Source organism: Pseudomonas sp. NPDC089406 (assembly GCF_044900265.1).
GTDB lineage: Bacteria > Pseudomonadota > Gammaproteobacteria > Pseudomonadales > Pseudomonadaceae > Aquipseudomonas > Aquipseudomonas fakonensis.
In genome coordinates this window covers 1-43,631 of record NZ_JBJDNC010000047.1, presented here as the reverse complement: position 1 = coordinate 43,631, position 43,631 = coordinate 1, and the positions used below count along the sequence as shown (strand labels likewise).

The 43,631-nt window shown below is 65.9% G+C and carries 42 protein-coding genes; 23 read left to right on the top strand and 19 right to left on the bottom strand.

All coding sequences use genetic code 11. The features are described 5' to 3' along the window. Positions 1-94 precede the first annotated feature (94 nt). The gene (argC, locus tag ACI2KK_RS24875; protein ID WP_404671040.1) at positions 95-1,021 is read right to left on the bottom strand and encodes an N-acetyl-gamma-glutamyl-phosphate reductase; all 927 of its coding nucleotides are present in this window, start codon (positions 1,019-1,021) and stop codon (positions 95-97) included. Between the two features lie 227 nt (positions 1,022-1,248). Between argC and ACI2KK_RS24870 the strand changes: the two genes are divergently transcribed. The 3 genes from ACI2KK_RS24870 (at position 1,249) to ACI2KK_RS24860 (ending at position 3,703) form a co-directional block, all read left to right on the top strand. Further along, positions 1,249-2,127, top strand: a complete 879-nt coding sequence (locus ACI2KK_RS24870; protein ID WP_404671039.1) for a LysR family transcriptional regulator — start codon at positions 1,249-1,251, stop codon at positions 2,125-2,127. A 126-nt stretch (positions 2,128-2,253) separates the two neighbouring features. After that, on the top strand, positions 2,254-2,523 hold the full coding sequence (locus tag ACI2KK_RS24865) for a hypothetical protein (RefSeq protein WP_404671038.1): 270 nt from the start codon (positions 2,254-2,256) through the stop codon (positions 2,521-2,523). Between the two features lie 244 nt (positions 2,524-2,767). Continuing rightward, positions 2,768-3,703 carry a 5'-nucleotidase gene (locus tag ACI2KK_RS24860; RefSeq protein WP_404671037.1) on the top strand — a complete coding sequence of 312 codons (936 nt, stop codon included), beginning with the start codon at positions 2,768-2,770 and terminating at the stop codon, positions 3,701-3,703. Between the two features lie 150 nt (positions 3,704-3,853). Here ACI2KK_RS24860 and ACI2KK_RS24855 read toward each other — a convergent pair whose 3' ends face one another. The 3 genes from ACI2KK_RS24855 to ACI2KK_RS24845 all read right to left on the bottom strand — a co-directional run bounded on the left by ACI2KK_RS24855 (position 3,854) and on the right by ACI2KK_RS24845 (position 6,260). After that, complete coding sequence (locus ACI2KK_RS24855; protein WP_404671036.1) at positions 3,854-4,504, bottom strand: TIGR04211 family SH3 domain-containing protein; 651 nt, start codon at positions 4,502-4,504, stop codon at positions 3,854-3,856. Positions 4,505-4,716: 212 nt separating this feature from the next. Further along, the gene (locus ACI2KK_RS24850; protein ID WP_404671035.1) at positions 4,717-5,736 is read right to left on the bottom strand and encodes a branched-chain amino acid aminotransferase; all 1,020 of its coding nucleotides are present in this window, start codon (positions 5,734-5,736) and stop codon (positions 4,717-4,719) included. 170 nt (positions 5,737-5,906) lie between these two features. Next, a complete protein-coding gene (locus ACI2KK_RS24845) occupies positions 5,907-6,260 on the bottom strand; it encodes a hypothetical protein (RefSeq protein WP_404671041.1) in 354 nt (117 codons plus the stop codon). 320 nt (positions 6,261-6,580) lie between these two features. Between ACI2KK_RS24845 and ACI2KK_RS24840 the strand changes: the two genes are divergently transcribed. The 9 genes from ACI2KK_RS24840 (at position 6,581) to ACI2KK_RS24800 (ending at position 12,627) form a co-directional block, all read left to right on the top strand. Continuing rightward, entirely contained in the window at positions 6,581-7,414 is an 834-nt protein-coding gene (locus ACI2KK_RS24840) for an urease accessory protein UreD (protein ID WP_404671034.1), read from the top strand. Positions 7,415-7,424: 10 nt separating this feature from the next. After that, positions 7,425-7,727 carry an urease subunit gamma gene (locus ACI2KK_RS24835; RefSeq protein WP_217839062.1) on the top strand — a complete coding sequence of 101 codons (303 nt, stop codon included), beginning with the start codon at positions 7,425-7,427 and terminating at the stop codon, positions 7,725-7,727. A gap of 10 nt (positions 7,728-7,737) precedes the next feature. Beyond that, a complete protein-coding gene (locus ACI2KK_RS24830; protein WP_404671033.1) occupies positions 7,738-8,055 on the top strand; it encodes an urease subunit beta in 318 nt (105 codons plus the stop codon). Beyond that, positions 8,052-9,755 (top strand): urease subunit alpha, encoded by a 1,704-nt coding sequence (ureC, locus tag ACI2KK_RS24825; RefSeq protein WP_404671032.1) that lies wholly within the window; start codon positions 8,052-8,054, stop codon positions 9,753-9,755. The genes ACI2KK_RS24830 and ureC overlap by 4 nt, the downstream gene beginning before the upstream one ends. A 144-nt stretch (positions 9,756-9,899) precedes the next feature. Beyond that, positions 9,900-10,397 (top strand): urease accessory protein UreE, encoded by a 498-nt coding sequence (gene ureE / locus ACI2KK_RS24820; RefSeq protein ID WP_404671031.1) that lies wholly within the window; start codon positions 9,900-9,902, stop codon positions 10,395-10,397. An 18-nt stretch (positions 10,398-10,415) separates the two neighbouring features. Beyond that, positions 10,416-10,961: a HupE/UreJ family protein gene (locus ACI2KK_RS24815; RefSeq protein ID WP_404671030.1), complete on the top strand. Its 546-nt coding sequence runs from the start codon at positions 10,416-10,418 to the stop codon at positions 10,959-10,961. Next, the gene (locus ACI2KK_RS24810; RefSeq protein WP_404671029.1) at positions 10,961-11,635 is read left to right on the top strand and encodes an urease accessory protein UreF; all 675 of its coding nucleotides are present in this window, start codon (positions 10,961-10,963) and stop codon (positions 11,633-11,635) included. The genes ACI2KK_RS24815 and ACI2KK_RS24810 overlap by 1 nt, the downstream gene beginning before the upstream one ends. 11 nt (positions 11,636-11,646) lie before the next feature. After that, positions 11,647-12,273: an urease accessory protein UreG gene (gene ureG / locus ACI2KK_RS24805; RefSeq protein ID WP_217884761.1), complete on the top strand. Its 627-nt coding sequence runs from the start codon at positions 11,647-11,649 to the stop codon at positions 12,271-12,273. A gap of 123 nt (positions 12,274-12,396) precedes the next feature. Further along, positions 12,397-12,627 carry a hypothetical protein gene (locus tag ACI2KK_RS24800; RefSeq protein WP_404671028.1) on the top strand — a complete coding sequence of 77 codons (231 nt, stop codon included), beginning with the start codon at positions 12,397-12,399 and terminating at the stop codon, positions 12,625-12,627. Positions 12,628-12,644: 17 nt separating this feature from the next. Here the strand turns inward: ACI2KK_RS24800 and ACI2KK_RS24795 are convergent, their stop codons facing one another. Beyond that, positions 12,645-14,210 (bottom strand): diguanylate cyclase, encoded by a 1,566-nt coding sequence (locus tag ACI2KK_RS24795; RefSeq protein ID WP_404671027.1) that lies wholly within the window; start codon positions 14,208-14,210, stop codon positions 12,645-12,647. A 137-nt stretch (positions 14,211-14,347) separates the two neighbouring features. Between ACI2KK_RS24795 and ACI2KK_RS24790 the strand changes: the two genes are divergently transcribed. From ACI2KK_RS24790 to ACI2KK_RS24780, 3 genes are all read left to right on the top strand, one after another. Continuing rightward, positions 14,348-14,863 carry a sigma-70 family RNA polymerase sigma factor gene (locus ACI2KK_RS24790; protein ID WP_404671026.1) on the top strand — a complete coding sequence of 172 codons (516 nt, stop codon included), beginning with the start codon at positions 14,348-14,350 and terminating at the stop codon, positions 14,861-14,863. Beyond that, the gene (locus ACI2KK_RS24785) at positions 14,860-15,795 is read left to right on the top strand and encodes a FecR domain-containing protein (protein WP_404671025.1); all 936 of its coding nucleotides are present in this window, start codon (positions 14,860-14,862) and stop codon (positions 15,793-15,795) included. The genes ACI2KK_RS24790 and ACI2KK_RS24785 overlap by 4 nt, the downstream gene beginning before the upstream one ends. Positions 15,796-16,029: 234 nt before the next feature. Next, the gene (locus ACI2KK_RS24780) at positions 16,030-18,414 is read left to right on the top strand and encodes a TonB-dependent siderophore receptor (RefSeq protein WP_404671024.1); all 2,385 of its coding nucleotides are present in this window, start codon (positions 16,030-16,032) and stop codon (positions 18,412-18,414) included. 518 nt (positions 18,415-18,932) lie between these two features. Here ACI2KK_RS24780 and ACI2KK_RS24775 read toward each other — a convergent pair. From ACI2KK_RS24775 to ACI2KK_RS24760, 4 genes are all read right to left on the bottom strand, one after another. Then, positions 18,933-19,931 carry a transketolase family protein gene (locus ACI2KK_RS24775; RefSeq protein WP_404671023.1) on the bottom strand — a complete coding sequence of 333 codons (999 nt, stop codon included), beginning with the start codon at positions 19,929-19,931 and terminating at the stop codon, positions 18,933-18,935. Continuing rightward, positions 19,928-20,776 carry a transketolase gene (locus ACI2KK_RS24770; protein ID WP_404671022.1) on the bottom strand — a complete coding sequence of 283 codons (849 nt, stop codon included), beginning with the start codon at positions 20,774-20,776 and terminating at the stop codon, positions 19,928-19,930. The genes ACI2KK_RS24775 and ACI2KK_RS24770 overlap by 4 nt, the downstream gene beginning before the upstream one ends. Positions 20,777-20,798: 22 nt before the next feature. Then, positions 20,799-22,097 carry an MFS transporter gene (locus ACI2KK_RS24765; RefSeq protein ID WP_404671021.1) on the bottom strand — a complete coding sequence of 433 codons (1,299 nt, stop codon included), beginning with the start codon at positions 22,095-22,097 and terminating at the stop codon, positions 20,799-20,801. Between the two features lie 75 nt (positions 22,098-22,172). Continuing rightward, on the bottom strand, positions 22,173-22,922 hold the full coding sequence (locus ACI2KK_RS24760) for an SDR family NAD(P)-dependent oxidoreductase (protein WP_404671020.1): 750 nt from the start codon (positions 22,920-22,922) through the stop codon (positions 22,173-22,175). Between the two features lie 197 nt (positions 22,923-23,119). On the opposite strand from ACI2KK_RS24760, the gene ACI2KK_RS24755 reads away from it, so the two are divergent. Together ACI2KK_RS24755 and ACI2KK_RS24750 are read left to right on the top strand one after the other, a co-directional pair. Beyond that, positions 23,120-24,040, top strand: coding sequence for a LysR substrate-binding domain-containing protein (locus ACI2KK_RS24755; protein WP_404671019.1), 921 nt, complete (start codon positions 23,120-23,122; stop codon positions 24,038-24,040). Between the two features lie 252 nt (positions 24,041-24,292). Then, positions 24,293-25,198: a LysR family transcriptional regulator gene (locus ACI2KK_RS24750; RefSeq protein ID WP_404671018.1), complete on the top strand. Its 906-nt coding sequence runs from the start codon at positions 24,293-24,295 to the stop codon at positions 25,196-25,198. Between the two features lie 121 nt (positions 25,199-25,319). Here the strand turns inward: ACI2KK_RS24750 and ACI2KK_RS24745 are convergent, their stop codons facing one another. Both ACI2KK_RS24745 and ACI2KK_RS24740 read right to left on the bottom strand, forming a co-directional pair. Continuing rightward, positions 25,320-25,736, bottom strand: a complete 417-nt coding sequence (locus ACI2KK_RS24745; protein WP_404671017.1) for a RidA family protein — start codon at positions 25,734-25,736, stop codon at positions 25,320-25,322. After that, positions 25,736-27,052: a flavin-containing monooxygenase gene (locus ACI2KK_RS24740; protein ID WP_404671016.1), complete on the bottom strand. Its 1,317-nt coding sequence runs from the start codon at positions 27,050-27,052 to the stop codon at positions 25,736-25,738. Before ACI2KK_RS24740 ends, ACI2KK_RS24745 begins: the two co-directional genes overlap by 1 nt. A gap of 451 nt (positions 27,053-27,503) precedes the next feature. Between ACI2KK_RS24740 and ACI2KK_RS24735 the strand changes: the two genes are divergently transcribed. Then, a complete protein-coding gene (locus tag ACI2KK_RS24735; RefSeq protein WP_404671015.1) occupies positions 27,504-28,181 on the top strand; it encodes a DUF1028 domain-containing protein in 678 nt (225 codons plus the stop codon). After that, a complete protein-coding gene (argE, locus tag ACI2KK_RS24730; protein WP_404671014.1) occupies positions 28,174-29,334 on the top strand; it encodes an acetylornithine deacetylase in 1,161 nt (386 codons plus the stop codon). Before ACI2KK_RS24735 ends, argE begins: the two co-directional genes overlap by 8 nt. 114 nt (positions 29,335-29,448) lie before the next feature. Here argE and ACI2KK_RS24725 read toward each other — a convergent pair whose 3' ends face one another. The 6 genes from ACI2KK_RS24725 to ACI2KK_RS24700 all read right to left on the bottom strand — a co-directional run bounded on the left by ACI2KK_RS24725 (position 29,449) and on the right by ACI2KK_RS24700 (position 38,088). Continuing rightward, a complete protein-coding gene (locus tag ACI2KK_RS24725; RefSeq protein ID WP_404671013.1) occupies positions 29,449-30,951 on the bottom strand; it encodes an amino acid permease in 1,503 nt (500 codons plus the stop codon). A 417-nt stretch (positions 30,952-31,368) separates the two neighbouring features. Then, complete coding sequence (locus ACI2KK_RS24720) at positions 31,369-32,637, bottom strand: carbohydrate porin (RefSeq protein ID WP_404671012.1); 1,269 nt, start codon at positions 32,635-32,637, stop codon at positions 31,369-31,371. 97 nt (positions 32,638-32,734) lie between these two features. Next, entirely contained in the window at positions 32,735-35,140 is a 2,406-nt protein-coding gene (locus tag ACI2KK_RS24715; protein WP_404671011.1) for a glucose/quinate/shikimate family membrane-bound PQQ-dependent dehydrogenase, read from the bottom strand. A gap of 256 nt (positions 35,141-35,396) precedes the next feature. Next, a complete protein-coding gene (locus ACI2KK_RS24710) occupies positions 35,397-36,596 on the bottom strand; it encodes a trypsin-like serine peptidase (RefSeq protein ID WP_404671010.1) in 1,200 nt (399 codons plus the stop codon). Next, positions 36,593-37,648, bottom strand: a complete 1,056-nt coding sequence (locus ACI2KK_RS24705; protein ID WP_404671009.1) for a hypothetical protein — start codon at positions 37,646-37,648, stop codon at positions 36,593-36,595. The genes ACI2KK_RS24710 and ACI2KK_RS24705 overlap by 4 nt, the downstream gene beginning before the upstream one ends. 110 nt (positions 37,649-37,758) lie before the next feature. Then, a complete protein-coding gene (locus tag ACI2KK_RS24700; protein WP_404671008.1) occupies positions 37,759-38,088 on the bottom strand; it encodes a cupin domain-containing protein in 330 nt (109 codons plus the stop codon). Between the two features lie 73 nt (positions 38,089-38,161). Here ACI2KK_RS24700 and ACI2KK_RS24695 point away from each other — a divergent pair, with 73 nt between their 5' ends. Next, positions 38,162-39,061, top strand: coding sequence for a LysR family transcriptional regulator (locus tag ACI2KK_RS24695; protein ID WP_404671007.1), 900 nt, complete (start codon positions 38,162-38,164; stop codon positions 39,059-39,061). Between the two features lie 105 nt (positions 39,062-39,166). Then, positions 39,167-40,366, top strand: coding sequence for an MFS transporter (locus tag ACI2KK_RS24690; protein ID WP_404671006.1), 1,200 nt, complete (start codon positions 39,167-39,169; stop codon positions 40,364-40,366). Positions 40,367-40,490: 124 nt separating this feature from the next. Here the strand turns inward: ACI2KK_RS24690 and ACI2KK_RS24685 are convergent, their stop codons facing one another. Continuing rightward, positions 40,491-41,102 carry a LysE family translocator gene (locus tag ACI2KK_RS24685; protein ID WP_404671005.1) on the bottom strand — a complete coding sequence of 204 codons (612 nt, stop codon included), beginning with the start codon at positions 41,100-41,102 and terminating at the stop codon, positions 40,491-40,493. A gap of 99 nt (positions 41,103-41,201) precedes the next feature. Here ACI2KK_RS24685 and ACI2KK_RS24680 point away from each other — a divergent pair, with 99 nt between their 5' ends. Further along, on the top strand, positions 41,202-42,173 hold the full coding sequence (locus tag ACI2KK_RS24680) for a GlxA family transcriptional regulator (RefSeq protein WP_404671004.1): 972 nt from the start codon (positions 41,202-41,204) through the stop codon (positions 42,171-42,173). A gap of 91 nt (positions 42,174-42,264) precedes the next feature. Here the strand turns inward: ACI2KK_RS24680 and ACI2KK_RS24675 are convergent, their stop codons facing one another. Beyond that, positions 42,265-43,122, bottom strand: coding sequence for a CAP domain-containing protein (locus ACI2KK_RS24675; RefSeq protein WP_404671003.1), 858 nt, complete (start codon positions 43,120-43,122; stop codon positions 42,265-42,267). A gap of 289 nt (positions 43,123-43,411) precedes the next feature. On the opposite strand from ACI2KK_RS24675, the gene ACI2KK_RS24670 reads away from it, so the two are divergent. Further along, a partial coding sequence (locus tag ACI2KK_RS24670; protein ID WP_404671002.1) for a hypothetical protein occupies positions 43,412-43,631 on the top strand: 220 nt, incomplete at its 3' end.

Sequence of the window (43,631 nt, the reverse complement as noted above, 5' to 3'; positions counted from 1 at the left end):
GCATATATCTCCCAAAGCAATCACCATAAAGCCCCGAACCCGAACCCGAACCCGAACCCGAACCCGAACCCGAACCCGAACCCGAACCCGAACCCTAAACCCCCGCCAACAGCAAATCCAGATTCTGCACAGCAGCCCCCGAAGCCCCCTTGCCAAGGTTGTCAAACACCGCCGTCAACAGCACCTGCCCATGCTCAAAATTGGCAAACACCGCCAAACGCAAATCATTGCTGTCGTTCAGCACCTGAGGGTCCAGCGCCGCCGCTGGCCCGTGCTGGTGCAACGGCATCACCTGCACATACCGCGCGCCCTGGTAATGCTGCTCAAGGCACGCCTGCAACTGCTCGGCATTTACCCCCGGCAACAGCCGCAACTGCAGCGGGATGCTCAGCACGATGCCCTGGCGATAATGCCCGTAGCCCGGCACGAACACCGGCCGCGCACTCAGCCCGGCATGCTGCTGGATCTCCGGCACATGCTTGTGCGCCAGCTCCAGCCCATACAGCTGCAACGCAGGCAGGTAGCTGTCGCCAGGCTGCTCATGGCGTTCCACCGCCGCGCGCCCGCCGCCGGAGTAGCCAGAAATGGCATGGATGCTCAGCGGATAGTCCGCCGGCAGCAGGCCTGCCTTTACCAGCGGGCACAACAGGGCGATGGCCCCGGTGGGGTAGCAGCCCGGGTTGCTGATGCGGGTGCTGCGGGCGATCCGCTCGGCCTGCTGCTGGTCAAGCTCCGGCAAACCATACACCCAGCCCGGGGTGGTGCGATGCGCCGAACTTGCATCGATCACCCGCACTGCCGGGTTGCGCAGGGTCGCCACTGCTTCGCGGGCGGCAGCGTCAGGCAAGCACAGCAGGGCGATGTCAGCGCTGTTGATGGCCTCGGCGCGCCGCGCCGGGTCCTTGCGTTCTGCCTCGGGCAGGGTGAGCAGGCGCAGGTCCTGGCGACCGTGCAGGCGAGCGTGAATCTGCAGGCCGGTGGTGCCTTGGTCGCCGTCGATGAAGACAAGTGGCTGGTGCATGGGGAGCGTCCGTGGTGAAGGGGAGTGGGGCTATCCTCGCTTGCCGCTGGACGAAAGAAAATTTGAATATCATGATCACGATATTCATGAATTCTGAATAACACCCTGTAGGAGCCGGCTTGCCGGCGATAGGGCCTTCAGCCCCGGCACAAGATGCAAACTTTTGTCTGCAGGCCCGGCCTCATCGCCGGCAAGCCGGCTCCTACAGGGGTTGAGGTTACGTCCATATGCGAGAAATCAGCCTCGACCGCCTGCGTACGCTGGTGGTGATTGCCGAGCACCGCTCGTTCGCCGGCGCCGCCCGCCAGCTCAACCTGGCGCCTCCCACCATCAGCCTGCATGTGGCCGAGCTCGAAGCGCGCATTGGCGCGCCGCTGCTCAACCGCACCCGCGGCCAGGTGCGGCCCACGGCCATCGGCGAAACCCTGCTGGCCCGCGCCCGGCGCCTGCTGGCAGATGCCGACCAGGCGCTGGACGAAGTGCGCCGGCAGGTCGAAGGCCTGACCGGGCGGGTGCGCCTGGGGGCGTCCACCGGTGCCATCGCCCACTTGCTGCCCCAGGCCCTGCAAGCCTTGCGCGTGGAGCACCCAGGCATCGATGTGCAGGTGCAGGTGCTCACTTCGCAAGCCTCGCTGTCGCAACTGCGTGACGGCAGCCTGGATATTGGCCTGGTGGCGCTGCCCCAGATGGCGGGCAAGGGCCTGAAGGTGACCCCCTGGCGGCGTGACCCGATCATGGCCTACCTGCCCGCCGACTGGCAGCCACCGGCGCGGGTCACCCCGGCCTGGCTGGCCGGGCGGGCGTTGATCTTGAATGACAGCAGCACGCAGCTGTCGCGGGTCACCAGCGAATGGTTCGCCGCCGCAGGGTTGTCCCCCGACGCGCGTATCGAGTTGAACTACAACGATGCGATCAAGAGCCTGGTGGCGGCGGGGTACGGGGCGACCTTGCTACCCCAGGAGGGCGAGGTGCAGCAGCACGACCCGCGCATCGTGCGGCGGCCACTGCGGCCAGGGCTGTGGCGCCAGTTGGGCATCGCTTGCCGGGATGGCGCGGTGGAGCGCGCCACCGGGCACGTGCTGGCGGCGTTGGCCAGGTTACGCTAGCTCCCAGGAGGCGCCGCTGGGCTGAAGGCCGCGCGGCCCTTGGCTTGCGCAACTATCCTTGTGGCTGCGCCGCCAGCGTGTGCGGCGCCAGTCCGGCAGTCCGGCCATTTCCCAGGAGAACGCTCCATGAAATCCATGATGCTGCTTGTGATCGCTTCAGTACTTAGCTTTGCCGCCCAGGCCGAGGATGGCCCGGCCACTAACTGCGACGCCAAGATCAAGGACCTGGAATACATCAGCAAGACCGACGGGCAGGCGCTGCACGGCGGCATGGCCCACGACTACCATGAGCTGCTCAAGCAGGCCAAGGCGGCCCAGGCCAAGGGCGACATGACCACCTGCCAGGCCTCTGCCGACCGCGCCAAGACCATCTACAACAAAGCGCGGGGCAAGTAACCGCTATTTGCAATGGCCTTGTGGGAGCGGGCTTGCCCCGCGATCGGATGGCACCGGTTACGCCGGTATCGCGGGGCAAGCCCGCTCCCACGTGTCTTTCACCACATGCACTTGAAGGCTTCGCGTCGCCTCACGCGCGACGCTGTTGTAAGCTCCCCCCGTACCTCGACAGCCGGCTCACCAGCCCGGGTCTGCTCAACGCCATCGACAAACAACCCCGCCAACACCGCACAAGGATTGCAGCATGCCTTTCGAACTGGATGACCGCCTGGTAATCGGCGTGGCTTCAAGCGCGGTGTTCGACCTGAGCGAGTCGGACGCGGTATTTCGCCGCGACGGTGAGGCGCAATACCGCAAGTACCAGGAGCAACACCTGGATGTGCCGCTGGGCAAAGGCATTGCCTACCCGTTCATCAAGCGCCTGCTGGCGCTCAACGACCTGCGCGACGACCCCGAGGACCCGCTGGTGGAGGTGGTGCTGCTGTCGCAGAACGATCCGGACACCGGGCTGCGGGTGATGAAAACCATCAACCACTACGGGCTGAACATGACCCGGGCGATCTTCACCCAGGGCCGCTCGCCTTACGAGTACATCCCGGCACTGAACATCGCGCTGTTCCTGTCGGCCGACAAGCAGCACGTGGACGCCGCCATCCAGGCCGGCTACCCGGCCGGGCAGGTGCTCGACTCGCAGTTCGACGATGACGAGAGCGACGACAACCTGCGCATCGCCTTCGACTTCGACGGCGTGCTGGCGGGGGACGAGTCGGAGGCGGTCATGCAAGCGGGTGGCCTGGGCCGGTTCCATGCCCACGAGGTGAAGAACGTGGCCCAGCCGCACAACCCCGGGCCGTTGAAGGAATTCTTCGTGCGCATTGCGCGCATCCAGGCAGCGGAGGAGCAGTACAAGCTGGCCAACCCTGACTACGCCAACCGCCTGCGGGTGTCGATCGTCACCGCGCGCAACGCGCCGTCCCACGAGCGTGCGCTGAACACCCTGAAAAGCTGGGGGGTGATGGCCAACGATGCGTTCTTCCTCGGCGGCATCGAAAAGCGCCGGGTGCTGCAGGTGCTCAAGCCGCACATCTTCTTCGACGACCAGTCGGGGCATTTGAAGAGCACCAGTACCGTGGTGCCCTCGGTGCATGTGCCGTTCGGGGTGACCAACCGGGTGGGGTGAAGCCTGACGGGCTGCACCCACCCCTGTAGGAGCCGGCTTGCCGGCGATGGCGTCTGGCCTGCAATGGCTGTGCTGTGGCTGATGGCGCTATCGCCGGCAAGCCGGCTCCTACAGGGGGGCCGCGCATCAGGCGCGCAGGCAGCAAAGCCGTCAGAACCAACGATCGTTACGCTTGCGCCCACGGCTCAGCGCCGGCAGGATCAGCCCCGCCAGCAACCCGGCCCCGGCGATGCTGCCGCCGTATACCATGTAGCGCATCATCACCTGCTTGTTCTCGTCACCCAGGCGCGCCTGCACATCGCGCAGGCTCGACTGCGACTGCTCCAGCTGTTCGTTGAGCCCCTTGTTGCGGGTTTCCAGCTCGTCGATCAGTGCCTTGCGCGAGTCCAGCGTCTCCTGCATGCCCTGCACGCGGTTCTTCCAGCTGTCGTCGATGGTCTTCAGTTGCCCCGACAGCTCCGCCACCTGCTGGTCCAGCTGTGGCAGGCGTTCGTTCTGGCCGGGAACCGCCTGCAGGTCGCTGGTGAGGATCCACACCAGGTCGCCGCTCTGCCCGCGCACCTGGCTGTAGTTGCCCTGGCTGGTCAACAGGCTGACCTTCTGCCCCGACTTGAGCGTACCGACGATGCGGTGGCCGTCGGTCGGGCCGCTGCGTACATAAGTGCTCAAACTGTCGCTGACCCAACGCGCGTCACTGGCGGCTTCTTCGGCATGGGCCGGGGCGGCGAGGGCGATCAGGGCGGCGATCAGGCCGCCGCGCAGGGCGGTGCAGGCGAGGGGGGCTGGTTGCTTGTTGGGCATGGTGGTCTTCGCTGAAACAGGGCAAATGAAGGCCCGATGGATGGGCCGATGTACTGGTCGGGTGAATTGACCGTCAGCCAAAGACCGCATTTTTGTAGGCAGGTTCACTGCCTGGTGTAGGAAATGCCTTCAGAGTGTTGCCGGATGTACACGCCAACGAAAACGGGGCAGGCCATTGCTGGCCTGCCCCGTCGGGTGTTGCAAGGTGTGCCTCAGGCGACCTTGACGATCCAACCAGCCGGTGCCTCGATGTCACCGCTCTGAATGCCGGTCAGCTCGTTGTAGAGCTTCTGGGTAACCGGGCCGACCTTTTCCAGGTCGTGGAACACGTGCAGCTTGCCGTTGTACTCGATGCCGCCGATCGGGGTGATTACCGCCGCGGTACCGCAAGCGCCGGCTTCGATGAAGCGGTCCAGCTTGCTGATTTCGACGTCGCCTTCGATCACGTTCAGGCCCAGGCGCGATTGCGCCAGTTCCATCAGCGACAGGCGGGTGATGCCAGGCAGCACCGAGGCCGATTTCGGGGTGACGAACTCGTTGTTGGCGGTGATGCCGAAGAAGTTGGCCGAACCGACTTCTTCGATTTTGCTGTGGGTCAGCGGGTCCAGGTAGATGGCGTCGGCGAAGTTGGCTTTCTTCGCTTCGGCGCCCGGCTGCAGGCTGGCTGCATAGTTGCCGCCGACCTTGGCCGCGCCAGTGCCCTGCGGGGCGGCACGGTCGAAGCTGGAAATCTGGAAGTTGTGCGGTTTCATGCCGCCCTTGAAGTACGAACCTACCGGGATGGCGAACACCGAGAAGATGAACTCGGGGGCGGTGCGCACGCCGATGTTGTCACCGGTGCCGATGACGAACGGGCGCAGGTACAGGGCGCCTTTGCCGTGCGGCGGGACGAACTTTTCGTTGGCCTTGACCACCTGCTTGCAGGCCTCGATGAACACGTCGGTCGGCACGTGCGGCATCAGCAGGCGGGCGCAGCTGCGCTGCATGCGCGCGGCGTTCTGGTCGGGGCGGAACAGGTTGATCGAGCCGTCCTTGCAGCGGTAGGCCTTGAGGCCTTCGAAGCACTGCTGGCCATAGTGCAGGGCGGTGGAGCCTTCACTGATGTGCAGCACGTTGTCTTCGGTCAGGGTGCCCTTGTCCCACTCGCCGTTGCGCCATACGGACAGGTAGCGCTTGTCGGTCTTGATGTAGTCGAAGCCCAGCTTGTCCCAGTTAATGCTTTCGTTGCTCATGACACCCTCATTGCTCAACGCCCGAACACGGCGGGCTGCTTTTATATGCGCACCCCGCCACCTTAATACATCCCGGGCGGATCGGAAACGTCCAGTCACGAAATGGCGGGGTGGATTGCCTGGGCGGGCCTCATCGCCGGCAAGCCGGCGCCTACAGGCGATTGGCAGCGTCAACGCAGCCGCCGGTTCCAGTCCCCACCCTGGTCGCGCCAGCAGGCTTCTTCACTGTCGAAACGCACATGCCAGGCCACATGGTCGAGGTGGATGCCGGCATCCATCAGCGCCTGTTCGGTCAGATCGAGCATGCGTGCCTTGGCCTCGCCGGCCAGCGCCTCGGCCTTGGCCGTGTCGTCGCTGAACACCCAGGTGATGCGCAGGCTGGCGGGAAAGTCGTCGAGGTCAACCCGGTGGGTGAGCCAGGCAAAGCCGACGATCTCGGCCTGGGCGGTGGTGCAGGCGTCGGTCAGGCAGGCGACCATCTCCCGCTCCTGGCGCGCCAGTGCGCGCTTGTTGCCGGCCATCAGGCAATGGCCCCGTGCAGGCAGGGGGTAGCGCTGGAATGGTGCATGAAAACTCCCGGCGGGCTTTATCGAAGGGCGGCAGTTTAGCGCTGTTGGCACCGCTCTGGGGCGACTGTTTGCCCCGCATTTGCGCAGCTCCCCACACAGTCAAACAGCCGTTTGCATCCATGTAGGAAAATTCATTCAGATTAATCCTACGACTTGGCCTGCAACCTGCAACATCCGGTTCGACAATTTTGATCGAACGGTCAGCCAGCAGCTCTGGCGCGGTGCCTCGGGCGCCGCGCCACGGCGCCCAAGACCAAGGTTTACAGGGGTAGGGCATGGGGTTGCCGGAACACATCGGCGCACAGCAGCAGCAGGCAGGCTGGAGCGCGCACCTGCAGTTGCGCTTCGTCCTGTGCGACGGCGTGACCCGCCTTGGTGCGCGCCGCCACCATGGACCTCTTTTGGTGCAAAGGCCCTTCTACCCGGAAGGCGCGCCGTGCCACGTGTATGTGCTGCACCCGCCCGGCGGCATCGTCGCCGGTGACCGCCTGGAGCTGGATATCCACCTGGAGCCGGGCAGCCACGCCCTGCTGACCATGCCCGGTGCCAGCAAGTTCTACCGCAGCATCGGCCCCACTGCGCAGCTGGCCCAGCGTTTTCACCTGGCCGCCGGCAGTACGCTGGAGTGGCTGCCCCAGGACAGCATCTTCTTCAATGGCGCCCGCGCAAGCCTGGCCAGCCGATTCAGCCTGCAGCCCGGTGCCCGCCTGCTGGCCTGGGAAACCCTGTGCCTGGGCCGCCCGGTGATGAGCGAGCGTTTCGAACAGGGCGCGCTGGATAGCCTGCTGCACATCGAAATGCCCGGCGACCCCGGCCTGCACGAGCGCTTGCGCCTCGAAGGCGGGCAACTGGCCAAGGTGGGCGACCACCCGCTGTTGGCCACCTTTTGCGCCGCACCGGCCACGCAGGCCGTGCTGGACCAGGTGCGCGAGGTGCTCGACGCGCTGCCCACGCCAGCCGGCGCCACCCTGCTGGGTGAACTGCTGGTGATTCGCCTGCTCGACCACGACAACCAACACCTGCAACACAACCTGCAGCGCCTCTGGCACCTGCTGCGCCCGGCCGTGCTCGGCCTGGCGCCGTGCCCGCCGCGCATCTGGGCCACTTGAGAGAGCCATCATGGAGCTGACCCCGCGAGAGAAAGACAAACTGCTGCTGTTCACTGCCGCGTTGCTGGCAGAACGGCGCCTGGCCCGTGGCCTGAAGCTCAACTACCCGGAAGCGGTGGCGCTGATCAGCGCCGCAGTGCTCGAAGGCGCCCGCGATGGTCGCAGCGTCGCCGAGCTGATGAGCCTGGGCCGCGAAGTGCTGGTACGCGAGCAGGTGATGGACGGCGTACCCGAGATGCTCCACGACGTCCAGGTCGAAGCCACATTCCCCGACGGCACGAAGCTTGTGACCGTGCATGACCCCATCGTCTGAGGTGCAACCCATGATCCCCGGAGAAATCCAGGTCGCCGCCGGCGACATCGAACTCAACGTCGGCCGCGCCACGCTCAGCGTCAGCGTGGCCAACCATGGCGACCGGCCGGTGCAGGTCGGCTCGCACTATCACTTCTTCGAAGTCAACGATGCGTTGGTGTTCGAGCGCGCGCCTACCCTGGGCTTTCGCCTGGACATCCCGGCCGGCACCGCGGTGCGTTTCGAGCCGGGCCAGTCGCGCACCGTGCAACTGGTGGCCTACGCCGGCAAGCGTGAGGTGTACGGCTTCCAGGGCAAGGTAATGGGCGCGCTGGAGGGCCTGGCATGAGCCGTATTTCCCGCAGGGCCTATGCCGACATGTTCGGCCCCACCGTGGGCGACCGCGTGCGCCTGGCCGATACCGCGTTGTGGGTGGAGGTCGAGAAGGACTTCACCGTCTACGGCGAAGAGGTCAAGTTCGGCGGCGGCAAGGTGATCCGCGACGGCATGGGCCAGGGCCAGATGCTCGCAAGCGAAGCCATGGACCTGGTGCTGACCAACGCCCTGATCATCGACCACTGGGGCATCGTCAAGGCCGATATCGGCGTCAAGCACGGGCGCATTGCCGCCATCGGCAAGGCCGGCAACCCTGACGTGCAGCCAGGCGTGACGGTGCCGGTGGGGCCGGGCACCGAGGTGATCGCCGCCGAAGGCAAGATCGTCACCGCAGGCGGTATCGACTCGCACATCCACTTCATTTGCCCGCAGCAGGTCGAAGAAGCGCTGACCAGCGGCGTCACCACCTTCATCGGCGGCGGCACGGGGCCGGCCACCGGCACCAACGCCACCACCTGCACCCCGGGCCCCTGGTACTTGGCGCGCATGCTCCAGGCTGCCGACAGCCTGCCGATCAACATCGGCCTGCTGGGCAAGGGCAACGCCTCGCGCCCCGAAGCGCTGCGCGAGCAGATCGCCGCCGGTGCCGTGGGTTTGAAGCTGCACGAGGACTGGGGCTCGACCCCGGCGGCCATCGACTGCTGCCTGGGTGTGGCCGAAGAGATGGACATCCAGGTGGCGATCCATACCGACACCCTCAACGAGTCGGGCTGCATCGAGGACACCCTGGCTGCCATCGGTGACCGCACCATCCACACCTTCCACACCGAAGGTGCCGGCGGCGGCCATGCCCCGGACATCATCCGCGCGGCAGGGCAAGCCAACGTGCTGCCGTCCTCGACCAACCCGACCCTGCCGTACACGGTCAACACCGTCGATGAGCACCTGGACATGCTCATGGTCTGCCACCACCTGGACCCAAGCATCGCCGAGGACGTGGCCTTCGCCGAGTCGCGCATCCGCCGCGAAACCATTGCCGCCGAGGACATCCTCCACGACATGGGCGCCTTCGCCATGACCTCGTCCGACTCCCAGGCCATGGGCCGGGTAGGCGAGGTGGTGCTGCGCACCTGGCAGGTGGCGCACCAGATGAAACTGCGCCGCGGCCCGCTGGCGCCGGACACCGCCTACAGCGACAACTTCCGGGTCAAGCGCTACATCGCCAAGTACACCATCAACCCGGCGCTGACCCACGGCATCGCCCACGAAGTGGGTTCGGTGGAGGTGGGCAAGCTGGCCGACCTGGTGCTGTGGGCGCCGGCGTTCTTTGCGGTCAAACCGGCACTGGTGATCAAGGGCGGCATGATCGCCACCGCGCCGATGGGTGACATCAACGGCTCGATCCCCACGCCGCAGCCGGTGCACTACCGGCCGATGTTCGGCGCCCTGGGTGCGGCGCGCCATGCCACGCGCATGACCTTCCTGCCCCAGGCCGCACTGGACCGTGGCCTGCCCGAGCAACTGAAACTGCAGAGCCTGATCGGCCTGGCCCATGGCTGCCGGCATGTGCGCAAGGCGCACATGCTGCACAACACCCTGCAACCGGTGATCGAGGTGGATGCGCAAACCTACCAGGTGCGTGCCGACGGCGAGTTGCTGGTGTGCGAGCCCGCCACCGAACTGCCGCTGGCCCAGCGTTATTTCCTGTTTTGAGCGCAGTCGCTGATCCCTGTGGGAGCGGGTTTACCCGCGAAGCAGGTAGCGCGGTGTATGGCACCGGCTATGCCGGTGTTCGCGGGTAAACCCGCTCCCACAGGGGCCCGCTAGTGCCATCCGATTTGTTTGAAAGGAGTGAACATGATCGTACTGACCCGCAGGCTCACTGAAGCCGCCGCGGTAACCGGCAGCGTCACCTTGAGTGTCGACAGCCGCATCAAGAGCCGCCTGCGCGTAACCCTGGACGACGGCCGCGAGGCCGGCCTGATGCTCGAACGCGGCCACCTGCTGCGCGGCGGCGAGCTATTGGCCGACGCCGAGGGCCTCCAGGTAATTCGCGTGCTGGCCGCCCCGGAGGCGGTGTCCACGGTGCGCTGCGCCGACCCGCACCTGCTGGCCCGCGCTGCCTACCACCTGGGCAACCGCCACGTGCCGCTGCAGATCGAGCCGGGCCTGTTGCGCTACCAGCATGACCACGTGCTGGACGACATGCTGCGCGGCCTGGGCCTGAACGTGGACGCCGAACAGGCCCCCTTCGAGCCCGAGGCCGGCGCCTACCAGAGCGCCGCGCACGGCCATAGCCACAGCCATGAGCATGGCCACGACCACCCGTTCGTACGCCTGCCAGCCCATTCCTGAACTGCCTTGGAGACAACCATGAAAAAGACCCTCGCCCTGATGCTGCTGATGGTGGCCGTGCCGGCCTTCGCCCACCCGGGCCACGATGCCAACCCGCTGCAGGATGGCCTGTTGCACCCGCTGACCGGCCTTGACCACCTGCTGATGCTGCTGGGCACCGGCGTGCTCGCCGCCCTGACCGGGCGCACCCTGGCGCTGCCCCTGGCAACCCTGGCGGCGATGTTCGGCGGCGCGGTGTGCGGCCACCTGTTCGGTGATGTGCTGGGTATGGAGCAGATGATCACCGGCTCCCTGCTGGTGGCCGCCGCCGCCATGCTGCTGCCCAGCCGCCAGGTGTTGCTGGCGCTGATCATGCCGGTGTTCGCGCTGTTCCACGGTTGGGCCCATGGTGTTGAAGCCACCCCCAGCGCGTTCTGGCTGTTCAGTGCAGGTTTTGTCACCGTCAGCGGGCTGCTGCTGGCCGCAGGCTTCGGCATCGGCTGCGTGCTGCGCCGCCATGCCGGCCTGCAGAAAGCCTTCGGCGGTGGCCTGCTGGCCGGTGCAGCCATGGTGCTGGCCGGTTGATGAACAGCGACCTGGCGCTGCTGCGCCTGCTGCAGCTGGCCAGCCCCGGCCTGCCGGTGGGCGGCTTTACCTACTCGCAAGGCCTTGAGTGGGCGGTGGAGGCAGGCTGGGTGCGCGACAGCGCAAGCTTTGCCGCCTGGCAGCGCGAGCAGTTGCACGACACCCTCGGTTGCGTCGACTGGCCGGTGCTGGCGCGGCTGTACCAAGCCTGCCAGGCCGCTGATGCCGATGCCTTCGCCCGCTGGAGCCGCTTCTTGCTGGCCAACCGCGAAACCGCCGAGCTGCGCCTTGAAGAGCAGCAGCGCGGCAGCGCCCTGGCGCGGCTGCTCGATGGCTGGCAACTGGGCCAGGCTGCGCAGTGGCGGCCAAGCCTTGAGCTCAGCCAGTTGGGCGGCATGGCCTGGCTCGGTGCGCACTGGGCCATCCCGCTGCGCCAGCTCGCCCTGGGCCTGGGCTTTGCCTGGCTGGAAGGCGCGGTGATGGCCGGGGTGAAGCTGGTGCCGTTCGGCCAGCAGGCAGCGCAAACATTGCTGCGTGACCTGGGCGGCGAACTGCCCGCCGTGCTCGACCACGCTCTGACGCTTGAAGACCATCAGCTCGGTGGCGGGCTGCCGCTGCTGGCCATCGCTTCATCGCGCCACGAAACCCAATACACCCGTTTGTTCCGTTCCTGAGGACTGCCTAGATGGAAAACTACCAGCAACCCCTGCGCGTCGGTGTCGGCGGCCCGGTCGGGTCCGGCAAGACCGCGCTGCTCGAATGCCTGTGCAAGGCCATGCGCGACCACTACCAGATCGCCGTGGTGACCAACGACATCTACACCAAGGAAGACCAGCGCATCCTCACCGAGGCCGGCGCACTGGAGCCCGAGCGCATTGTCGGCGTCGAGACCGGCGGCTGCCCGCACACGGCCATTCGCGAGGATGCCTCGATGAACCTGGCGGCGGTCGAAGCCCTGGCGCGCAAGTTCGGCAACCTCGAGGTGATCTTCGTCGAGAGCGGTGGCGACAACCTCAGCGCCACCTTCAGCCCGGAGCTGGCAGACCTCACCGTGTACGTGATCGATGTCGCCGAAGGCGAGAAGATCCCGCGCAAGGGCGGGCCGGGTATCACCAAGTCGGACTTCCTGGTGATCAACAAGACCGACCTTGCACCTTACGTTGGCGCTTCGCTTGAGGTGATGGAGCGTGATACCAACCGCATGCGGCCGCAGCGGCCCTGGACCTTCAGCAACCTGAAGAAGGGCGAGGGGTTGCAGGCGGTGATCGATTTTATCGTCGAGCGCGGGATGCTCGGCGTGCGGGGTGCCTGAGAAGCCTTCAGCGCTGGCATGCCACGCTGAAGCTTGCTCGGGCAGTACCTCCAGATGCCTTGGTAGCAGGCTGCTTTGTAAGGTTGGCGAGCAATTCGACCAGCCTCTACCAAGGAGTTTTCCATGAAAACACTGTTGATGACCACGCTGCTGGCTGCCAGCCTTCACGCCTATGCCGAGCAGCCAACCCAGCAAACGCAGCCCGAACAGGATCAGGCGCTGCAGGATGCTGAACAGGAACAAACCCCGCACGTACGCAAGAAACGATCGGTTGGCACCTCTGCGGGCTTGCCTTGCTCGTCAGGCAGCAAGCTGGTGGGCAACACCTGCGTACCGCTGGTCGATTTCGAGTAACCGCGGCAGGCTGGCCATCAGCCCTGCTGCACCTCCACCCGGTTACGCCCGTTCTGCTTGGCCTTGTACAGCAGTTCATCCGCCAGTTTCAGCAGCGCCTCGGCCTGTTCGGTGTCGGCCTGCCGGCAAGCCACGCCGATCGACAGGGTGAGCTTGCCGACATGGGGCGTGTCGGCCGCTTCCACCGCTTCGCGGATGCGCTCGGCAATCTGCCGGGCGTCATCCAGGCCGGTATCGGCCAGCAGCAGGGTGAACTCTTCGCCGCCCACCCGGCAGGGCAGGTCCTGCTGGCGTGCGCTGCGCCGCAGCAGCTCGGCCAGGTGCTGCAGCACCTCATCGCCGGCATCGTGGCCGTAGGTGTCGTTGACCCGCTTGAAGTGGTCGATGTCCAGCGCCAGCACGGCGAACGGCCGGCCGCTTTCCATCAGTTCGTCCAGCGCTGCCTGCAGCACCCTGCGGTTGGCAAGGCCGGTCAGGGCGTCGCTTTCGGCCTGTTGGCGCAACTTGCCAAAGCGCTCCTGCAACAACCGTTCGCCCGCCAGCAGGGCGCTGCGAATGGCGGCGGCCTCGGCGTACCAGGCGTCGACCCGGTGCAGCGGTTCGGCAGGCTCACCGGCAGCAATGCGCAGGGCGCTGTCGGCCAGTTGATCCAGTGGCAGGGTCAGCCGGTAGGTCATCCACCACATCAGTAACAGGCCGAGCGCGCTGGCCGGCAGGATGTACAGCAGCACCTTGCGCATCAATTCGCCCAACGGCGCCAGGGCATGTTCGCGGGGTTGCTGGGCGACCACCGCCCAGTGCGCATCGGTTACCGGGGCGAAGCCTGCGAGCATGGGGATGCCGATGTAGTTGGGCGCCGCCAGGGTGCCGTTTTCGCCGCGCAGGGCGGCATCGATGGTCGGGCTGCCGCTGATCGTCACACCGATGCGCGTGGCGTCGGGGTGGTAGAGCAGGCGGCGGTTGGCGTCGGCGACGAAGGCGAAGGTGCCGTCCTGGGTGTAGTGCGCGGCGATGGCCGTGTGCAGGCCGCTGTCCTTCTTGAGGAACACCGAGCCGGCGACGATACCCAGGAACCGCCCGTCCCCGGCGAACACCGGTTCGGCAACCAGCACCACCAGGTTGTTGCCGCGCGAGGTGTAGGCCGGGCTGATGGTGGGCCGCTGTGCGGCCACGGCCTGCTGGAGTTGTGGCGAGTGGCGGCTGTGGCTGGCGATTTGGGCGATATCGGGGTAGGCCTCGCGCACCTGGCCGTCGGCACCGACGATGACGATGGAGTTGAAGTCCTCGTCCTGGGCTTGCAGCAGCTTGGCCTGGGCCTGCAGCAGGCTGGCGTCGTCGAAGTGCTCGCCCAGCTGCGCGGCGCCATAGCGCAGGCGGCTCTGCGCCGAGCGCAGGAACTCATCGATGCTCGAGGCCACCTTGTTGGCATAGGCCAGGTTGGTCTGCAGCGAAAAATGCACCAGGGCATCGTGCTGCACCCGGTAAGCGACGTACAGCACGTTGCCCAGGGTGGCCAGGCAGGCCAGTACGACTATGGCGAGCACCAGGGGGCGCAGGTGAAACAGCGGCAGGCGTCTGGGCATGGCGGTCCTTCGGCATGGGGGGCGCGGCACAAGTATGGCTGCTTCGGCGTAAAGTGCCGCCCGGGTGGCACTTGGCATGCCAGTGACAAAAAATTAGAATCACTCGCATTTGCAACCTTCAGCCGTGTAGCGCCTCAATGACCGAACCCAGCCCAGCACCTGAAATGGCCGTAGACGCGCTCTATCGCCAGCACCGCAGCTGGCTGCACAGCTGGTTGCAGCGGCGCCTGGGCGACAGCTGGGCCGCCGCCGACCTGACCCAGGACACCTTCGTGCGGGTGCTCGCCGCGCAGCAGGCCCAGGCGTTACCCAGCCTGCGCGAGCCCCGGGCGTATTTGCTGACCGTGGGCCGGCGCTTGCTGGTCAACCATTTTCAGCGCCGCGACCTGGAGCGCGCTTATCTCGAAGCCCTGGCCAACCTGCCCGAGGCGCTGGTGCCGTCGCCCGAGCAGCGCTGGCTGCTGCTGGAAACCCTGCACGCCCTCGATGAACTGCTCGACGGCCTGCCGCGCCCGGTGCGCCAGGCCTTCCTCTGGTCGCAGCTCGAAGGGCTGGGTTATGCCGCCATCGCCGAGCGCCTGCGGGTCAGCGAGCGCACGGTCAAGCGCTACATGGCGCAGGCCTATGAGCATTGCCTGTTGGTGGAGCTGTGAGCGAGCAGGCCCGCTTGCTCGCCCGGGAGGCAGCACAGTGGCTGGCGCTGCAGGATGCCGGCGAGCTGAGCGCCGAGCAGGCGGCTGAGCTTGACCGCTGGCGCCAGCGCAGTGCCGCCCACGAAGCGCTGTGGCAAAAAGCCGAAGGCCTGCGCCGGCGCTTTGCCCAGGTGCCGGCGCCCTTGGCGGTGGCCTGCCTCGACCGACCGGACCCGGGCCGGCGGCGCCTGCTGGGCCAGGCGCTGGCCATGGGTGGCCTGGTGCCGCTGGCCTGGTTGGGTTACCGGCACCTGCCGGTTGCCAGTTGGCGCGCCGACTTGCGCACGGCGACCGGTGAACGCCGTGGGCTGACCCTGCCGGATGGCACCCGCCTGCAACTGAATACGGCCAGCGCGGTGAACCTGGACTTCGCCCAGGGGCGTCACCGCTTGCAACTGGTGCAGGGCGAGATTGCCGTGGACGGCAGCGGGCCTGTGGAGGTCGAGGTTGAGCAAGGGCTGTTGCAGGCATGGGGCGCAGCGTTCTGCGTACGCCTGGACGGCGGGCGCTGCGAGGTCGCGGTCAGCCGTGGCCAGCTCGATGTGCAACCGCTGGCCGGCGCCACAGTGCGCCTGGGGGCAGGGCAGCGGCTTTCGTTCAGCGGCACCGGGGCTCACGCCAGTGAAACCTTCGATGCGCAGTTGCCGGGCTGGCAGCAGGGGTTGCTGCTGGCTGACAACCAGCCACTGGGCCAGTTGCTGCGCGAGCTGCGTCGCTACCGCCCGGGCCTGCTGCGCTGGGACCCGGCACTGGAGCGCTTGCGGGTGACCGGCACCTTCCAGCTCGACGATACCGACCGCATCTTCGCGCTGCTGGCGGCCAGCCTGCCGCTGGAGGTGCACTATCGCACTCGCTACTGGGTGTCGCTGGCGCCGCGCCAGCTGGCTGGCTGAACGCCGAACGGACGCGCCCCCTGTAGGAGCCGGCTTGCCGGCGATCACCTGCGCAGCAGGTGCCATGCAAACCTGCCCCGGCCCCATCGCCGGCAAGCCGGCTCCTACAGGGGTGCGCCCCCCGGCAGGGTTCGAATGGCAGGCGGCAGATGCAAAAAACATCGCAAACAGCTGTCCCCTTTTTTTCGCTCGCCTGTCATTCACGGCATCACCCCTCCAACAAGAGCCTTGCGGATGCCCCTGACCCCACTGTTGCGCCCCCTGTCCACGCCACTGCTGCTGCTCGCCCTCGGCCTGCCAACCCTGGCCTGCGCCGACGCCACTGCCCGGCGCAGCTACGAGGTACCCGCCGGCAGCCTGGCCGGCGCCTTGACCCGTTTTGCCGGCCAAGCCGGAGTAAGCCTGTCGGTGGACCCGGCACTGGTGAGCGGGCGCAGCAGCGCCGGGCTGCAGGGCGAATACGGCGTGGAGGAAGGCTTCCAGGCGTTGTTGCGTGGTTCGGGCCTGCAATTGCTGCCGGCCGGGCAGGGCGGCTACACCCTGGTGCCACAGGCGCAGCCGATGGAGGGCGCCCATGAATTGCCCAGCACCACCATCAACGGCGAAGGCTTCGGCCCGGCCAACGACGCCTATGCCGGCGGCCAGGTGGCGCGGCGCGGCAACCAGGGCCTGCTGGGCGAGCGCGATTTCATGGAAACCCCGTTCAACATGACCTCGCTCACCAGCGAGGCCCTGCAGAACCAGCAGGCCCGCACCTTGGCCGACGCTGTGGCCAACGACCCCTCGGTGCGCACCACCAACCCCTCCGCCGGGCGCTTCGAGCAGTTCTCGGTGCGCGGTTTCAGCCTGTACAACAGCGATGTCGCCTATGGCGGCCTGTACGGTGTGTTGCCCACCTATTCCATCGACATGGAAATGGTCGAGCGGGTGGATATCCTCAAGGGCCCAGGCGCCTTGCTCAATGGCCTGGCGCCCAACGGCAGCATCGGCGGTGGGGTGAACATCGAGCCCAAGCGCGCCGGCGACACGCCGCTGACCGAGTTCACCGCGCTGTACGCCTCGGCCGGGCAGGCCGGTGGCCACGTGGATATCGGCCGGCGCTTCGGCGAGGACCAACGCTTTGGCCTGCGCCTGAACGCCGTGCGCCAGTCGGGCGACACCGAATGGGACCACCAGAGCCTGGACCGCGAAGCCACGGTGCTGGGCTTCGATGTGCGCGGCGAGCGGGCGCGCATGTCGTTGGATGTGGGCCACCAGGAGCGGGATGTGGATGCACCGATGGAACGGGTGGGCCTGGCCGCGAACGTGAAGGTGCCGAAGGCCAAGGACGTGCACCACAACTTCGCCCAGCCCTGGAGCTACTCGCGGGCCAAGGATACCTTCGGCGCGCTGCGCGGCGAGTACGACGTCAGCGACAGCCTGATGGTTTATGGCGCCTTCGGCGCGCGCAAGGGCGACTACGACTTCCTGCGCCACAACGTGCTGGTGAACAACAACAGCGGGCGTTTTACCGTGAGCCCCCGGGCGTTCCAGCGTGAAGAAGACGTGCGTACCACCACTATCGGCGCGCGCAGCTGGTTCAATACCGGCCCGGTCGGCCACACCCTGAACCTGAGCCTGAACCGCTTCGAGCTGACCTTCGACAACAGCGGCGCCCGCTACGCCAACGGCGTGAGCAACCTGTTCGACCCGGTGGCGCTGCCCACCCCCGGCACCCCGACCGCACCGGACGACCCGACCCACACCGAGACCGTGCTCTCCAGCCTGGCCCTGGCCGACACCCTGAGCTTTGCCGACGATAGCGTGCTTCTGACCCTCGGTGCCCGCCTGCAGCGGGTGGAGGTGGACAGCTCTACTTCCGGCATTCCAGACCAGGCCTACGACGAGCGCGCCACTTCGCCGGCCATGGGCCTGGTGTGGCGCACCACCGAGCAGTTGTCGCTGTACATGAACTACATGGAGGGCCTGACCCAGGGCCAGACCGCACCGGAAACCGCCGAGAACAGCGGCGAGGTGTTCGCGCCGTTTCGCAGCAAGCAGCTGGAGGTGGGCGCCAAGTACGACATGGGCCGTTTCAGCACCACCCTCAGCCTGTTCCGCATCGAGCGGCCGATGTACTACACCGATGCCGCAGGCTACCTGCGTGACGATGGCGAGCAGCGTAACCAGGGCCTGGAGCTGAACCTGTTCGGCGAGCCGCTGGACGGGGTGCGGGTGCTGGGCGGGGCGATGTTTCTCGACGCCACCCAGGTGCGTACGGTGGGCGGCGTGAATGACGGCAAGCGGCCCGTCGGCGCGCCGATCGTCAACGCCAACCTGGGGCTGGAGTGGGACATTCCGGCGGTGCAGGGGCTTACCTTGAGCGCGCGGATGATCCACACCAGCAGCCAGTACCTGGATACCGCCAACACTCAGAAGCTCGATGCCTGGCAGCGCTACGACCTGGGCGCGCGCTACGCCATGAAGCTGGGTGGCAAGGACGTTACCCTGCGTGCCAGCGTGGAGAACGTGCTGGACAAGGCCTACTGGGCCTCGGCCAACGTGCCGGAAGGCACCGCCACCGGGATGACGATGTCCACACCGCGTACCTGGCTGGTGTCGGCGACTGTGGGGTTCTGACCCGGGAGTGGATGGCACCTGCTGCGCAGGTGATCGCCGGCAAGCCGGCTCCTACAGGGATCGCACAACCCTGGGGCCTGCGATGTACCTGTAGGAGATCACGCAGCCCTTTTGGGCTGCGCTGTCGCGCAGAGAACTACAGCCGCAAGCGCGCCCCGGCACCTGTGGGAGCGGCTTTAGCCGCGAAGCAGGCACCGCGCTAGATGGCACCGGCTTCGCCGGTGTTCGCGGCTGAAGCCGCTCCCACAGAGTCTTCGTTAAATCAACGAGTTGTGATTTGTCCCATAGGAGATCACCCAGCCCTTCGGGCTGCGCTGTCGCGCAGAGAACTGGGCACGAGCCCGCCGCGGTACCTGTGGGAGCGGGCTTGCCGGAGTGCCGGACCACCGCGAAGAAGGCGACGCGGTGTCTGGCACCGGCTTCGCCGGTGTTCGCGGGCAAGCCCGCTCCCACAGGCCCCTGCTAAATCAATGAGTTGCAGTTTGTTCTATGAGAGCCGGCTTGCCGGCGATGGGGCCCTACAACCAGCCTTTGACCTGGCGTGCCACCGCTTCGGTGGAGATGCCATAGCGGTCATGCAAGGTCGGCAACGCCCCGGCATCGAGGAACGCATCGGGCAGCGCGATCTGGCGGAAGGTCGGGGTCACGCCGTTGCGCAGCAGCACCCCGGCTACCGCCTCGCCCAACCCGCCGACGATCGAATGGTTCTCGGCGGTGACCACCAGCCGCCCGGGCTTGCGCGCCTCGGCCAGAATCGTCGCTTCGTCCAGCGGCTTGATGGTCGGCACGTGCAGCACCGACACGTCCACGCCGTCCTGTTGCAGCAGCTCTGCGGCCTCCAGCGCGCGCATGGTCATCAGCCCGCTGGCGATCAGCAGCACATCGCGCCCGCCGCGCAGCACCTGGGCCTTGCCCAGCTGGAAACGGTAGTCGTAGCGGTCCAGCACCAGCGGCACGTTGCCGCGCAACAGGCGCATGTACACCGGGCCCTGGTGGGCGGCGATGGCCGGCACCGCCTGCTCGATTTCCAGCGCATCGCACGGGTCGACGATCATCAGGTTGGGCATGGCGCGCATGATCGCCAGGTCGTCGGTGGCCTGGTGGCTGGGGCCGTAGCCGGTGGTCAGGCCCGGCAGGCCACAGACGATCTTGACGTTGAGGTTCTCCTCGGCGACGGCCATGCAGATGAAGTCGTAGGCCCGCCGCGAGGCGAACACCGCATAGGTGGTGGCGAACGGCGTCAGGCCCTCGCGGGCCATGCCGGCGGCGGCGCTCATCAGCAACTGCTCGGCCATGCCCATCTGGTAGAAGCGCTCAGGGTGGGCCTTGGCGAAGATGTGCAGGTCGGTGTACTTGGACAAGTCAGCGCTCAGGCCGACGATGTCCTGGCGCTGCCCGGCCAGCGCTGCCAGGGCGTGGCCGAACGGTGCGGGGCGGGTAGGTTGGCCTTCGGCGGCGATGGAGGCGATCATCGCCGAGGTGGTCAGGCGTTTCTTTTCGGTGGCTTGGCTGTTCATGCGTGGCTCCCGGCGTCCAGTGCTTGCAGGGCGAGTTCCCACTCGTGCTCGTCGACGCGGATGAAGTGGGTTTTGTCGCGGTTCTCGAGAAACGGCACGCCCTTGCCCATGCGCGTGTCGCAAATGATCACCCGCGGTTGCGCGCCGGTATGTGCGCGGGCCTGGTCGAAGGCCTGGACCAGGGCAGCAAGGTCGTTGCCGTCTACCCGTTGCACATGCCAGCCAAAGGCCTGCCAGCGGTCGACGATGGGCTCGAAGGCCAGCACCTCGCTGGAGTGGCCGTCGGCCTGCTGGTTGTTCACATCGACGATTGCGATCAGGTTGTCCAGGCGCCAGTGGCTGGCCGACATCACCGCCTCCCAGGTGGAGCCTTCGTTCAGTTCACCGTCCGACAGCAGGTTGTACACCCAGCTGTCCGAGCCTTTGCGCTTGAGCCCCAGGCACGCGCCGACGGCGATGCCCAGGCCATGGCCCAGCGAGCCACCGGTGATTTCCATGCCGGGGGTGTAGGTGGCCATGCCCGACATGGGCAGGCGGCTGTCGTCGCTGCCGTAGGTTTCCAGCTCATCCTCGGGGATGACCCCGGCTTCGATCAGCGCGGCGTACAGGGCGATGGCGTAGTGGCCGATGGACAAGTAGAAGCGGTCACGCTGCTCCCACTCGGGATTGTTTGGGTCCATGCGCAGGGCGTGGAAGTAGGCCACGGCAAGCAGGTCGGCAGCGCCCAGGGCCTGGCCGATATAGCCCTGGCCCTGGACCTGGCCCATGCGCAGGGCATGGCGACGAATGTTGTGGGCGCGCGCAGCCAGGGGCCGCGCACCCGGGGTAGCGGGTACGGTGTTCATGGGTGACTCCTTGGGGGGGGAATTAACGGTTGACCAGGCTTGCCGGTACGCGGAACACCAGCAGTGCACCGAACACCAGCACGGCGGTGATCAGGTACATGCCGACGGCATTGCTGCCCAGGCTGCTGGTGACCCAGCCGATGAGAAACGGCGAGCAGAACCCGGCCAGGTTGGCGAAGCTGTTCACCGCCGCGATGCCGGCGGCGGCCGAAACACCGCCAAGCAGCGTGGTGGGCAGCATCCAGAACAGCGACGAGGCCGACAGAATGCCGGCAGCGGCCAGGCACAGGCTCAGGATCGACAGGCTCAGGTGGCTGGCGAACAGCGCCGCCAGGGTCAGGCCGAGGGCGCCGGCCAGCATCGGGATTGCCAGGTGCCAGCGGCGCTCGCGGTGGCGGTCGCCGCTGCGCCCGGCCAGCAGCATGGCGCCGATGGCGCAGCAGTAGGGCAGGCTGGTGAGCAGGCCGATGTGCAGCGGCTCTGCCACCCCGGCGTTGCGCACCAGGGTTGGCAGCCAGAAGGTGATGGCGTACTGGCCCATGACCACGCAAAAGTAGATGCCCGCCAGCAGCCACAGGCGTCGGTCGCGAATGAAATCACCCACCGAGCCATGCTGCACCTTGTGCTGTTCGTCCTCGGCCAGCTCCTTGCGTACCAGGGCCTTTTCATCGTCGCTGAGCCAGTGGGCCTGGTCGACGCCGTCCTTCAGATAGCTGAGCACCAGGAAGCCCACCAGCACCGTGGGCAGCGCTTCGAGCACGAACATCCACTGCCAGCCGGCCCAGCCGTGCACCCCGGCGAAACGCTCCATGATCCAACCCGACAACGGCCCGCCGAGCATGCCCGACAGCGGGATGGCGATGAACCACAGGGCGGTCATCTTCGCCCGCCGGTAGGACGGGAACCAGTAGGTCAGGTACAGCAGCAGGCCCGGTGCCAGGCCGGCTTCGGCGACACCGAGAAAGAAGCGCAGCACATAGAACTGCCAGGCGGTCTCGACAAAGGCGAACAGCGCTGAAATGAGCCCCCAGGTGATCATGATGCGGGCGATCCAGCGCCGCGCGCCAACCTTGTGCAGGATGATGTTGCTCGGCACCTCGCACAGGAAGTAGCCAATGAAGAACATCCCGGCGCCCAGGCCGTACACGGCTTCGGACAGCGCCAGGTCATCCATCATCTGCAGCTTGGCGAAGCCGACGTTGACCCGGTCGAGGTAGGCGCACAGGTAGCACAGCATGAGAAAGGGCATCAGCCGCCAGGCCGTCTTGCGGTAGGCATTGCTGCGCGCGGCCGAGGCCGCGTCGAGGGTCAGGGTGGTCATGTCGATCTGATCTCTTGTTGTTATCGATTGCCCCGCCGTGGCGAGGCTCAGATGCGAAACATCGTGGTTTGCCGCTTAGTGGATCAGCATGCCCCCGTTGACGTCCAGGGTGATGCCGGTGAGGTAGCTGGACAGGTCGCTGGCCAGAAACAGCGCGGCGTTGGCCACGTCGCGCGCCTCGCCCAGGCGGCCCAGGGGGATGCCGTCGATGATGGCGTGGCGGCGTTCATCGTGCATCAGGCCGCCGGTGATGTCGGTGTGGATCAAGCCCGGGGTAATGGCGTTGACCCGCACGTTGTCCGGGCCCAGTTCGCGGGCCATGGCCTTGCCCAGGCCGAGCACGGCGGCCTTGGCGGCGCTGTAGTGGGGGCCGCCGAAAATGCCGCCGCCACGCTGCGCCGACACCGACGACATGCAGATGATGCTGCCCGAGCGCTGGGCACGCATGCCCGGGATCACCGCCTGGGACATCAGCAGGGTGCCGCGCAGGTTGACGTCGAGGATGCGGTCGTAGTCCTTGCGGGTGATCTCCAGGGTTTTCACCGGCTGGGTGATGCCGGCGTTGTTCACCAGCACGTCGATGCGCCCGTAGTGCGCCAGCACCTGGGCCACTGCGTCGCGCACCTGGGCCTCGTCGGCAACATTGGCGGCCAGGCCCAGGTGGCCTGCGCCCAAGTCGCTTGCCGCGGCGCGGGCGGCGCTCAGGTCGAGGTCGAGGATGGCCACCTTGGCACCCTGGGCGGCAAAGGCCTGGGCGGTGGCGCGGCCGATACCGCGGGCAGAGGCGGCGCCGGTGACGATTGCGATCTTGCCTTCAAGTAGCATGAGGGGTGCTCCGAATGATTGTTGTTGTGAGCAGCGGCCCGGGTGGGGCCGATGGGCACAGCTTGGTCCGCGCACCGGGGGTGGGCAACGCCGTGCGCTTCAGCCTATGCTGAAAAAAATTCAGCACTGGGCAGGTGCGGCGCACTGCGCCAGAGTAGGGCGCCGCCTTCCAGGCCCCATTTCATGCAGGTAGCCCGATGAGCCACGACCCCGGCAAGAAGCCCTTGCAACTGCCACCGCTGAAAGCGATTCAGGCCTTCGAGCAGGCCGCGCGCTTCGGCAACGTCGCCCGCGCCGCCGAACAGCTCAACCTCACGCCCTCGGCGGTCAGCCACCAGATCGCCAACCTGGAGGCGTTGATTGGCCGGCCGCTGTTTCTGCGTACGGCCAAGGGGGTCACCCTGACCCCGGCTGGCGAGCAGTACCTGCGCGAGGTGTCCGGGTTGCTGCAAAGCCTGGCCAGCGCCACCGAGCGGGCTGGCAGCGCGGTGGGTTTCGACTGCCTGCGCCTGCATTCGGCGCCGAGTTTCGGGTTGCTGTGGCTGCTGCCGCGGCTGGAGCGCTTTCGCGCCAGCCACCCGGACATCCAGATCAACCTGTCGTGCTCGTACGAAGCGCTGCACTTTGGCCGCCACCAGATCGACGTCGACATCCGCCACGGCTACCCCAACTGGCCGAGCCTTGAGGTGCGCACCATCCGCCACGAACAGGCCACGGTACTGGCCGCGCCGGCGCTGCTGGCGCGCCAGCCGATCCTGCAGCCTGCCGATTTGCTGGGGCATAACCTGATCTTGTCGGAAGCGGCGCTGGTGCAGTGGCCGCAGTGGTTCGCCCAGCAAGGGGTATCGCTGCCCCAGGCACCGTTCGCGCTGAGCTTCGACCGCTCGTACATGAGCCTGGAGGCGGCCAGCCATGGCTATGGGTTGGCGCTGGAAAGCTCGTTGCTGGCCCAGGACTACATCCAGCGCGGGCAGCTGGTGCCGGTGTTTGGTGGCGAGCGGGTGAGCCCGGTGAGCGCCCATCACCTGGTGTTCCCCAGGGGGCACGCGGAGTTGCCGCGGGTACGGCGGTTTCTGGACTGGATGCAGGGGCAGTTGGGGCACGATTTCAGTTATTGACGGGCAGTACCGGCCTGATCGCCTGTAGGAGCGGCCTTGTGTCGCGAAAGGGCCCCCAGGTTTTCTGCGTACATGCAAAAAATGCCGGGACCGCTTTGCGGTCCTTTCGCGACACAAGGCCGCTCCTACAGGCGATAGGGCCCTAGCAGAAATATCCTCAAGCCATAGGCAAATCCTCGCTCCACCCAGCGCCGGCGCCCGGTAAAGTGGCAGCAAAATCCCAAGGCGCGCGCAGCGCCAGCGAGGTACCCCGTGGCTTCCTACACCCTGCGTCAACTCAAGTATTTCGTCACCACCGTCGAGGCCGGCAGCGTTGCCGAGGCCTCGCGCCAGCTGTATATCGCCCAGCCGTCGATCTCCACGGCGATCAAGAGCCTGGAAGAAAGCTTCGGCGTGCAGCTGTTCATCCGCCACCACGCCCAGGGCGTGTCGCTGACCCCAAGCGGCAAGCGCTTCTATGCCAAAACCCGGTCGCTGCTGCAGATGGCCCACGAGTTCGAGCAGAACGCTCTGGCCGACAACGACACCGTGGCCGGGCATATCGACATCGGCTGCTTCGAAACCGTTGCACCGCTGTACCTGCCGCGGCTGATTGCAGGTTTTCGCGAGCGCTATCCGGGGGTGGACATTCGCCTGCGCGACGGTGAGCAGCAGGAACTGATCCAGGGCCTGACCGCCGGCACCTTCGACCTGGCGTTTTTGTATGACCACGACCTGGACGGCACCATCGAGGCCGAGCCGCTGATGCCGGCGCAAAAACCCTACGTGCTGCTGCCGGAAAAACACCGCTTTGCCGGGCAAGCCCAGGTGTCGCTGCGCGACCTGTGCCCGGAGCCGATGATCCTGCTGGACGTGGCGCCCAGCCGTACCTACTTCGTCAGCCTGTTCAACGAGCTGGGGCTGACTCCGAACATCGTCTTCAGCTCGCCGTCGATCGAGATGGTGCGCGGCATGGTGGGGCAGGGGTTCGGGTTTTCGTTGCTGGTGACCCGGCCGCATTCGGAATACACCTACGACGGCCAGCGCCTGGTGATGATCGACATTGCCGAGCCGGTGGCGTTGTCGGGGCTGGCGGCGGCGCACCTGAAGCGGGTGCAGTTGACCAAGCCTGCGCAGTTGTTCGTGGAGTTCTGTCGCGAGGAATTGGTCAAGTTCTGAGGCCCCGGGGCCGCTTCGCGGCCCTTTCGCGACACAAGGCCGCTCCTACAGGGATCACATCTTTTCTGTAGGAGCGGCCTTGTGTCGCGATGGGGCGCAACGCGCCCCCGGCTATTTCAAGTCAGGCCTGGTCCGGCACCACGGCGATCACATCGATCTCCATCAGCCATTCAGCCTGGGCCAAACCGGCCACCACCAGCCCGGTGGAAATCGGGTACACGCCCTTGAGCCACTTGCCGACTTCCTTGTACACCGGCTCGCGAAAGCGCGGGTCGGTGATGTAGGTGGTGGTCTTGACGATGTGCGACAGGTCCGAGCCGGCCTCTTCGAGCAACTGCTTGACGTTCTTCATCGCTTGCTCGGCCTGCGCCTGCGGGTTGCCCAGGCCGACCAGCCGGCCTTCGAAGTCGGTGCCGACCTGGCCGCGCACGTAGATGGTGTTACCGGCCCGCACCGCCTGGCACAGGTCGTTGTCCAGGGTTTGGTTGGGGTAGGTCTCTTTGGTGTTGAACATGCGGATGCGGGTATGGGTAGGCATCAGTGGGCTCCGAGGGTGCTGACGTTGCTGTTCGAGGTGACGGGTTCATCCGCTTCGCGCTGCTCGCGGTCGCGGTAGGCCAGGTAGGTGCGTTGCGTGGCGATGTGGCCGGCGACGTGCTTGGCGTCGTGCCACACGCCCCAGATGAACGACGAACCGCGGCGCGACAGCCAGGGCAGGCCGAGGAAGTAAACGCCCGGCTCCTTGGCCACGCCGCGCTGGTGCTGCGGCTTGCCGTTGGCATCGAAGGTGTCCACCTGCAGCCAGCTGAAGTCCACGCCGTAGCCGGTGGCCCAGATGATGCTGGTGACGCCGGCCTGGGCCAGGTCCAGTTCGCGCAACGGGTTGCTGATGCAGTCCGGGTCGGCCAGGCGCTGGCGCGCTTGGGGCTCGAGCGGCAGGTCCAGGCCGTTGCGCTCGATGTAGGCATCGGCAGCGTCCAGCAGGGCCAGGTAGTTTTCGTCGCCGCGCTGGATGTTTTCGGCCAGGTTGTCCTGAAAGCGCGCCACGCCGCCTTCGAACGACTGGGTCAGGCCTACCAGGGTCATGCCCTGGTGGGCGAGGGCACGGAAGTCCACGGTGTGCCCGCCACGGGCGCCGGACACGGCGATGGTCACATGCTCGCGGCCGGGCTTGGCGATTTCCGCGTCCCACTCGCCCAGTACCCCCAGCCACCAGCAGAAGTCGCGGTTGCGGTAGGCGCGGGGCGGGCGGTCGTGGGCGCCCACCGACAGGTACACCTGGCGGCCGGCGCGCATCAGTTCTTCGGCGATCTGCACGCCGGAAGAACCGGCGCCCACCACCAGCACCGCGCCTTCAGGCAGTTGCTCGGGGTTGAAGTAGGCGGCCGAGTGGATCTGGTGCAGGCGCTGGTCTTTGGGGGCGATGGCCGGGATGACCGGCTTCTGGAACGGGCCGGTGGCAGCCACTACGCGGTTGGCGTGGATCACGCCCTGGTTGGTGTCGATGGTGAAGCCTGGGCGGTCGGCGTTGCGCACCACCTTTTTTACTTCGACGCCGGTGCGCACCGGCAGGTTGTACTTGCGCACGTACTGCTCGAAATAGTCGGCGACCTGGTCCTTGCCGGCGAAGGCGTCGGCGTCGAGGTCGAATTCCAGCCCCGGGAAGCGGTCGTGCCAGACCGGCCCGTTGGCCACCAGCGAGTCCCAGCGCCCGGTGCGCCAGGCCTCGGCGATGCGGTTGCGCTCCAGTACCAGGTGCGGCACGCCAAGCTTGCTCAGGTGTTCGCTCATGGCCACGCCGGCCTGGCCAGCGCCGACCACCAGGGTGTCGATTTCGTAGTTGTTGAAAGTCATGTCCGAGCCCTTGTTCAGGCGGTTGTTGTCAGGTCGGTTTGGAGGACCGCCGTTGCCTGGGGCCAGACTAGGGACGTGGGGGAAATCGCGAAAATAGTATTTAGCTGGGGCTTGCCGATAAATTGGCGAAGGCTGGTGCCCAGGTTAAACGTGGGCGAGCTTGTCGGGGTGCTGAACCCCCGCGAAGATGGCGATGGGTTGCCTGGCACCGGCTGCGCCGGTGTTCGCGGCTAAAGCCGCTCCTACAGGATTGCGCCGCTGCTGAACCCTGCGCTGTACCTGTAGGAGCCGGCTTGCCGGCGATGAGGCCACTACAGGCAGCACAAGGCAGCCGCTCCCACGCCTCCTCCAGAGGCCTTAGTTTTTTCCTGCCCAACCCCTCGGAAAATGCTCGTTTCGCCGCTGCCGGGGCTTGCCGAAAATGCAGGCATACCCAGACAGGAGCTGCACCATGACCTTCTCCATCATCGGCCGCTGCCAGGAAACCGGCCAGGTCGGCATCGCCATCAGTTCGTCGAGCATCGCCGTGGGCGCCCGCTGCCCCTGGGTGCGCGCCGGGGTGGGTGCGGTATCGACGCAGAACATCACCCTGCCGGCCCTGGGCCCGCAGATACTCGATGCCCTGGAACAGGGCCAACTGCCGCCAGCCGCAGCGCTGGACCGGGTGCTCAGCGCCAACGGCTGGAGCGAGTACCGCCAGGTTACGGTGATCGACAGCCAGGGCCAGGTGGCGCTGTTCACTGGCAAGCAGGCGTTGGGTGTGCACAACGCGGTGGCCGGCGAGCAATGTGCGGCGGCCGGCAACCTGCTGTCGTCCCAGGCGGTGATCGAAGCCATGGTGGCGGCCTTCGAGCAGGCCGGTGGGCACCTGGCCGACCGCCTGCTGGCGGCCATGCACGCGGCCATGGCGGCCGGTGGCGAGGCAGGCCCGGTGCATTCGGCGGCGCTGAAGATTGCCGGGGAGCACATCTGGCCGCTGGTGGACCTGCGGGTGGACTGGGCCGAGCACGACCCGATCGGCGCGCTGGACAAGCTGTGGCAGGCCTACCGCCCGCAGATGCAGGACTACGTGACCCGCGCGCTCAACCCCACCGCCGCGCCCAGCTACGGGGTGCCGGGTGATGAGTGAATGGCCAAGCCGCGCGCTGCTGCAACGGCTGGTGGGCTTTGCCACGGTCAGCCGCGATTCGAACCTTGAGCTGATCGGCTTCATTCGCGACTACCTGGCCGAGCACGGGGTGGCCAGCGAGCTGTTCCTCAACGACGAGGGCACCAAGGCCAACCTGTTCGCCACCATCGGCCCCGGCGACCGGGGCGGGGTGGTGCTGTCGGGGCACACCGACGTGGTGCCGGTGGATGGCCAGGCCTGGACGCTCGAACCCTTCAGCCTGACCGAGCGCGACGGGCGCCTGTACGGGCGTGGCACTGCCGACATGAAGGGCTATATCGCCTGTGTGCTGGCGGCGGTACCGGCCTTGCTCGCCCAGCCGTTGAAAACCCCGGTGCACCTGGCGTTCTCCTATGACGAGGAAGTCGGCTGCCTGGGCGTGCGCTCGATGCTCGCCGCCCTGCAGCAGCGCCCGCACAAGCCCAGGCTATGCCTGATCGGCGAGCCCACCGAGCTCAAGCCGGTACTCGGCCACAAGGGCAAGCTGGCGATGCGCTGCCAGGTGCATGGTGCAGCTTGCCATTCGGCGTATGCGCCTTATGGCGTGAATGCTATCGAGTACGCGGCGCGGCTGATCGGCAAGCTGGGCGAAATTGGCGACGAGCTGGCGCAGCCGGTGCACCACGACCCGCGCTTCGACCCGCCGTTCAGCACTGTGCAGACCGGGGTGATCAAGGGTGGCCGGGCGCTGAACATCGTGCCGGAAGAATGCGCGTTCGACTTCGAAGTGCGGGCCTTGCCAGGCTTCGAGGCCCAGGCCGTGGCGGACCGTCTGCAGACCTATGCCGAAGCCGAGCTGCTGCCGCGCATGCGTGCGGTGAATGCCGGCAGCGACATTCGCCTGCAACCGCTGAGTGCCTACCCGGGGCTGGCGACGCCGGCCGACAGCGAGGCGGCGCGGCTGGTGGCGTTGCTCAGTGGTAGCGAGGATTTCGGTACGGTGGCGTTCGGCACCGAGGGCGGCTTGTTCGACCAGGCCGGTATTCCCACTGTGGTGTGCGGGCCGGGCAGCATGGAGCAGGGGCACAAGCCGGATGAGTTCGTCAGTGTCGAGCAGTTGCGCGGGTGCGATGCGATGTTGCAGAGGCTGGTGGAGTATCTTCGGCAGGCTTGATCGCGTTGGCTTCTTCGCGGGTGAACCCGCTCCCACAGGTATTCCATTGGCGCGCAGCCTTGTGCTGCCCCTGTGGGAGCGGGTTTACCCGCGAAGAGGCCCGCAAGTTGGTAATCAGATCGCGATCGCCCCGCTGATCAACCCATACACCGCGATCAGCGCCCCCAGCACCACCACCGCGAACACCCCCCGCTCGAACCCGTTGAACACCTGGCGCTGCTGCTCCCTGCGCGCCTTGATGTACAACAGCGTGCCCGGCCCGTAGATCACCGCCGACAGCAGCAGGTATTTCATCCCGCCAGCCCACACCATCAACAGCGCATAGGCCGTGGCCAGCAACGCCACCAGCAGGTCCTTGCCGCGCTCGCCGTCAGCGTTTTGGTAAGTCTCGCGGCTTGCTGCCAGCTTCAGAGCATAGGCCGCCACCAGCAGGTACGGGATCAGCGTCAGTGAGCTGGTCAGCTCCAGTGCCAGGGTGAAGGCGTACTCGGTAAACCAGGTCAGCAGCAAGAACAGCTGCACGAACAGGGTGGTCAGCCACAGGGCCGAGGCCGGCACCTGGTGCGGGTTCTGCCGGGTGAGAAAGGCCGGCATGGCCTGGTCGTGGGCTGCCGAGTACAGCACTTCGGCCGCCAGCAGCGTCCACGACAGGTAGGCGCCCAGCACCGAAATAATCAAGCCGATGCTGATGAAGATCGCCCCCCAGCGCCCGACGATGCTCTCCAGCACACCCGCCATGGACGGCTGGCGCAGCCCGGCAAGCTCCGGACGCAGCAGCACGCCGTAACTGAGCAAGGTGATCAGTACCAGCAGGCACAGTACGCCGATGAAGCCCAGCACCGTGGCCACGCCCACATCGCGGCGGTTGCGGGCGTAGCGCGAATACACGCTGGCGCCTTCGATACCGAGGAACACGAACACCGTCACCAGCATGGTGCTACGTACCTGCTCGAACAGTGATTCGGCCGGCAGCACCAGGTCGCCTGCGGCGTGGCCGATGCGCCCGTAGTCGTCCAGGTGGGCGAGGTCCGCCGCGCTGCCGGCCATGGGCGTGCCCCAGAAGTTGAGGCTGAACAGTTCGCGGTCGAAGGCTCCCACCAGCACCACGATGAACAGCACGATGGGGATCATCTTCGCCACCGTGGCGATGCTGTTGATCACCGCGGCCTGCTGCACCCCGCGCAGCACCAGAAAGTGGAAGGCCCACAGCAGCAGCGACGACACGGCGATGGCGGCCAGGGTGTTGCCCTCGCCGAATACCGGAAAGAACGCGCCGAGGGTGGATTTGATGAGGATGAAGTAGGAGACGTTGCCGATGCAGGTGCCGGCCCAGAAGCCGAACGCCGAGGCAAAGCCCAGGTAGCTGCCAAAGCCTGCGCTGGCGTAGGCGTAGATGCCCGAGTCGAGGTCGGGGCGCCGGCGTGCGAGGGTTTGAAAAACGAAAGCTAGCATCAGCATGCCGGCGCCTGCGATGCACCAGGCGATGATCGCACCCAGCCCGCCGGTGGCGCGGCCGAAGGTGGCCGGCAGGGAGAAGATCCCGGCGCCGACCATCGAGCCCACCACCAGGGCAGTGAGGGCCCAGACGTTCAGCTTGCCATCCGTAGCGGCACCCATGGGCAGCCCTCCGTTGCGTGAAGGCTTGAGTAAAGACCGCTGGGGCATGGCTTGCCAGTGGTTATGTGTAGGAGCGGCCTTGTGTCGCGAAAGGGGCGCGTAGCGGCCCCGGCGGTCTTGCATGAAACCGAGATCCTGGGGCCGCTGCGCGCTCCTTTCGCGACACAAGGCCGCTTACTACAGGTACAGCGCTGGATTCAGGCTTTGCACGATCCTGTGGGAGCGGGCTTGCCGGAGTGCCGGACCACCGCGAACACCGGCAAAGCCGGTGCCAGCCACCGCGCTGCCTGCTTCGCGGCTAAAGCCGCTCCCACAGGAATCACTCCCGCTTCTAGATTTTCAGCAAGACAGTTGCTCCTGCAAAGGGTATGGGCAGGGGCAGAAAAAAGGGCCGCATGGCGGCCCTTCGGGGTTGGTTCAGAAGGTCGCCTTGACCTGCAAACCCACCACCAGCGCATTGTCGATATCCTTGCCGGAGAACGCCCCCGGCTCGACGATGTACTGCACGTCCGGGCGCAGGTTCAGCCAGGGCGTGGCCTGGTAGCCGTAGCTCAGCTCGATCAGTTGCTCGGCGCCGTCGATGTTGGGGAACTGCTGGCCGGCATCGAAGGCTGCATCCTCCAGCACGTCGCGGCTGCGCGGGTTCTGCACGGCGCGGCCGTAACCCAGGGCCACGGTGTCGCGCGGGCGGCTGGCGAACGGCTTGTACAGCACCACACCGGTGCCGTACCACTTGGTGAACGGCGAGGCAGCTTCGCTTGAGGCCGAGTACTGGCCGAAGGCGTGCAGGCTGCGGCCCGGCATCGCTGGGTCGTTCCACACTGCCTGGTCGATCAGCAGGTAGTGGCCGCCGCGGCCGGCGACCTCCTTGCTGCTGCCGATACGCTTGACGTTGGAGCTGTCGTAGTAATAGCCCAGCTTGTACTCGCCCGGCAGTTCACCCTGCAGCTTGTACACCAGCTCCACCGGTACCACGGTGCCGGTGGTGTGCTTGGGGCCCAGGTGCCAGGCGCGGCTGGAGTTGCCGTTGCTCTCGGGGTCGACGTTGAACGCCGCCACGCGCAACTGCCAGGACGGCGAGAAGTCGTATTTCACCCGCGCACCCAGGTGGGCGTTGGGGTAGTTGGTCCAGCCGCTGCCGCCGGACATGTTCAGCGGGTGGCCGCAGAAGCCGGCGTTCATGAAGTTGCACAGGATGCCGCTGTCCAGCCCGCCGAGGTCGTTGCCCATGGCCATGTAGCCGAGCTTGACGTTCAGTGCCGGGGTGAACAGGGTGCGCTCGTAGCTCAGCTCGGTCAGGCGGGTGTACAGGCCGCCGTAGTTTTCCTGGATCGGCAGGCGGTTGCCCACCAGGTCTTCGGAGGCACTGTTGCCGCGGCGGTCGTTGATGGTCAGTTGGACCTTGCCGCCGTTGTCCAGGCCGTACAGCTTCGACAGGTCGAACTGCACGCCCAGCTTGATGTTCTGCGAGTAGCGCGCCGAACGGTGCAGGCCGCCGTGGGTGTTGTAGGCAGTCTCGCCGCTGTAGTCGCCGGTAACCTTGACGCCGTCTTCTTCGAGCTGGTGGCGCAGGCCGCCCCAGTCGCCGGTCAGGGTGTTGCGGGTCATCAGGTCGCCGTCGGCGAGGGCGGTGGTGCTGGCCAGGGCCAGCAGCAGGGTGGGGGTGAGGCGGAGTGCGGATGGCATTGCGGGTATTCCTGAAATCAGGTGGAAAGCATCGCGGGGCAAGCCCGCTCCCACGTTGATTGTGGGAGCGGGCTTGCCCCGCGATGGCGTCAGTGGCTTACGGCAGGGCGTACGAAATCACGTAGTCGCCGCGGTCGGTCGACTGGCGCGCGCCGCCGGCGGTGATCACCACGTACTGCTTGCCGGTCTTGGGCGAAACGTAGGTCATCGGGCCACCCTGGCTGCCCACCGGCAGGCGGGCTTTCCAGATTTCACTGCCGTTGCTGCTGTCGTAGGCGCGCAGGTAGAAGTCCTGGGTGCCGGCGATGAACACCAGGCCGCCTTGGGTGGACAGGGTGCCGCCGAGGGTCGGCAGGCCGATCTTGATCGGCAGGTGCATGCGGATACCGAGCGGGCCGGTGTCCTCGACGGTGCCGACCGGTACCTGCCAGGCGATCTGGCGGGTCTTCATGTCGACCGCGGTCAGGGTGCCGAAAGGCGGCGCCTGGCATGGGATGCCGGCCACCGACAGGAAGCGGTTCTTGTTCACCGCATACGGCGTGCCCTTGAGCGGCACGGCGCCCATGCCGGTGTTCAGCGCTTCGCCGCCGCCGGCTGCTGCGCCGGTGTTTTGCGAAGGGATCATCTGGATCCACAGGCCCAGGCGCATGTCGTTGACGAAGATGAAACCATGCACCGGGTCGGTGGAGATGCTGCCCCAGTTCATGCCACCCAGCGAACCCGGGAAGCTCAGCGACAGGTCGGTGCCGGGTGCGGTGTACAGGCCGTCGTAGCGCATCTTCTTGAAGTCGATGCGGCACAGCAGCTGGTCATACGGGGTGGCGCCCCACATGTCCGACTCGGTCAGGGTCTGTGCGCCGATCTGCGGCATGCCGACCGATTTGGGCTGGGTCGGCGAGTACGGCTCGTTGGGGATGTTGCTTGGCTTGACCGGTACTTCGTCCACTTGCGTCAGCGGCTTGCCGGTGGCGCGGTCGAGCACGTAGATCTGCCCGGCCTTGGTGCCGATCACCACCGCAGGCACGGTCTGGCCGTCGTCCTTGGTGAAGTCGATCAGGCTTGGCTGCATCGGCAGGTCGAAGTCCCACAGGTCGTTGTGCACGGTCTGGTAGACCCACTTCTGGTTGCCGGTGGTGGCGTCCAGGGCCAGCACCGAAGCGCCGTAGGTGTGGTCCAGCTTGTTGCGCTCAACGCCGTAGATGTCGGTGGACGAGGAGCCCATCGGCAGAAACACGGTGTTCATCGCCGGGTCGTAGGACATCGGCGCCCAGCTATTGGGGGTGCTGCGCACGTAGGTGCTGTCGCCTTCCGGCGCCTTGCGGTCCTCCGGGTTGCCCGGGTCGAAGGCCCAGCGCATTTCGCCGGTGATCACGTCAAAGCCGCGGATCACGCCGCCAGGCATGTCGGTTTGCACGTTGTCGGCCACGCGGCCACCCACCACCACGGTGGTACCGGCCATCAGCGGCGCCGAGGACAGCTGGTAGTAGGAGTCCGGCACGTTACCCAGGCCGGCCATCAGGTTGACCTGGCCGTTGTTGCCGAAGCCCTGGCAGAACTCACCGGTGTCGGCGTCCACTGCGATCAGGCGGCCGTCGATGGTGTTGGTCAGCAGGCGACGCTGGCAGTTGGCACCTGCTGCTACCGCGCCACCGGTGATCGGCGAGCTGTTCGGCTGGGTGGGTTGGGCAATGGCGGCGGTGGCGTCGAAGTAAGCCATGCCGCGGCAACGCTGCCAGACCTTGGACTGGGCGTTGATTTCGTTCTTCCACAGCTCCTTGCCGGTGTCGGCATTCAGCGCGATCAGGTTGTTGTGCGGGGTGCAGATGAACACCTTGTCGCCAACCTGCAGCGGGGTCAGCTGGTCTTCGGCGCCGTTGCCGTCGCTGATGGCCACGTCACCGGTGTGGTAGGTCCAGGCCACCTGGAGCTTGTCGACGTTGCTGCGGTTGATCTGGTCGAGCGCGGCGAAGCGGCTGCCACCTTCGGTATTGCCGTAGTGGGCCCAGTCTTTCTGCTCCTTGCCAGCCTCGACCGGGGTCAGGCCGGGGCCCTTGCCGGTGGGGGCAACGCTTGGGTGGGCGACGAACATGTTGCCGGCGGCAATCGCCAGTACCACGGCCAGCACCCCGGCGATGCCATAGGCGCCACGGCTGCGGGTGCCTGCCAGCATCGGGTAGACCAGCGCCACCACCATGCCGATGGCGCCGAACATGAACAGGCGCGAGAACAAAGGCCAGAAGACCAGACCGGCGTCGGCCAGTGCCCAGATCAGCGTACCGACCAGGAACAGCGCATACAGCCAGGCACCGGCCTTTTTGCGGCGGGCAATGAGAATGCCGGCGATGGCCATGGCCAGGCCGCCGACGAGGAAGTACCAGGAACCGCCCAAACCGGCCAGCTTGACGCCGCCGGCGGCCAGGAGCAGGCCGAGCAGGGCGACGATGACGCCCAGGCCGACCAGGATGAATGTGGAGGCGCCAGAGGCGCGTGGGTTGTCTTTCATGCCAGGGATCTCGCAGGTGGAATGCGGCGCAGTTTAAGCCCTTAGCAAGCTAATTAACAAGTTAGTACATTTATTTTCAGGACCGATTGTCGCAGGGCTGAACTTGCCAGGGTGTGGAGAAAATTCTAGATCACGCGGGGAAATTGTAGCCATATGCTGGAAAAAAGGACGCGCAGTAGAAGCTTCGGATGCTACCAAGGTTGTAGAGCGGGAGCTGGCGCTGCGCAGTTGGGGCAATCGGGCTTGTGGTCCGTCACTATTTACCGAGGCCTGACCTCACTGCCCCTTGCTGCCAGGCTGCAATCCGAGATGAAACCAACGCTCGGTTATAGCTCAGGCCCTCCTTCGAGGCGTACAGGCCATCGGTATGCAACCCGATCACTTGACCGCTTCTCAGGCTTATCAGCAGCGAGCCGGAACTGCCGCCCCAGGTAGTGGCGTCGTAGTTCCATAGGAGCGTGTTCTGGCTAGGTAGCGTGCGGCCCACGGATAGCCTGACGTTGGGAAAAGAGACCTTATTGTCGGGGGTCTCGAAAATTTCATCGATCTGCTGTGGCAGCAAGAAGTCCACGGCTGGGCGCCCTGGATACCCGATCACACCGACTTCTTCTGCATCGACGACATCCGGTTTGGCGGCGAAGACGACCGCAGGTGGAACATCCTTGTCGGTCGTCAAGATAATGAAGTCGGCATCAGGGTCTGGGTCGGCATAAGCGATACCGGTTACGCGAACTGTCGTTGATACCAGTTTGTCGGGGCACCGCGCATACTCCTTGGGGAATTCAATCTGGGCGACTACCTGAGAAAAGAGCTTCCACGTTCCCGTGGAAACCTGCTGGTAACCCAGGCGACCATTCTTGACCACGTGTTTGTTGGTGATGACCAGGCGAGGGCCGATGGCTATGGCCGTACCCGCCTCTGCTCGTCGCGTCAGATTGCTGCGGTCGTCCAGGTCATAGGTGGTCAGCAGCCCTACCGAGGCACTAAGTTCCTTGATTTTCTGTTTTTGTTTGTCCACGAGATAGCCGAACTCCGTGGATTTATTTTTCACCCACGGTAACCCTTCGCACAGAGTCATTACGGGTCGTATGAACCAGCGCAAAGCCTCTTCTTGTCGTTTGAGTTGTTCGGGATCCGGCGATGATTGTTCATTGGTCAATAGGGTGGTTGCCTCGGACAGCGCGTCTTTGGAGCGGCGAATTTCCGCAAAACGCTGCAGTGCGACATTTTCCGGTATGAGCCCTATCTCTTTGTCCACTTCAACCCAGCGTTCCGCCGTTCTCAGAATCGCCTGCTGGCGAAGCAGCGCAGGGGCAACTTCTCCCACCTTCGTCGGTAACTGCAATTGCATGCCGGAGGAGGGATCAGCGCTAGAGTTCAAGGGGGCTGCACTGGCTTGCTGGGGCGTGGCGGCCAACGCGACGACGAGGGTGAGCACTGCGTATGGAGGTGTCATAGGGTGGACTCTCGAGCGGCAGTTTCCAGTTCGCTGTAATCCTTGCGCAGTTGCTCAATGTTTTCGGTGATCACCTCGAGAAAGCCGATGACGTCTCCAGGTTTCAGGTCTTGGTTGGTGGCGAGTTCATAGAGAGATTCTTCGGCCTGGGCGATGGCCACTACTGCGGTGCTGGGAGGCTCGGTTTTCGCCAGGGCGTCATACTCTGATAATTGTCGGCTGGTTTCGGCGGCCAGCCTGATGATCTCATCGGATTGCTTGTGAGGATCGAGGCTCATGAGCTTGCTGAAGCTCTGATAGGGGCGCCATAAGGCCTGGGTCTGTCTGCGCTTCCAGGCATCATCCAATGAATCGGGGTTGAGGTCTTGGCTGAGGCGACCTTGGAAGTCCTCGTGCAGCATTTGTACGGTGGCGTTGAAAAGCCGGCGACTTTCGATCTCGTTCACCAATTTCAGCGCGGTTTTTCCGACCTTTTCAGCGGCCTCGAGTAGGGTCTTAATGCCAGCAACTGCCACCGCCGGAGACTCTTTGTTGAAATTTGTCGCACTCACACCGTCGAAGCGGCTCAATTGCATCACCCGCGTGTAGCAACGGGTGAACGACCGTTCTGGTGTCTGGCTATCGGGGCGGTCTTCAGGACGCTTTGCTTCTTTGTTTTCTTTGAATTTTTTCCATTGACCAGAAAAGGTGTCCGCGCCAGGTTTTGTAATGATTTTGAGGTTATCGCTGTAAGCTTTCAGGTAGGCAGTGGCTTGCAGTTGTTGGGCCAGGGCGCCCTGGCCTGCGCAGACAAAGTGGGCAAAGGAGCGCGGTGTCTGCGCCTGGTCCAAGTTGTCAGCATCGTTACCGTTGTGCAGGTAGTACATCACTACCTCATCCCGACGGACACCCGTTTTGGCTGCTGCCTCCATCGCGATGATTGCCGAGCTTTTGTTCACCACCTCAGAAAATTTGTTCGTCACATCATCGACTCGGCCTTTATCCGCCAAGGTGACACAACCTGCTGAAGCCCCAAGCGCCAAGCAGGCGCCGACCCTCCAAAAGTTGCGCATTGCGTGCCCCATCCTTGAGTAAGTACAAATCGTCATCTTAGTGAAGTCGGCAAACTAGCTTTGTCAATGGCGAGTGGCCATTATTCAGCGCCGATACGACGGTTAAACGATCACCTTTGATAAAATACCGCCAACCACACCGTCGCCACCCCGGCTTCGGTCCATTCCACCCGGTGCCGGCAATGCGCCGGGATGTCCAGGTGGTCCCCGGGGCGCAGTACCCGCGTCTGGCTTTCATGCTCAAGACGCAGCCCGGCGCTGCCGCTGAGCACCAGCACCCACTCCCCCTCGGGCTGGTCGTACCAGAACCCCGGCGGGCTGGCCTGGCCGCTGGAGACGATGCGCTCGATGCGCAGGCCCGGCCGGCTGAGCAGGTCGTCGACCTGTTCGGCGGCGTTCGAATCGGGGGCGGGCAGGGCGGTGAACAGGTTGGCGGGCATGGGCGTCTCGGCGGTGGTTGATTCCAGGGGCTGATTGTAGGAAGGTTCCCGGCTTTGCCCCACGGAAATTCGCATGGACAAGCTGCTGGCGATCAAGGCGTTCATGGCCACCGTCGAGGCTCAGGGCTTTTCGGCGGCCGCGCGCCGGCAGGGCGTGGCGACCTCGTCGGTGACCCGCCTGGTGGATGCGCTGGAGGCTGAGCTTGGCGCCACCTTGCTCAACCGCTCCACGCGCCAGGTCAGCCTCACCGAGGCCGGCGCCGGTTACTACCAGCGCGCGCGGGACATTCTCGAGGCCCTGGCCGAGGCTGATGCGCGGGTGGCCGACCGTGGCGAGGAGCCGGTCGGGGTGTTGCGCCTGAGCCTGCCGGTGGAGTTTGGCCGGCGGGTGATCGCCCCGCATCTGGGGGCGTTCCTGGCGCGCCACCCGGGCCTGGAGCTGGACATCGACCTCAGCGACCGCTTCGACGACCTGCTGGACGGGCGCTACGACCTGAGCATCCGCCTGGGTGAGCCGGCCCCCAGCGACGAACTGGTGTGCCGGCCGCTGGGGCGTTTCGAGCGCTGGCTGGTGGCAAGCCCCGGCTACCTTGCGCAGCGGCCAGTGCTGGAGCATCCGCGACAGCTGTCCGAGTGCGCCTGCCTGCGCTTTCGCTACGGCCAGTCAGCAAGGCCATGGCGCATGCGGCGCGATGGCCATGACCTGGAGATGGATGTGAGCGGCCCGCTGCGCAGCGCCAATGCCGACCTGCTGCGCGAGGCCGCCATTGCCGGCAGCGGCGTGGCACTGCTGGCCGACTGGCTGGTACGCGAGGACGTCGAGGCCGGTCGCCTGCAGCGGCTGTTCGGCGACTGGCAGGCCAGCCCGGGTACTGCCAGCGACTCCATCAATGCGCTGTACCTGCCCAACCACCGGGGCTCGCGCCGGGTAATGGCGTTTGTGACCTTCTGCGAGGCATTGCTGGTGCGTTGAGTTTTGCGTGCAGCGCAACGCCTTGTTGCGCTGGCTGTGGATTCTGCGCAACGCCGGGGTAGGGCACCATGCGCTCACTTCCCCATCCTTGCCGAGGCAACTTTCATGAACCCCTCCCTCGCTGTCGCCCAGCCGTCAGCCCAGGGCCTGAGCCGGGCCCTGGTGACACTGCTGGCCTTCTGCTGCGGCGCCATCGTCGCCAACATCTACTACGCACAACCCATCGTCGGGTTGATCGCCCCGGACCTGGGCCTGAGTGCCGAACACGCCAGCTGGATCGTCTCCCTCACCCAGCTGGGTTACGCCCTGGGCCTGTTGTTGCTGGTGCCGCTGGCGGACCTGGTGGAAAACCGCCGGCTGATGATCGCCACTGCCGTGCTGGCTACGGTCAGCCTGTTGCTGGCCGGCACCAGCGGCCATGGCCAGGGGCAGTTGTTTCTGGGGTACGCGTTGCTGATCGGTTTCAGTTCGGTGGCGGTACAGATGCTCATCCCCCTGGCTGCGCACCTGGCGCCGGAGCAGCAGCGTGGCCGGGTGGTGGGCAACATCATGGGCGGCCTGCTGCTGGGCATCCTGCTGGCAAGGCCGCTGTCGAGCCTGGTGGCCGACCACTTCGGCTGGCGCGCGGTGTTCATCGGCGCCGCCCTGGTGATGCTGGCGATCATCCTGCTGCTGGCGCTGACCCTGCCGCGCCGGGTGCCCGAGCACAAGGCCAGCTACGGCCAGCTGATGGCCTCGCTGGTGGTGTTGCTGCGCCGCTACCCGCTGCTGCGCCAGCGCTCGCTGTACCAGGCGCTGATGTTCGCCGCCTTCAGCCTGTACTGGACGGCGGTACCGCTGGCCTTGGCCGGTGAGCATGGTCTGTCGCAGAGCCAGATCGCCCTGTTTGCCCTGGTGGGTGCGGTGGGTGCGGTGGCTGCACCGCTGGCTGGGCGCCTGGCCGATGCCGGGCATGCACGGCGCGGCTCGCTGCTGGCCATGGGCCTGGCGCCGCTGGCTCTGCTGCTGGGCCTGACCACGCCGGGGGCCGGGGTGATCGGTCTGGGCCTGACCGGGGTGCTACTGGACTTTGCGGTGCAGATGAACATGGTCATCGGCCAGCGCGAGGTGTATGCCCTGGACCCCGCCAGCCGTGGGCGCCTGAACGCGCTGTACATGACCAGTATCTTCCTCGGTGGTGCGGTGGGCTCGGCGGTGGCCAGCCTTGTGTACAGCCAGTACGGCTGGAGTGGCGTGGCCCTGGTGGGGGCGGGCGGGCCTGCGTTGGCGCTGCTGGTGTTGCTGGTGGTCTCGCGGCGTAGCTGAACAACCGCCCCCTTGTAGGAGCCGGCTTGCCGGCGATAGGGCCGCAGCAGGCGATACAGGGCTAAAAGCCGTGCCGCCGCTGGTGGCCTCATCGCCGGCAAGCCGGCTCCTACAGGGTTTTGCCTCAACGGGTCAGCGGCAAGGCGACGCCAATCAGTGCGAACAGGCTACCGCAGCAGCGATTGAAACCCTTGCCGCCCTTGGCCAGCCATGGCCGCACCCGAAACGCCAGGCGTGCCAGCAAGTACTCGACTAAAAATTCGACGCTGGCAAAGGTCGCCGCCATCACCACGAACTGCACCAGCAAACCGCGCTGCGGGTCGATGAACTGGGGCAGGAAGGCCCCATAGAACAGCAGCACCTTGGGGTTGGCCAGCGCCGACAGCAGGCCCTGGCGGAACAGCCCGGCATTGCCCAGCCGTACCACTTGCCCCGCTGTTTCCAGATGCAGCGCCGGGCTGCGCCACAGCTGCCAGCCCAGCCACACCAGATAAGCGCCGCCGACCCACTTGAGCACCGTCAGCACCGAGGCCGAGGTTTGCAGCAGGGCGCTCAGGCCGAACATCGCCAGGGCGATCAAGGCGCTGAAACCGAACACCCCGCCGACGATGGTGAACAAGGTGCGCCGCGCGCCATACAAGGCGCCATGGGTGAGGGCCAGCAGGCTGTTGGGGCCCGGGGTCAGCGAAAGGCCGATGCTGGCGAGCAGGTAGATGAGCCAGGTGTCGAGTGCCATGGGGATGCCTTGAACAATGAGCTGGGCGCCAGTGTAGGGGCAGTTCGACGGTTTATCAGGGTAGGATATGGTCATACAACGGTGATAACTGGACACACCATGACCCCCGACCTGCGGTTGCTGATCTTGCCGCTGCCCGAATTCGCGTTGCTACCCTTCGGTGCCTTTCTCGACAAGCTGCGGTTTTCGGCTGACGACGAGGACTACAGCCGCCAGCGCTATTGCGCCTGGACCGTGCTCGGGTTGGACAGCGCGCCGCTGGCGGCCAGCAGCGGCGCGATGTTGCAGGTAGATGTGACGCCGGCCCAGGTGGACTGGCGCGCCCACGATTACATGGTGCTGTTTGGCGGGCGCAGCGCCGCAGCCACGGCGGCACTGGCGCCGCGCTACAAGGCGCTGTTGAAACAGGCAGTGAAGGCCGGCGTGAAGCTGGTGTGCGTCGACAACGCGGTGTTCCTGCTGGCTGCCTGCGGCTTGCTGGACGGGCACAAGGTGGTCGTGCACTGGCGCCATGAAGCGGAGTTTCGCGCGTCCTTTCCCAAGGTTCAGGTGCTGGCCGAACAGCTGTACTGCTTCGATGGTGCGCGTATCAGCTGCGCAGGCGGTACCGCAGCCATCGACCTTGCCGTAGAGCTGATCGCCCGCGCCTGTGGCCGCACCCGGGCGCTCAAGGGCCTGGCCGACATGCTGGTGGACGAGAGCCGCGACAGCCGCCATGCCCTGCGCTCGCTTGATGCAGCGCCCGGGCAGGGGCGCCAGGTGCAGCGTGCCATGGCGTTGATGCGCCACCACCTGGCGTCGGCCTTGTCCGTGGAGCAGTTGGCGGCAGAGCTGGGTATCAGCCGGCGCCAGCTTGATCGGCAGTTTCAGGCCAGCCACGGCATGAGCGCAAAGGGCTGGTGGCTGGAGATACGCCTGCAGCAGGCGCGTTGGCGTTTGCTCAATTCAAGCCATGGCCTGGCGCAGATTGCCGATGAGGTGGGGTTGGGGGATGTCAGTTACCTGGGCAAGTGCGTCAGGAAGCGGTTTGGTTGTACGGCGTTGGATTTGAGGCAGCAATCGGGTGGTTAGTTTCACCGGCCCCATCGCGGGGCAAGCCCGCTCCCACGCCAGGACTTGATACTGCGTGGGAGCGGGCTTGCCCCGCGATGGGTGGGTTGCCTTACTGCGGGGTGCCGAACAACCCGGTCCAGTAGATGCCCGCATCGCTTTTCGGGTCTACCGCGTAGGCGGCGCCCAGTTCGCGGTAGTCGGGGTTCATCAGGGTGGCGCAGTGCCCGGGGCTGGCCAGCCAGCCGTCCACCACCTTGCTTGCGCTGTCGCGGCCGGCGGCGATGTTCTCGCCGATCTGCCGGTACAGGTAGCCGGCCAGCTCCGCCCGGTCGCCGGGGGTGCGGCCGTCGCGGTCGAGGTGGTCGAAGAAGTTCTGGTTGGCCATGTTGCGCGTGTGGTTGGCGGCCACCCCGGCCAGGGTGGTGTTCCAGCTGAGCGCCGGGGCGGCGGGGTAGGGCTGGCCACCGCACTGGCGTGGTACCTTGCGCGCGGCGTTGACCTCCTGCAGCAGCTTTTGCCCTTCGGCCTGCCAGTCGCCCAGGCGCCCGCTGAGCAGTGGCCGGGCCAGGACGATGCGCCAGTCGCGGCCCTCCTGACTGACGCCGATATCGACGAACTGCGGGTCGAGCACCACCTGGCAGAAGCTTTCTTCGATGGCTTTCATGGCCGCCTTGGCGTCGCGCGGGCCGGACAGGCTGATGGCCTGCACGTTGACCATGGGGTAGGCGGCGCGGCTCATGGCTTGTTGCAGGTCGCGGGTGCCTTCGGGCGACAGGGCCAGGCGGGTGTCGCTGCTCAGTGGCGGCAGCTCGAGCGATGCTTCGCCGCCGCAGCGTTGGGCCTGGCTGCGGTAGCTGTTGATCGTATCGATCAGTTGCGCTTCTTCGCCGGTGAAGGCCTGGGCGCTGGCAGAGGCCAGCAGGCCCAGCGACAGGCCGAAGAGGCAGGCAACGGATGGGACGCGCATGTGAATCTCCCTGTAACTGGCAGCGTCGGGTTCTGCGCTGCCCATCCTACACAAGCGCAAGGCGTTTGGCCCGGCGTTGTGCGGTTACCGTTGAGGCCCTGTGGGTGGAGGCGTTGCGGTTGAAGCGGGGGTAGACCATGGGGGGGCGAAAAAGTGCGGTGGCCATGGTGGGTTTCTCGATGTTCGCTGGGTTTTTGTTGGGTTGTAGTTATTGACACTGGGATGGGGTGGGCTGTTCCGTTGCGCTTGTTTTCATGAGGGTCATGGCTCCTTTTTGGCGATGGTTTGTATGGGCGATATGTTTTGCGGTGTACGCTCGTGGTTTGGTTTGGTTTGGTTTGGTTTGGTTTGGTTGGTTGGTTGGTTGGTTGGTTGGTTGGTTTTGAAAGTTGTATGTGCATTCATTATTTGTATTGACGCTTATTCACCTTTCCGCCCTTACGGCGGCTCACTTTTTGAGGGATCAAAAAGTAAGCAAAAAATCCTCGCTCCATTCATCCGGCCCCTGC

What these genes read in the sequence shown, in the direction of transcription:
- argC (WP_404671040.1), bottom strand. Translation starts at nt 1,021, where the DNA reads ATGCACCAGCCACTTGTCTTCATCGACGGCGACCAAGGCACCACCGGC.
- ACI2KK_RS24870 (WP_404671039.1), top strand. Translation starts at nt 1,249, where the DNA reads ATGCGAGAAATCAGCCTCGACCGCCTGCGTACGCTGGTGGTGATTGCC.
- ACI2KK_RS24865 (WP_404671038.1), top strand. Translation starts at nt 2,254, where the DNA reads ATGAAATCCATGATGCTGCTTGTGATCGCTTCAGTACTTAGCTTTGCC.
- ACI2KK_RS24860 (WP_404671037.1), top strand. Translation starts at nt 2,768, where the DNA reads ATGCCTTTCGAACTGGATGACCGCCTGGTAATCGGCGTGGCTTCAAGC.
- ACI2KK_RS24855 (WP_404671036.1), bottom strand. Translation starts at nt 4,504, where the DNA reads ATGCCCAACAAGCAACCAGCCCCCCTCGCCTGCACCGCCCTGCGCGGC.
- ACI2KK_RS24850 (WP_404671035.1), bottom strand. Translation starts at nt 5,736, where the DNA reads ATGAGCAACGAAAGCATTAACTGGGACAAGCTGGGCTTCGACTACATC.
- ACI2KK_RS24840 (WP_404671034.1), top strand. Translation starts at nt 6,581, where the DNA reads ATGGGGTTGCCGGAACACATCGGCGCACAGCAGCAGCAGGCAGGCTGG.
- ACI2KK_RS24835 (WP_217839062.1), top strand. Translation starts at nt 7,425, where the DNA reads ATGGAGCTGACCCCGCGAGAGAAAGACAAACTGCTGCTGTTCACTGCC.
- ACI2KK_RS24830 (WP_404671033.1), top strand. Translation starts at nt 7,738, where the DNA reads ATGATCCCCGGAGAAATCCAGGTCGCCGCCGGCGACATCGAACTCAAC.
- ureC (WP_404671032.1), top strand. Translation starts at nt 8,052, where the DNA reads ATGAGCCGTATTTCCCGCAGGGCCTATGCCGACATGTTCGGCCCCACC.
- ureE (WP_404671031.1), top strand. Translation starts at nt 9,900, where the DNA reads ATGATCGTACTGACCCGCAGGCTCACTGAAGCCGCCGCGGTAACCGGC.
- ACI2KK_RS24815 (WP_404671030.1), top strand. Translation starts at nt 10,416, where the DNA reads ATGAAAAAGACCCTCGCCCTGATGCTGCTGATGGTGGCCGTGCCGGCC.
- ACI2KK_RS24810 (WP_404671029.1), top strand. Translation starts at nt 10,961, where the DNA reads ATGAACAGCGACCTGGCGCTGCTGCGCCTGCTGCAGCTGGCCAGCCCC.
- ureG (WP_217884761.1), top strand. Translation starts at nt 11,647, where the DNA reads ATGGAAAACTACCAGCAACCCCTGCGCGTCGGTGTCGGCGGCCCGGTC.
- ACI2KK_RS24800 (WP_404671028.1), top strand. Translation starts at nt 12,397, where the DNA reads ATGAAAACACTGTTGATGACCACGCTGCTGGCTGCCAGCCTTCACGCC.
- ACI2KK_RS24795 (WP_404671027.1), bottom strand. Translation starts at nt 14,210, where the DNA reads ATGCCCAGACGCCTGCCGCTGTTTCACCTGCGCCCCCTGGTGCTCGCC.
- ACI2KK_RS24790 (WP_404671026.1), top strand. Translation starts at nt 14,348, where the DNA reads ATGACCGAACCCAGCCCAGCACCTGAAATGGCCGTAGACGCGCTCTAT.
- ACI2KK_RS24780 (WP_404671024.1), top strand. Translation starts at nt 16,030, where the DNA reads ATGCCCCTGACCCCACTGTTGCGCCCCCTGTCCACGCCACTGCTGCTG.
- ACI2KK_RS24775 (WP_404671023.1), bottom strand. Translation starts at nt 19,931, where the DNA reads ATGAACAGCCAAGCCACCGAAAAGAAACGCCTGACCACCTCGGCGATG.
- ACI2KK_RS24770 (WP_404671022.1), bottom strand. Translation starts at nt 20,776, where the DNA reads ATGAACACCGTACCCGCTACCCCGGGTGCGCGGCCCCTGGCTGCGCGC.
- ACI2KK_RS24765 (WP_404671021.1), bottom strand. Translation starts at nt 22,097, where the DNA reads ATGACCACCCTGACCCTCGACGCGGCCTCGGCCGCGCGCAGCAATGCC.
- ACI2KK_RS24760 (WP_404671020.1), bottom strand. Translation starts at nt 22,922, where the DNA reads ATGCTACTTGAAGGCAAGATCGCAATCGTCACCGGCGCCGCCTCTGCC.
- ACI2KK_RS24755 (WP_404671019.1), top strand. Translation starts at nt 23,120, where the DNA reads ATGAGCCACGACCCCGGCAAGAAGCCCTTGCAACTGCCACCGCTGAAA.
- ACI2KK_RS24745 (WP_404671017.1), bottom strand. Translation starts at nt 25,736, where the DNA reads ATGCCTACCCATACCCGCATCCGCATGTTCAACACCAAAGAGACCTAC.
- ACI2KK_RS24740 (WP_404671016.1), bottom strand. Translation starts at nt 27,052, where the DNA reads ATGACTTTCAACAACTACGAAATCGACACCCTGGTGGTCGGCGCTGGC.
- ACI2KK_RS24735 (WP_404671015.1), top strand. Translation starts at nt 27,504, where the DNA reads ATGACCTTCTCCATCATCGGCCGCTGCCAGGAAACCGGCCAGGTCGGC.
- argE (WP_404671014.1), top strand. Translation starts at nt 28,174, where the DNA reads ATGAGTGAATGGCCAAGCCGCGCGCTGCTGCAACGGCTGGTGGGCTTT.
- ACI2KK_RS24725 (WP_404671013.1), bottom strand. Translation starts at nt 30,951, where the DNA reads ATGGGTGCCGCTACGGATGGCAAGCTGAACGTCTGGGCCCTCACTGCC.
- ACI2KK_RS24720 (WP_404671012.1), bottom strand. Translation starts at nt 32,637, where the DNA reads ATGCCATCCGCACTCCGCCTCACCCCCACCCTGCTGCTGGCCCTGGCC.
- ACI2KK_RS24715 (WP_404671011.1), bottom strand. Translation starts at nt 35,140, where the DNA reads ATGAAAGACAACCCACGCGCCTCTGGCGCCTCCACATTCATCCTGGTC.
- ACI2KK_RS24710 (WP_404671010.1), bottom strand. Translation starts at nt 36,596, where the DNA reads ATGACACCTCCATACGCAGTGCTCACCCTCGTCGTCGCGTTGGCCGCC.
- ACI2KK_RS24705 (WP_404671009.1), bottom strand. Translation starts at nt 37,648, where the DNA reads ATGCGCAACTTTTGGAGGGTCGGCGCCTGCTTGGCGCTTGGGGCTTCA.
- ACI2KK_RS24700 (WP_404671008.1), bottom strand. Translation starts at nt 38,088, where the DNA reads ATGCCCGCCAACCTGTTCACCGCCCTGCCCGCCCCCGATTCGAACGCC.
- ACI2KK_RS24695 (WP_404671007.1), top strand. Translation starts at nt 38,162, where the DNA reads ATGGACAAGCTGCTGGCGATCAAGGCGTTCATGGCCACCGTCGAGGCT.
- ACI2KK_RS24690 (WP_404671006.1), top strand. Translation starts at nt 39,167, where the DNA reads ATGAACCCCTCCCTCGCTGTCGCCCAGCCGTCAGCCCAGGGCCTGAGC.
- ACI2KK_RS24685 (WP_404671005.1), bottom strand. Translation starts at nt 41,102, where the DNA reads ATGGCACTCGACACCTGGCTCATCTACCTGCTCGCCAGCATCGGCCTT.
- ACI2KK_RS24680 (WP_404671004.1), top strand. Translation starts at nt 41,202, where the DNA reads ATGACCCCCGACCTGCGGTTGCTGATCTTGCCGCTGCCCGAATTCGCG.
- ACI2KK_RS24675 (WP_404671003.1), bottom strand. Translation starts at nt 43,122, where the DNA reads ATGCGCGTCCCATCCGTTGCCTGCCTCTTCGGCCTGTCGCTGGGCCTG.